This is a genomic window from Actinokineospora inagensis DSM 44258 (genome assembly GCF_000482865.1).
In the GTDB taxonomy this organism is placed as follows: domain Bacteria; phylum Actinomycetota; class Actinomycetes; order Mycobacteriales; family Pseudonocardiaceae; genus Actinokineospora; species Actinokineospora inagensis.
In genome coordinates, this window is sequence record NZ_KI519517.1 from 64,548 (window position 1) to 122,218 (window position 57,671).

Here is a 57,671-nt window from a genome sequence, read left to right on the forward strand (position 1 = left end):
GGGAACAGCCCCGCGTGCGCGGGGACGACGGGGTGCCGGGTGATGTGGCCGCGCCGGGTCCAGGGAACAGCCCCGCGTGCGCGGGGACGACGTCACATTTCCCATCACGGTGCTGGTGGTCGCGGGAACAGCCCCGCGTGCGCGGGGACGACGGGGTGCCGGGTGATGTGGCCGCGCCGGGTCCAGGGAACAGCCCCGCGTGCGCGGGGACGACGTCACATTTCCCATCACGGTGCTGGTGGTCGCGGGAACAGCCCCGCGTGCGCGGGGACGACGGGGTGCCGGGTGATGTGGCCGCGCCGGGTCCAGGGAACAGCCCCGCGTGCGCGGGGACGACGTCACATTTCCCATCACGGTGCTGGTGGTCGCGGGAACAGCCCCGCGTGCGCGGGGACGACGGGGACCTGGCCTTCTATGGCACCGACCACCCGGGAACAGCCCCGCGTGCGCGGGGACGACCGACGGACCGGACAGGAAGCGGTTGACCCGGTGGGAACAGCCCCGCGTGCGCGGGGACGACTCTGCACATCGGCGGCTGCCCCTCGGTGAGCGGGGAACAGCCCCGCGTGCGCGGGGACGACCAGGACCGGGACACCGTGCTCTACGACCCCTGGGGAACAGCCCCGCGTGCGCGGGGACGACCGGTCCGGCTGTGGGTCGTCATTGACGAGGCCGGGAACAGCCCCGCGTGCGCGGGGACGACGCGAGGACGGAGCCCCAGTCGCGGCCGCCGTCGGGAACAGCCCCGCGTGCGCGGGGACGACGTGATCCCCACACCCTGCGCGGTGGGCGGGATGGGAACAGCCCCGCGTGCGCGGGGACGACTCGCCGGTGGCGGTGGTCTCGGCGACGAGGGCGGGAACAGCCCCGCGTGCGCGGGGACGACCGGATCGGTGACCGGAGGTGAACGACCGCGGAGGGAACAGCCCCGCGTGCGCGGGGACGACACTTCTTGACCAGCAGGTTTAGAGCGGCCAGTGCCCATTCTCATTCACTTTCACCGCTCGACTCCACACCCTGCCCATGATCCCACAGCCCCACGACAACCAGCCGGACTATCGCCTCCAAGGCCAGCGTGTCCCGTGTATCAGCCCGCCACGGCGTGCACCGGCAGAGGATCCCGCCCACCCCGGTGCCTGCCGGCGCCCAAGTCCAGGCTCCGGATCGGACCCAGTCAGCGCCCAACTGCTGTGCCTCACCGATAGAACCCGGATCCGCCTGGAGCCCTCCGTGAACCCACCCAAAACCCCTTGCCGCCAGCCCCACACCCCCCTACAGGCGGCCCCCACCCTCTCCGGGGGCAGCCCTCGATGCCAGTCTACCGGCAGGCACCGACAGTGGATCTTGATCCAAGCCCCGGAGAGTCCCTCCTGTGGATAACTTCCGTCGCCCAGGTGGGTGACGTTCGAGGTGTGGTGGGTGGGGCTGGGCCTGGGGAAGTGGCGCGCGGGAGGGGCGCGATCGGGTGAGGGGAGGAGGTGTCGGGAGAAATTGGTGGGCGTGGGCGTCGAGCCGCAGGGGGTGACCTGGATCTTGTGAGGGGTGGGGTGAACAGCTTGTGGCGGCCGGGCGTGGGGTCCATTGAGGACAGTCGGAACGAGGTGCGGTGTCGGGGTAGAGTGGGTGGGCGATGATTCGACGGTTTCGGTGGCATGCGGCGGTGTTGTTGCTGGTACTCGTACTGGCGGCGTTGGTGGTGGTCGTCCTACCGGGATCGCCGCCTGCTGGGGGGCCGCCGGAGGGGGTGCCGCGGGTGTTGGTGGCGTTGGGGGACTCGACCATCTCGGGGGAGGCGGCGGGGGACTACGAGGCGGGGACGGATGGGACCGGTGGGGACTGGTGTCACCGGTCGCGCAACGCGTCCATCCACAAGACGGGGTTGCGGTCGATTGACGAGACGATCAACCTGGCGTGTTCGGGGGCGCCGTCGGCGCAGGTCGGGTTGGGGGACGCGAAGCAGTACACGGAGGGGTCGCAGGCGTCGCGGTTGAGCGCGTTGGCGAAGCAGAAGCGGGTGGTGGCGATCCTGGTCGCGGTCGGCGCCAACGACGACCCGGCGTTCTCGCACGTGTTGGACGGGTGCGTGCAGGCCTGGCTGGACGCGTCGAAGTCCGCGTGTTCGGTGACGGCGGGGGACTGGCAGGCCAGGGTGGACCGGATGGTCCCGAAGGTCACCAAGGCGCTGGCCGACATCCGCACCGCCATGGCCGACGCCGGTTACCAGAACTCCGACTACCACCTGGTGCTGCAGTCCTACGCGGCGCCGATCAGCCCGGAGGTGCGGCCGGAGCTGCGGAACCTCAACGGGTGCCCGTTCCGCGAGGAGGACCTGCGCTGGGTCCGCGCCACCGCCGTCCCGAAGATCACCGACGGGGTGCGGCAGGCCGCCCGCGACTCCGGCGCCCGGTTCCTGGACGTCTCCCGCGCGGGCCTCGGCCACGAGGCGTGCACCCAGGAAGACCCGAAGAACGAGTGGTTCAGCCGCCTGTCGGTCAAGTGGAACGACCTCAGTGAGGACGAACGCGCCTCGCACGCCCTGCAGGAATCCTTCCATCCCAACGCCGCGGGCCACGCCCAGTTCGGCCGCTGCCTCGGCGAGTTCCTGTCCACCAGCGACCGCGCCGCCGCCTGCCTCGCCGGATCCGACGGCAACCTGCACGCCGCCACCAGCATCGGTCCCTAGTAGCTCACCCCCTCGACGTTGCTTTGGCCCATGCCAAGGCGGACGTACTTCTACAACGCGGCCAAGGGCGTTGTGCGCAGGTCCGGACACGGCCAACGTTCGAGCCACGGACTCACACAATTCACCCATGACGCTCATCCAGTAACACCACCGGGCGACCCCAGCGGGTCTGCGGCATGCTGGATCAAGATCATCTGGTACCCGGGCGCCCACCCACCCGGGGGCCGGGGGCCCATTCCTGAGCCTATCGAGGAAGGCGGCTTGTCAAGGGCGGTTGGCGATGGCTGGGGATGCTTCGCGCCGTTGTGGACAACTCGGGCGGGGCGATTGGTGAGGCTGGTTGAAGCGGTGTGTCGCGGGGGTCAGGTGATCCGGCCATTGGTCAGGGAGAGGCGGCGGTCGGCGATGTCGTGGACCTCGTCGTGGTGGGTGGCGATGAGGACGGCGGTGCCTTCGCCTGCTGTGCGGCGGAGCAAGGCCAGTACTGCGGTGACACTGGCGTGATCGAGGTGCGCGGTTGGCTCGTCGGCTAGGAGTACTCGGGGGTGTACTGACACGGCGCGGGCTAGGGCGGCGCGTTGTTGTTGGCCGTAAGAGACTTCCTGGGGGTAACGGTCTGCCAGCTCGGAGATGCCCAACTCGGCGAGTAGGTCGTCGACGCGGGATGGCTCGGTTTGGCGGGACAAGCGCAGGGGGAGGGCGACGTTCTCGGCCAAGGTGAGTTCTTGGGCCAATCCCAGCGCTTGGGGGAGTACGGCGCAGTCTTCCCAAGCGGGGACTGCGGCAAGAGGCGCGCCGCACACCTCGACCGTTCCGGCGTCCGGTTTGTCGAAGCCGCACAAGACGGCGAACAAGGCGCTCTTACCCGAACCGGATCGGCCCGAGATTGTCACTACCTCGCCCGCGGACACGTCCAGGTCGACCCCCAGTAAGACCTCCACGCGGCCGTTGGGGTGGTCGAAGCCGCGGGTGATGTCCCGGGCGGAGATGGCGATCACGCGGCCTCCTCGAGCAGACCTTCGCGCAGGCGCACGACCCTGTCGCCGAGGGCGACGAGTTCAGGGTCGTGCGACGCGGTGACGACGGCGACGCCCCGGTCGGCCAGGCGGCGCAGGACGTCCAGCACGAGCGTGGCGGAGGCGGCGTCCAGTTGCGACGTCGGCTCGTCGGCCAGCACGACGGCGGGGTCGCGGGCCAGGGCGCAGCCGAACGACAGGCGTTGTTGCTGGCCGCCGGACAGCGCGCCGATCCGCCAGTCGCCGGTGCCGGCGATGCCGAGCCAGTCGAGGATGTCGGGGTCGGCGTCCGGCAGACCCGCGGACTGGGCGGCGGCGCGCAGGTTCTGGGCGACGGTGAGGTGCGGGATCAGGTTGTCCGGCGGCGCCTGGAACACCACCGCGATCCGGTCGCGGCGCACACCGCGGCGGGCCCGGTTGGACAGCCTGCCGACGTCGAGTCCCTGCCAGGCGACCGAACCGGACGTGTGACGGTCGATCAGTCCCAATACGCGCAACAAAGTGGACTTACCGGAGCCGGATGGCCCCGCCAGCACTGTTACCCCCCTCGGCTTCACGTCGAAGGTAACGCCACCGACCGCGGTGACAAGGCCGGTCGGGGTTCGGTAGCGCACGTGGACGTCACGCAGCTCGTAAAGCGGGACTTCCTCGTCGAACAGCGGCTCAGCCACGGATCAGCTCCCCCACTCGTGCCGTGTTGACCGACCGCACCGCCGACCAACACACCAGCGCCACCACGGCCGCCGCCACCAGCGTCGTCGTCGACACCAGCGGCAGCAGGTCCGGTGCCCCCGCGACCGGTCGCAGCCACGGCGACGGGTCCAGCATCGGTGCCGACACGGCTGCGCACACTGCTCCGGCGGCGCTGCCCGCCGCGACCGAGACCCCGGCGAGCGCGCCAAGTTCGGCGAGATGGCTGCCGACGAGGGTGCGTTGCCGCAGGCCCATCCGGGTCGCCAGGGCGCCCGCCACCGCGTTCTGCCTGCGGCGGACCTCCACGGCGAGGACCAGCGCGGCCGCCGCGACGACGGCGAGCACGAATCCCAACGCGGTGACGAAGTCGAACGTCCAGGTCACGGTGAGGAACGGCAGACCGTCCAGCGCGGCAGTCTTCGACCGGGAGCTCAGGTGGTAGAGCCCGGCCGCGTTCAGGTCGCTGATAAGAGCGTCGATGGGCTGGGCGGACCAAATCTGCCAGGTGTCGACCTGCGTCAGATCGGTCAGCGCTGTGCGCGAGACGACGTAGCCGCGCGCGGTGCCGATCAACGGGAACGACGCGACCTGGCCGACCGGATGGACCTTGCCGAGGCGCTGCACGTCCATCGTGGCGTCCGGAGTGGACCCGACGCGCAAGACCGGCACGACGCCATTACCGGGCGCGGTTAGCGCTGACAGTTGCTGGTTGACCTCATCGACGTCGCGGTCCCCTAGCCACGCCGCGTGCGTGAAGGTGCTCGGGTCGACGACGAGAACGGTGAGTTGGCTGACCTTAAGCACACCGACGACGGTGTCGCGCGCCGCCAACGGCGCCGGTAGCCCGTTGATGGCGACCCGGTCGGAGATCTGCGCGGTCGACTCAGCGCCTACGAACAGTCCCGACTTAGTGTCCAACGCCTGGCTTTGCGCGTCGGCAACGCCCACTCCGACGGTGAGTGTGCCTACCGCGAGCGTGCCCACCAACAAGATCCCGACCGCAGACCCTGCCGCCGCCGATAGCCTGCGCATCGCGAGGTGCAGAGCGGGGAACCGCCACAGGTTGACCCGATGTGCGGCTCTTAGCGCCCAACGAGCCAACCGCACAGCGACAAGAGCGGTCGTTAGCACTACCAGCAACGGGAACGCCAAACCGACAGCGTCCGCTGATTGCGGCAACGGCTGCCCGAACACGAGTTGGGTGGGAGTGTTCCGCAGTCGTGACCACGCCAGGTACGCGAGCACGGCCGTCACCAACTCCCACGGCACGAACCGCCACACCCGCGGCGTCTGGCGCGGCCCGGCGACCTGGAACTCGCGGTGCGCGCGCAGTGCCGTCACCCCGCCGACCACGACCAGCGCCGCGATCAACACCGCCGCCGCGACCAGGGCGGACACCCCGAACGTGCCGTCGGTCAACGCGGTCGACGGGGCGTACCAAGACAGCGTGAACCGGGCCGCCAGCAGCCCGACGGCGGCGCCGAGCAGCAACGGGGCCGCCAACTCCAGGATCGCCCGCCACCCCAGCGCGACCGGACCGGCGCCGCGCGACCACAGCAGCCGCAACTCGGCGTGCCTGCGCTGCACCCACTGCACCGTCACCGCGCCGACCCCGGCCAACCCGACCAACAGGCTGATCACGGTCAGCGGCAGCACCGCGCCCAACACCGTCGACCCGGCCTCGCGGGCCACCGACACCGGCTTGGCGAAGTAGTTGGCGGCGTTGACCAACCGGGACTGTTCCCCGAGGGCGCTCGTGAGGCCCGCGACCGCCGCTTTGCCCCGGTCGACCAGGGCGGCGGCTTCGTCGGTGGTGGCGGGCAGGTCGGTCGGGAAACGCACGGTGACCGCGGCGGCGTTCTTGCTGAGCGGACCCATCGACCGGGTGAAACTGTCCAGGTCGGGGAACCAGACGACGGCGGCCGTCGCGCCCTCGGTGGCCAGCGGGTTCGGCATGACCCGCTGCTGTTCGGAACACCAGTAGGTCGGGACCGGCTCGGCCAGGTCGGCGTAGATCGCGGTCACCGGCGGCAACGTGCCGTGCAGACCGCGGTCGCCCAGCTTGATCCCGGCGTCCTTCGCGATGCTCTGCGGCACCCACAAACCGTCCCGGCCGCCGCCTTGGAGGACCTTGAGGTTGTCCATCGCGCCGTCGCGGTAACCGAACTGTGACCAGGGGTGCGGGCCGTTGAAGTCCCATTGTCGTACGGGCGAGTAGACGGCGCCGATCATGGTGGTGAACCCGGCCGCCCTGCCTTGGTCTCTGGCTGTGCGGAGGATTGTGTTCGCTTCGTCCACAGTGACCCGGTTACCGTCCACAACCGGCGGCACGGTCTGCGCGCAAAGCCGGTTCGCCTGGTAGGTAACGGCGGCGTTGCCAGCCGCGTTCGCGTGCATGACGGCGGCGGCGCCCACGAAACTGAGCAGCAGAGCCGCCACGAACGCCACCAACACCGTCAGCGGACTCGACACGGCGGCACGGGGAGCGGCTCGCCAGGGCAACTGCATGGAGCGGCACGCTACCTCCGCCACACCGCCCGATGGCCAAACGCGACAGATTCGAGATCAGGGCGCTTGGTCGACGGCTGCACGCCTGCCGCTGCGCCTTTGCCCATGGTGGGTGCTGGTCACTCGCTTGAGTGGCGTCGTGGTGTGGTTTCCCCAGGTCCATAGGCTGTTCGGTCGGTTGTGTGTCACCCGCCTGGGCGACGGAAGTTATCCACAGGAGGGGCTCTCCGGGGCTTGGATCAAGATCCACTGTCGGTGCCTGCCGGTAGACTGGCATCGAGGGCTGCCCCCGGAGAGGGTGGGGGCCGCCTGTAGGGGGGTGTGGGGTTGGCGGCAAGTGGTTTTTGGAGGTTTCGCGAAGGGCCGGGGCATTGATCCGGGTTTGTTGGTGAGGCGCCGGTGTGGGGTGCTGATTGGGTCGACTCCGGAGCCTGGCCCCTGGGTGTCGTCGGCTGGGTATCGGGGTGGGGTCGTTTGCTGTTTGCGTTTCGTGGTGGGTTGATGCACGGCACGCTGGTGGTCTTGGGTCGATGGCTGGCTGGTTGTCGTGGGGCTGTGGGATCATGGGCAGGGTGTGGGGTCGAGCGGTGAAAGTGAATGAGAATGGGCACTGGCTGCTCTAAACCTGCTGGTCAAGAAGTGTCGTCCCCGCGCACGCGGGGCTGTTCCGTCATGACATCGCAAGGGTAACCAGGAGGGAGGGTCGTCCCCGCGCACGCGGGGCTGTTCCCCAAGGTGGACAGATCGGCGAGGCCGACGAACTGTCGTCCCCGCGCACGCGGGGCTGTTCCCGTCTCGTGCTGCTGCAGATCGGCGACAGCTTCGTCGTCCCCGCGCACGCGGGGCTGTTCCGCCCTGGAACCCCAAAAATCTGCCTGGTCGGCGTCGTCCCCGCGCACGCGGGGCTGTTCCCTCGGTGTACCAGACGAGGCGATCAGCGTGGAGGTCCTCCCCGCGCACGCGGGGCTGTTCCCGACCGGTTAACCGCATCCCCGACCGCCACTACGTCGTCCCCGCGCACGCGGGGCTGTTCCCCCTGATTACATGATCGTCGACATCCTGCCGCAGTCGCCTCCTGCGCAAGTGGGGTGGTTTCGGGGCAGGGCCTTGGGTTGTTGCCTGTGGGGAGTCGAGCTTCAGGTTGTGGGGGGTGGGTTCGCTGTGAGGGGGCCGGCCAGGGTGGTGAGGTGGGCGATGACCTCGGGGAGGGGGCGGCGGGTGTCGATTTCCACGGTCGCGGACTGGCGGAGGAGGGGTTCGATGAGGGTGGTGTCGGTGGTGATGCGGGTGCGGTCTGCGGGGGAGTTGCCGTAGGGGTTGGTGGTTCGGTGGGTGACGCGGTCGAGGATCACCGCCAAGGGTGCGGTGAGTAGGACGATGTGGTCGAAGCGGGGGCGGAACACGGCCTGGTTGCGGACGGTGCCGGAGATGAAGAGGGGGTCGCCGGAGTGTTCGTGGGTGGTGATGAGGGCGTCGATGAGGTCTTCGCGCCAGAGGGGGTCTGGGCCGGGGGTGGTCCAGTCGCCGTAGTCGGTGTCGATGGCGACATAACCTAGGCGGGCTAGGGCGGCGAGGGTGGTGGACTTGCCGGTGCCGGACATGCCTGTCACCAGGATCACGGGCATGTGTCCATTGTAGAGGGCTGGGGCAGGACCCACCTGCCCCAGCCGGGAACCACTAGAGCGGGCGGCGGGGGTTGCGGGGCGGGTCCACCCGGTCGAGGCCATCGATGCCGTCGTCGGAGGACGCCAGCGACGTGGGGGCGGGGACGTTGGCCCAGCGGAGGAGGGTCTTGGTGGCGGCGTCCCGGTCGGTGGGGTTGAGGGCGGCGATGTTGGCGCCGTGGTTGGCGCCGGGGGCGATGTAGCGGTACGAGTCGTGGTGGCTGGGGGTGAAGGGTTCGGCGCCCCACGGGTCGTTCGAGCCGTAGACGAAGAGGAACTGGCTGCCCTCGGAGCGGACCCAGTGGTCGACGTCGTGCATCGGGCGGGGGTCGTACTTCGAGCGCAGTGCCTGCGGGATGTTCGAGTTCGCCTGGTACAGGTCCGGGTAGTGGCGCAGGCCGCGCAGGTAGTCGAACTTCGGTTCTGGCCAGCCGAGTTGGGTGGCGGCCTGGTAGAAGTACGGCGCGTACGGGGTGATGCCCTGGTCGGTGTAGAACGAGAAACCGGCTGTCGCGTCGATGAACTTGTACAGGTCGTCGTCGGAGGCGGTCTTCTCCGGGACGGACGGGCAGTCGGACTGCAGCGAGTACTGCCAGAACGACCACTCGACGTCCAGGATGGTCTCCTCGTAGGCCTTGTCGAGCGAGCCGAGGACCTGGTTGAACGTCCAGCCGTTCGCGGTGGCGGTGGCCTGGTACTTGGCCTCCAGCGACGAGCGGCGCTTCAGGGCTTCCTGCTGGACGCCTTCGAGGCGGGTGCGGCAGGCCGGGTCGGTGCCGACGGTCTGGAAGAACCTGTCGTAGGCCCGGTCGTCGTTGTTGTTGACGTCGTCGGGCGCCACGTAGGCGACGACGCCGTCGACGTCGTGCGGGTAGAAGCGGCGGTGGTAGACCGAGGTCATGCCGCCCTTGCTGGCGCCGGTGGAGATCCACTTGGCGTGGTAGACCCGCTTGAGGGCGGTGACGATGTCGTGGTGGTCGGTGGCGGCCTGCCAGATGTCCAGGTCGTGCCAGTCCGCGGGTTCCGGCCGGGACGGGGTGAAGAACCGCTGCTCCACCGAGATCTGGTTACCGTCGATGATCTTGGTCGGCTCGGACCGGAACGCCGTCGTCGACATGTTGTAGCCGGTGGTGTGCAGCACCACCGGCCGGGACACGTCCTTGTGCAGTAACTGGAACCGCTGCTCGAAGGTCGGGCCGCCCGGGTGCCGGTGGTCCACCGGCTGCTTGAAGGTCAACAGGAAGAACCGGTACCCCGCGGGCGGGGTCGCCGACTCGGAGACGATGGTCAGCCCGGGGATCGCCCGCAACTGGTCGGCGATGTCGCCGCTCTGGTGGTGACCGGCGCCGGTGCCCGGAGCCGCCTGCGCGGGATTGGCGGCCACGGCCACCCCCACGGCCGCGGCGACGGCGACCACGGCCGCCACCGCCCGTCTGGTGCGGAAAAGCACGCCCACTCCTTGGTTTGGTGTCGCGTGGCCACCGGTCGGCGGCCGGAGTCGGCAGAGTCTTGCGCACCACGCCGGGGGTCCGAAACCCGCTGACAATCGCCCCACGACGACCATCGGCGTCCGTTCGAGTGGCGGTATGGACCACCGGGACCCGGGATCAGGCGGAGTACGCCGGGTTCGCCCGCCAGAACGACTGGCCGTCGGCGGGCAGGGTGGCGATCGGGTCGTAGTACGGGTAGCGGCGGCTGAGGATGGCGGCGGGGTCGTCGGTCGCGCCCCGCTCGGTGCCCGCGCGGTAGTTCTTGGTCCAGTACGACACACCGCGGACCCGGTCGTAGTCGGCGAGCTGGTGCACCCACCGCTTGCCGACGTACGGCACGTCGCAGATGATGCGCGGCGTCGCGTAACCGGGCAGGTAGCCCATGATCGCGTGCTGCAGCTCTTGTGCCTCCCACACCGCGACCCGCCAGTGCTCCGCGTTCGGGATCATGTCGCACATGTAGAAGTAGTACGGGAGGATGTTGGCCTCCCCCTGCAGCGCGAAGCACAGGTCGAGCAGCGCCTCGGGGGTGGCGTTGACCCCGCGCATGAGCACGCCCTGGTTGCGCACGTCGCGGACGCCGACCTCCAGCGCGGTGCGGGCGGCCTCGGCGACCAGCGGGGTGACCGACTGGACGTGGTTGACGTGCGTGTGGATCGCCAGGTTCACCCCGCGGCGGGCGGCGGTGCGGGCGACCCGCTCCATGCCCTCGACCACCGACGGCTGCAGCCAGTGCTGCGGCAGCCCGGCGAGCGCCTTGGTGGCCAGCCGGATGTCGCGGACCGTGTCGATGTCCAGCAGCCGCATCAGGAAGCCCTCCAACTGTTTCCACGGCACGTTGGCGACGTCCCCGCCGGACACGACCACGTCCCGCACGCCGGGGGTGCGCCGCAGGTAGTCGATCATCTGGTCCTGCCGGTCGACCGGTTTGAGCGCCAGTTTGTGCTTGTCGACCTGCGGGGTGGAGTTGCCGACCAGGTCCATCCGGGTGCAGTGCCCGCAGTACTGGGGGCAGGTGGACAGCAGTTCGGCCAGCACCTTCGTCGGGTACCGGTGGGTCAGGCCCTCGACCACCCACATCTCGGCCTCGTGCAGCGAGTCGCGGGTGGAGTGCGGGTGGCTGGGCCACGCCGGGTCGCGGTCGGAGCGCACCGGGAGCATGTACCGGCGGACCGGGTCGGCGTAGAACGCGTCGGTGAACTCGCCCGCCGACGCGGTGGGGGCCATCGTGTTGAGCATCTGCGGCGGCAGCAGCATCGACATGGTGGCCAGGGTTTCCTGGTCGGCGCGCAGGTCGGCGTAGAACGACTCGGTCAGCAGGTCGCCGACGACTTTGCGCAACTGGCGCTCGTTCTTGACGCAGTTGACCCGCTGCCACTGGGCGTCGCGCCACTGCGCCTCGGTGACCCCGGCCCAGCCGGGGTACCGCCGCCAGTCGGGTTCGACCAGCTCGTGGCGCGCGTACTCGTAGGGCTGGCGCCCCGCCTCCTGCACCGCGGCCGACACGGTGGTCTCCAGTGCCCGCAGGTCCGACAACGCAGTCATAGTTACTCCTAGCCGCTAGGGTGGCGTGAAGATATGCTGCCAGAGCGCTAGCACGCCGTAAATTCTACAGTTGCCCACGGAGGGGACGCGGGATGGACGCACAGCTTTCAGCGGTCGGGCTGCACCGGGTGCTGGAACCGGCCGGAGTGCTGCCCCAGCGCGCCCACCGGCTGGACCCGGACCCCGAGCCGCACCAGGACGAGGTCGTCATCGACGTCGAACGGCTCAACCTGGACGCCGCCTCCTACCGGCAACTGCGCGAACAGCACGGCGACGGCGACGCGGTGCGTGCGGCGGTGCTGGCGATCGTCGCCGAGCGCGGCAAGATGCAGAACCCGGTCACCGGATCGGGTGGCATGCTGCTCGGCACCGTCCGCGCCGTCGGCCCGGACTCGCCGCTCGGCCTCGAGCCGGGCGACCGGGTGGCGACGCTGGTGTCGCTGACGTTGACCCCGCTGCGGATCACCGACGACCTCGCCGACTGGGACGGCCTGGGTGAGCAGGTCCCGTGCCGGGGCACCGCGATCCTGTTCGGCCGGTCGATCGCCGCCGTGCTGCCCGACGACCTGCCGGACGGGTTGTCCCTGTCGGTCATGGATGTCTGCGGCGCACCCGCCCTCACCGACCGTGTCGTGCGCGAGGTCGGGGCCGGGGCGTCGGTGTGCGTGCTCGGTGGCGGAGGCAAGTCCGGGTCGCTGTCGCTGGCCGCGGCTCGCCGGGCCGGGGCGGCCAGGGTGGTCGCCCTGGTGCCCACCGACGTCGAGGCGAAGGCCGTCGTGGACGCCGGACTGGCCGACGAGGTGGTGATCGCCGACGCGCGCGACCCGATCGCGGTGCTGCGGGCCGTCGGCGCGCAGGTCGACGTGACCGTGGTGTGCGTTGACGTGCCCGGCTGCGAACACGGCGCGATCATGGTGACCCGCGACGGCGGCACGGTGGTCTTCTTCTCGATGGCCACCTCGTTCTCCGCCGCCGCGTTGGGCGCCGAGGGGCTTGCCGCGGACGTGCGGATGCTGGTCGGCAACGGCTACGTCCCCGGTCACGCCGAGTTCGCCCTGGACCTGCTGCGCACCGAGCCCGGCGTGCGGGCCCTGTTCACCGCCCGCGAGACTCAAGACTCGTGACCACAGAAACGACCCTGCTCACCGGCGGCCGGATCCACTCCCCGGCCGACCCGTTCGCCACCGCCATCGCCATCCAGGACGGGGTGGTGGTGTGGCTCGGGCAGGACTCGGTCGGCCGGTCGCTCTACGGGGACGGTGAGGTCGTCGAGTTGGACGGCGCGTTCGTGGCACCCGCGTTCGTCGACGCGCACGTGCACGCCACCTCCGCCGGCCTGCTGCGCGTCGGCCTGGACCTGACCGGGGCGCGGAGCCTCGCCGAGTGCCTGGCCATGGTCGCCGAGCACGCTCACGGTGGTCGCCCGGTCTGGGGGCACGGGTGGGACGAGACGCGGTGGCCGGAGGGCAGGCCGCCGACCCGCGCGGAGCTTGACGTCGCCGCCAAGGGATCAGCCGTGTACCTGTCCCGAGTGGATGTCCACTCCGCGTTGGTCTCCACCGCCCTGATCGTTCGGGCTCAGCGCGGCCAGGCTCGGGGTGTGCACGACGCCGACGGCTTCCACCCCGACGGTCCGCTCACCCGCGACGCCCACCACCGGGTCCGCCGGGCCGCCCAGGACGCCATCACCCCGGCGCAGCGCGACGCGGCGCAACTGGAGTTCCTGCGATACGCGGCCAGCCAGGGGATCGCGTGTGTGCACGAGTGCGCGGGACCGGACATCTCCGGGCCGAACGACCTGACCGCCTTGTTGGCCCGCGCCGGCGGGGATCTGCCGGAGGTTGTCGGCTACTGGGGTGAGATCGGGTCCGCTGAACTCGCCGTGCGGCACCGGGTCCGGGGGCTGGCCGGGGATCTCTTCGTCGACGGCGCCCTGGGCTCCCGCACTGCCGCGTTGTGCGACCCGTACACCGACTTCGACACACGGGGAGCGTTGTACCTGGAGGCCGAGGCGATCGCCGAGCACCTGGTGGTGTGCACGGAGGCCGGGATCCAGGCGGGTTTCCACGTCATCGGTGACGCGGCCGTCGCGGAGGTGGTCGCCGGGTTCGCGTTGGCGGAGAAGCGAGTCGGGTTGCCCGCGCTCGCCGGGACCCGGCACCGGCTCGAACACCTGGAGATGGTCAGCCCGGAGCAGGCCCAGCAGTTGGGGCAGTGGGGCGTGGTCGCCTCGGTGCAGCCGCAGTTCGACGCCGCCTGGGGCGGTCCGGACGGGATGTACGCGGCGCGGCTGGGGGTCGAGCGCGGCACCTCGCTGAACCCGTTCTCCCGGTTGGTCGCTTCCGGTGTCGTGCTCGCGTTGGGCTCGGACGCGCCGGTCACGCCGGTCGACCCGTGGGCGTCGGTGCGCGCCGCCGTCAACCACCGCACCGAAGGGTCGGGGTTGTCGCCGCGCGCCGCGTTCACCGCGCACACCCGGGGCGGCTGGCGCGCCGCCGGGGTCGATGACGGCCTCACCGGCACCCTGGTCCCCGGCGCGCCCGCGACCTTCGCCGTGTGGGACGCGCCGGACCTGGTGGTGGCCGTCCCGGACGACCGGGTCCGCCGCTGGTCCACCGACCCGCGCTCACGGGTTCCGGGGCTGCCCCCGATGGACCCGGACGCGCCGTTGCCCACCTGCCTGCGCACGGTTCTGCGCGGCCGGGTGATCCACGAGGCTGGAGGGAACCGGGATGCCACTGCTTGACCTCGACCCCGAGGTCGTCGCCACCGCTCGGGACTTGGCGGCGAAGGCGGCCGCGCCGGTTGTGGAGATCGCTCGGTCGCACACCACCGTCTCGGTGGAGCGGGCCACACTGCGGTTGGCGGGGATCACCGGCGCCGACAGCACCCACCGGGCGGGCGACGTGCCGTGGGTCAACCGGGTCGTCGACACCGTCGCCGACCACTGCGGGCTGGAACACGGGGTGTGCGGGCCGGTCTTCCACGCCCTCGCCGAGCACAACCTGGAAACCCTCACCGAACTCGCCGAGGCGACCGCCGCCGGGCAGGTCAGCTACAAGATCCCCACCGGCCGGGACGCCGTGCGCGCGGCGAGGGCCGCGCGGGCGGCTGTCGCCAAGGGACTGCGCACGGTGGACCGGAACCGGGCCCAGCGGGACAAGTTGGTGGCCAAGCTCGGTGACCCGCCGCGTCGGCCGTGGATCTACCTGATCGTGGCCACCGGTGACATCGACGAGGACGTGGTGCAGGCCGCCAACGCCGCGCGCGCCGGGGCGGACATCATCGCGGTGATCCGGTCCACCGGGCAGTCGCTGCTGGACTACGTGCCGGAAGGCGCCACCCACCACGGGTTCGCGGGCACCTACGCCACCCAGGAGAACTTCCGGATCATGCGGGCCGCCATGGACGAGGTGTCCCGGGAGGTCGGCCGCTACGTCCGGGTCACCAACTACGCGTCCGGGCTGTGCATGCCGGAGATCGCGGTGCTCGGCGGCCTGCAGCGACTGGACATGATGCTCAACGACTCGATGTACGGAATCCTGTTCCGCGACATCAACCCGATCCGCACCTTCGTCGACCAGCGGTTCTCCCGGCAGGTGCACGCCCGCGCCGGGATCATCATCAACACCGGCGAGGACAACTACCTCACCACCGCCGACGCCGTGGACGCCGCGCACACCGTCACCGTGTCGCAGTTGCTCAACGAGCACTTCGCGCACGAGGCGGGGCTGCCGGACGACCTGCTCGGCCTCGGGCACGCGTTCGAGATCAACCCGAAGGTGCCCGAGTCGTTCCGGTTGGAGTTGGCGCACGCGCTGCTTGCCCGCGAGCTGTTCCCGGCCGCGCCGCTGAAGTGGATGCCGCCGACCAAGCACATGACCGGCGACGTGTTCAACGGCTACCTGTTGGACGGGTTCTTCAACCTGGCCGGTGTCCTAACGGGACAGTCGATCCTGCTGGTCGGGATGATGACCGAGGCCGTGGTCACCCCGTTCCTGTCCGACCGCGACCTGGCCCTGGCCAACGTCCGCTACGTGCTCGACGCCGCCGGGGGACTGGTCGAGGACTTCCGGCCCGCGCCGGACGGGTTCATCGCCAAGCGCGCCCACCAGGTGCTCGGCGAGGCCGTCGACCTGCTCAACCGCGTTGTGGACGACGGACTGCTCAACGCCATCGCCGACGGCACCTTCGGCCTGATGAAGCGCCCACCGGACCAGGGCAAGGGCGCCGACGGGGTGATCGCCAAGGCCGACACCTACGCCAACCCCGCCGTCGACCTGCTCGACGAGGGGGCGACCCGATGACCGCCGTCCAGCCCGACCACGGGAAACGCCACGTCCGCCCGTACGGCGACACGAGCGGCGACGGCATGATCCAGACGTCGTTCACCCTGCCCGTGCCCGCCGGTCCGCGCGCGGAGGGGGCCGCGTTGCTGCTGGCCGCCAAGATGGGCATCGACCCGGCCATGGTCGTGCACTCGAACGCCATCGGCCCCGACTTCACCTTCTTCGTCGTCTACGGCTCGGTGCGCCACATCGTGGACCTCGACGAGGTGGAGGTCGTCGAGCGCGAGTACCCGTTGCTGCCACCGAGCGAGGTCAACACCGCGGTGAAGAAGTCGTTGCGGCGCAAGCTGGTCGTGGTCGGCGCGTGCATCGGCACCGACGCGCACACCGTGGGCATCGACGCGATCCTCAACATCAAGGGTTTCGCGGGGGAGAAGGGGCTGGAGTACTACCGGGAGTTGCGGGTGGTCAACCTCGGCGCCCAGGTGAGCGTGCCGGACCTGGTCAAGCGGTCGCGCGCGGAGAAGGCGGACGCGGTGTTGGTGTCCCAGGTGGTCACCCAGCGGGACGCGCACATCCTCAACACCCAGGAGATGTCGGCGGCGTTCCGCGAGGCCATGGGCGCCCGGCGGCCGCTGCTGATCGCCGGTGGCCCCCGGTTCGACCCGCGGATGGCGGGCGACCTCGGCGTCGACCGGGTGTTCTCGCGCGGCACCACCCCCGGCGAGGTCGCCAGCTACCTCGTCCACGCCATCACCCAGCGCAAGGAGCAGCCGGTATGAGCCCGACACCAGGAGTGACCGTCACGCACCGCCGGTACGTGCCGCACGCGCACGCCCACTACGGCGGCAGCCTCGTCGACGGCGCGTACTCGCTGGGGCTGTTCGGCGACGTGGCCACCGAGCTGTGCGTGCGCACCGACGGCGACGAGGGCCTGTTCGCCGGTTACGACAAGGTCGAGTTCCTGGCGCCGCTGCGCGCGGGTGACGTGGTGGAGGCGACGGCCACGCTGGTGCGCGTTGGCACCCGGTCCCGGGGCGTGGAGTTCGAGGCCCGAGTGGTGTGCCGGGCCGCTCCCGAGCGCGGTCCGTCCGCCGCCGACGTGCTGGACCCACCGGTGATCATCACCCGGGCGAGTGGCACCGTCGTGGTGCCGCCGGGGCAGTGAACCCGGCCGCCGGTTGCGCCGAGTGAGTGATCTTCTCCGGCGCTGCTCCGTTCGGCGGATGCCGTGCTTGCGCCGGTTAGCCGTTCGCTGATAACAACCGGGTCTACGTGTGAACAGCGCTGTCGGGGCGGGTCGCCTCGGTGGCCGCCGCCGACGGAGGACTGCGAGACCCATGCCGGACGAGCTCGTCGAGGTGCGGCTGCACCTCGACCACGCACCGGACAAGGTCTGGGACGTCCTCGGCGAACCCGCCCTCTACTCCCGGTTCGTCCGCGAGATCGCCTGCGCCGAACGCGAGCCGCAGCGCGCGGGCCGCGCCCGCTACCGGGTCCGGTTCAGCGTCGCGGGCGGCGAGCCGGTGCAGGACAGGGTGGAGGTCCTGGTCAACCGCCCCGGCGAGCACTTGGTGCTGGTCGGGCCCGCCTGGCAGGGCGGGCACCTGTCGATCAAGCTGGAACCGGAGTCCGGCGCGCGCACCGCCGTCGAGGTCGTGCTGTCCCTGCCGGAGGGGCTGACCGGCGGCGGCACCACGCTCAGCACGGCCTGGCTGCGCAAGCGGATCCGCAAGGCGCTCAGCCGGGTCGACGACCACCTGTCCGGCCGCGCGATCACCGTCTCCTCGACCCGCATCGACCAGGCCGCCCGCGGCCAGTCCACGCTCACCGTGGCCCGCACCCTGGCCCGCGCGGGCGTGCTGTCCCCCGGTCGCCCGGACAAGGTCCTCCGGCAGGTGGGGGCGCTGGCCCGCTGGGGCGCGACCCTGGTCGGCGGGTACCGGGCCGCCGCCGCCCGGGTGCCGGACGCGGTGGCGTTCACCGACGAGCGCGGCACGCTCACCTTCGACGACGTCGACCGGCGGACCACCCGGCTGGCCAACGGCCTGGCCAAGCGCGGGGTCCGCGCCGGGCGCCGGGTCGCCGTCATGTGCCGCAACCACGCGGGCCTGGTCGAGGCCACCATCGCCTGCGGCAAGCTCGGCGCCGACGTGCTGCTGGTCAACACCGGTCTGTCCGCCGACCAGCTCGCCGACCTGGTCGAGGCGCACCGGCCGATCGCGCTGCTCGCCGACGACGAGTTCGCCCCGCTGTTCCACAACCTGCCGTCGGCGTTGCCGTGGCTGTCCACTTGGACGGCCGACCCGGGCGAGGACACCGTGGACGGGGTGATCGGCGCCTCGCCCGCCACCCCGGTCAAGCCGCCGCCCACCGCGGGCAAGATCATCGTGTTGACCTCCGGCACCACCGGCACGCCCAAGGGCGCGCGCAGGCGCAACCCGCCCGGCCTGGGCTCGGCGACCGCGGTGCTGTCCAGGATCCCGTTCCGCGCCGGGGAGAAGATGCTGGTCGCCGCCCCGGTGTTCCACACGTGGGGCCTGGCCGCGGTCCAGTTGGCGATGCCGCTGCACGCCAACGTGGTGCTGCAGCGCCGCTACGACGCCGAGGCCACCCTGGCCGCCATCGCCGACCTGCGCTGCACCGCGCTGTTCGCCGTCCCGGTCATGCTGCAGCGGATCATGGCGCTGCCCGAGCGGGTCCGCGCCCGGTACGACACGTCGAGCCTGCGGATAGTGGCCTCCAGTGGATCGGCGCTGTCCCGCCACCTGGTCACGTCGTTCACGGACTCTTACGGCAGCATCCTCTACAACCTCTATGGGTCGACCGAGGTGTCCTGGGCCAGCATCGCCGACCCGGCCGACCTGCGCGCCGCCCCGACCACCGCGGGCCGCTGCCCGGTCGGGACCAGGGTGGCCATCGTCGACGCCGACGGCATCCCGGTCGCCCCCGGCGTGGTCGGCCGCATCTGCGTCGGCAACGAGATGCTGTTCGAGGGCTACACCAACGGCACCAGCAACGAGATGCACGACAACCTGATGGTCACCGGCGACCGCGGCTACCTCGACGCGGACGGCCGCCTCTTCGTCTCCGGCCGGGACGACGACATGATCATCTCCGGCGGCGAGAACGTCTTCCCACGACCGCTGGAAGACCTGCTGCTCGGACTGGACGCGGTCGCCGACGCGGCCGTCGTCGGGGTGCCGGACCAGGAGTATGGCCAGCGGTTCGCGGCGTACCTCGCGCTGAAACCCGGTGCTCGGCTTGGCGCGACCGCGGTCCGCGAGTACGTGCACGACCACTTGGAGCGCTTCTCCGTCCCACGGGACGTGTTCTTCGTCCGCCGGGTCCCGCGCAACGCCACCGGCAAGGTCGTCAAGCGGCTGCTGGCCGACCTGGACTGACCACCGCCCGTCCCTCGACTCCGCTCGGCCGGCCGTGGTATCTAACAGATATATCTGGTAGATAGGGGGAGTCGTGGTCCGGCGGAGTCAGACCGAGTTGGCCGTGCTCGGCGCGCTGAGCGTGCAACCGATGACCGGCTACGCGGTGCGCGAGGCGATCCGGGACGTGCTCGGGCACTTCTGGAGCGAGAGCTTCGGGCAGATCTACCCGACCCTCGCGGCGCTGGAGGAGCAGGGCCACGTGCGTCGCCCCGACCGCGCCGCGCCGTACGAACTGACCGCGAGCGGACAGCGGCGCCTGCGGGACCTGCTGGCCGAACCCGCGCAGAAGACCCCGCCGCGCAACGGCCTGATGCTGCGCCTGTTCTTCGGCCGCCAACTCGGTCAAGCCGCCTGCCGCGCGCTCCTGCACCAAGCCCGCGACGACGCGGAACGCCAACTCGCCGAATACACCGGCCTGCGCGCCGCCGTCGCCGCGGAGGCCACGCCGGACACCCCCTACGCCCTGTTGACCATCTCGGCCGGTGAGCACACCGCCCGAGCCGCCCTCGCCTGGGCCGAAGACTCCCTCGCCGCCCTGGACGCACTCCCCGGAGACCAACCATGAGAACAACCCCGTCCAGCAAGAGAACCGTCATCGCCGCCGCCGCATTGTGCGGAATCGTGGCCGCGTTCCAACTCACCCTCGCCCTCGGCGCCCCCCTCGGCCACGCCGCCTGGGGTGGCGCGAACGCGGACCTGTCCACTGGGCTCCGGGTGGCCAGCGGGTTCACCGTGCTGCTGTGGACCTTTGCCGCTTTCGTGCTCTTGCGTCGCGGCCGGGTGATCGGCGGTGGGGTGCCCGCGCGGGTCGCGGAGGTCGGGGTCTGGGTGGTCGTCGCCCTGTTGGCACTCGGTGTGCTGGCGAACGCGGCTTCCAGCAGTCCGTGGGAGCGCTACGGGTGGGCGCCGGTCATCCTCGTCCACTTGGTCTTGTGCGTGCGGGTGGCCCGGGAAACGCGTTCGTCCTGAGCCTGTCCCGCCATGTGGAGGCCGAGGTGGGTTGGTCAGAGCACGGCGTAGGCGCGGACGGGGAAGGTGCCGAAGTTGACGACCGGGGCGGGGACGGCGTGGAAGCGGAAGCCGGAGGCGGGGAGTTGCTCCAGGCCGCGAAGGTGCTCGACCACCGGGATGCCTGCGGCCAGCAGCGCCGTGTGCACGGGGCGGTCTGGGCCGTCGGTGCCGTCGATGTTGAGGCTGTCGATGCCGACCAGGGCGGCGCCCTGGGCGATCAGCCACTCTGCGGCGTCCGCGGTCAGGTGTGGGTGGCCGGAGAAGTAGGCGTCGGTGGACCAGTGGGTGGCCCAGCCGGTGTGGACGAGGACGGCGCGGCCGGTGACGGTGAAGGGGAGGAGGGTGGCCTTGTCGATGGCGCGGTGGCCGTCGCCCGCGACTCGGACGACCAGGGCGTCCAGGTCGGCCAGTCGGTCCAGCGGTAGGCCCGCGAGGTCGGTGCCGCCCGCGTAGCGGTGGAAGGGGCTGTCCACGTAGGTGCCGGTGTTGCCCGCCATCGTGATCTTGCCGATGTGGAACTCGGTGCCCGGCGCGTAGACCGATCGGGACGCCTCGCGGGTCAGGTGGTCGGCGAACTCGGGGCCGGGGATGCCGGGGTAGGTCGTCATGCCCTCGCGGATCGGGTGGCTCAGGTCGACCAACCGGGCGGCGGACGGGTGGTCGACCTCGGTGACCTTGATACCGCGCGAGCCCTTGTGCGGCTCGGCGATCATCCGGCGGTTGGCGATCTCGACCGTGCCGACCATCAGCAGGCCGAGGTGGCGGACCAGCGACTCGGCGACCTCGTCGTCGGTCGGCTCGGCGCCGGGGGAGTCCAGGCGGAAGCCGCGCACGGTCAGCGAGCCACCGTTGCGGAAGGTCACCTCGGCGTCGAACTCGACGCGCCACTGCTGCTCGGTCACGGGTCGGACGCTAGCAGTGCCGGGGAAGCCGATGTCCGGCTCACGCTCCACATCAGACTGAGAGCAGGCTTACCCTAACTGTCGACTAGAGGTTTACAGTTAGCCCTGACCTGCGCGTTCGCCGACGTTCGGGCCTCACCGGGGTCTCAGCCGCCGCGCCGTACCCTTACCCGGTGGCCGCACCCACCGTATCCCCGGAACCCGAGATCGCCGGTCCCGAGCCGCGCCGCCGCCGGTTCCGGGTCAACCCCCGGCTGCTGCTGCGGTGCGCCGCCGTCCTCGCCGCCGGTGGGCTGGTCTACCTGAGCGTGCCGCCGCGCACCGTGTGGTGGCTGGCGCCGCTCGGGTTCGCCGTCCTTGGCTGGGTGCTGCACGGCCGCGGGGCGAAAGCCGGACTCGGGTACGGCTTCCTGTTCGGCCTCGGCTTCATGACCCCGCTGCTGGCCTGGACCGGGATCTTCGTCGGCGCGGTCGCCTGGCTGCCGCTCAGCGCCCTGGAGGCGCTGCTGGTGGGCCTGCCGTGCATGGCGATCCCGATCGTCACCCGGCTGCGCGGCGGGGTCGTCTGGGCCGCGCTGGTCTGGGTCGCGGGGGAGTACCTGCGGTCGATCCTGCCGTTCGGCGGGTTCCCCTGGGGGCGGATCGCGTTCAGCCAGCCGGAAGGCCCGTTCCTGCATCTCGCCGCGTTCGGCGGCACGCCGCTGATCGCGTTCGCGGTCGCCCTCACCGGCTTCGGCGTCGGGAACCTGGCCTGCCGGGTCGCGGGTGGCGACCGGCGGCCGCTTCGGCTGGTGTCCCCGGTGCTGGCCATCGCGGTGCCGTTGGTCGCCGCGATCGTCACCGGGCCTCTTATCCCGACCGACCCGCAGGCGGGCGAGGTCACTGTCGCCGCCGTGCAGGGCAACGTGCCGCGCGCCGGGCTCGACTTCAACGCGCAGCGCCGCGCCGTGCTCGACAACCACGTCAAGCGCACCGAGCAGCTCGCCGCCGACATCCACGCGGGCAAGGTCCCCCAGCCCGACCTGGTCGTCTGGCCGGAGAACGCCTCCGACATCGACCCGCTGCGCAACGCCGACGCTTACGCCGAGGTCGACAAGGCCACCCGCGACCTGGGTGTGCCGATCGCGCTGGGCGCGGTGCTGGTCGGCCCGGACAAGAAGCCGCGCAACACGGTGATCCTCTGGGACCCCCAGCGCGGCCCGGTCGACTTCTACACCAAGCGCCAACTGCAGCCCTTCGGCGAGACCATGCCGATGCGCGGGTTCTTCCGGCTGTTCACCAGCGCCGTCGACCGCGCGGGCAACTTCGTCCCCGGCACCGACCCGACCGTGTTCGCCATGGGCCGGGCCCGGCTGGCGGTGACCACCTGCTACGAGGTCGCCTTCGACGACGTGGTCCGCGACTCCGTGCTCAACGGGTCCAACCTGCTCGCGGTGCCCACCAACAACGCCACCTTCGGCCGCAGCGAGATGACCTACCAGCAGTTGGCGATGGACCGCGTCCGGGCCGTCGAGCACGGCCGCTCGGTGATCGTCGCCGCCACCAGCGGGGTGTCCGCGATCGTGCGGCCGGACGGTTCGGTCATCGAGCAAACCGACCTTTTCACCCCTGCGGCGCTGGTCGAACGCGTGCCGCTGCGCACAGCCACTACGATGGCTGACCGACTGGGTGCCTGGCCCGAGCGGGTCATGGTCGCCTTCGCACTCGCCGCGCTGGTCGTCGGATGGGTCACGGCCGCACGCGCGCGGGCCGCGACCCGCACCGGCGGCGCGGTGACCGAGCCCGGACCGGGAACCGACCGGCCCGAGCCGAACGACCAGGCGTGACGCGCGCGACCCGACGGGGAGAGGAAACACATCGATGGACCAGCCGCAGGGCCAGCTCGAACCGGTGCTGGTGGTGATCCCGACCTACAACGAGCGGGAGAACCTGGAGCCCATCGTGCGCAGGCTGCACGCCGTGCTGCCCGCCGCGCAGGTGCTGGTGGTCGACGACGGCAGCCCCGACGGCACCGGTGACCTCGCCGACGAGCTCGCCGCCGCCGACGAGCGGGTGCACGTGCTGCACCGCACCGAGAAGGCCGGGTTGGGCGCCGCCTACATCGCCGGGTTCGGCTGGGCGCTCGACCGCGACTACGCCGTCATCGTCGAGATGGACGCCGACGGCTCGCACGCCCCCGAGGACCTGCCGCGGCTGCTCGGCGCGCTGCCCGGCGCCGACCTGGTGCTCGGGTCCCGCTACGTGCCCGGCGGCAAGGTCGTCAACTGGCCGTGGCACCGCGAGTTCCTCTCCCGCGGCGGCAACTTCTACGCCAGGGTCGCCCTGGGCGCCAAGCCCAAGGACATCACCGGCGGCTACCGCGCGTTCCGCCGCGAGGTGCTGGAGAAGCTCAAGCTGCACACGGTGGCCTCGCAGGGCTACTGCTTCCAGATCGACCTCGCCTGGCGCACCATCGAGGCCGGGTTCACCGTGGTCGAGGTCCCGATCACCTTCGCCGAGCGCGAGCGCGGCGAGTCGAAGATGAGCGGCAACATCGTCCGCGAGGCCTACATCCGGGTCACCAAGTGGGGCCTGCGCCGCCGCGGCAACCAGCTCAGGTCCCTGTTCCGCCGCTGACCCCGTCCGGGGTCCCCGTCCGGCGGGGGCCCCGGCGGTCACGGGCCAGGGTGTAGAGGTAGTAGCCGTGCGGGAACACGGCCCAGCACGCGTACGCCCAGTGCGTGAAGAACGCGATCGGCACCGACACCAGGAACCCCAGCGACTGCGCGGCCGACCGGTGGATCGACTCGGTGATGGCCCGCGGGCTCGTGTCCGGCCACAGCAGGGCCGACCGCCGCGCCTCCCACGTGATCAGTTGGAACCCGACGCCCGCCAGCAGTTGCACGGCGACGTAGAACAGGAACCGCGCCTCGAACGCGCCGTCCCCCGCGATGACCTCGGTGGCGAACGGCGTGACGACCTGGGCGAACAACCAGAGCAGGTTGTACATCATCAGCGCCTTGCTCACGGCCGCGATGTGCGCGAACAGCCGGTGGTGCGCGCGCCAGTAGGTCGCGATCACCAGGAAGCTGATCCCGAACGCCAGGTACTCGCCCCGGTGCTCGCCGAGCGTGTGCAGGAACTCGGCGTTCGTCGCGCCTGTGGGCACCGGCAACTCCAACGCCAGCAACGTCATGGCGATCGCGACGACGGCGTCACTGAAGAACACCAGCCGCTCGGTGGAGACAGCGCCCTCGGGGACTTCTCGATCGGTCATGGCGGGCATCATGCCGCGATCAACACCGACCCCTGACCGCAGGTCGCTCCCTGGGATCACCTGCCGGGTCGATCCCTGGGGTCACGTGCCGTGCTGGGCCGCCGTCGGGATCACGGGCGGTACCGCGGGGTCAGGCGCCGGGTCGTTTCCCGGGGGTACGTGCCGGGCCGGGCGGTATCCCAGGATCAGGTGTCGGGTCGGGTCGTTTTCCCGGGATCGTCTGCCGTGCTGGGCCGTCGTCCGGGTCAGGTGCCGGGCCGGGCGGTTCCCGAGGATCACGTGCCGGGGCGTTCCCGGGGTGAGGTGCTGTGCAGGCCGTTCCCCGGGATCAGGTGCCGTGCCGGCCATCGTCGGGGTATCTGGCCGGGCCGTCCGCCGGGATCACCTGCCGTGCCGACTCCGGGTGGGGAGGGGATGAGTTGTCCACACTCCGGCCTGCAGTCCACAGGCTCCAGCGCTGACCCCTGTCGATCTTGGGCAGCCGGTAGACTGGCCTCGGGGACGCCCCCCGGGAAGGGTGGGGGCCGCCCGGGGGTGGGTTTGGGCTGGTGGGTGGGGATTTCGAGTAGGTGTGGTGGTCTGTTGTTGTGGCGGGCGTGGTGTTTGTGGTGGTGTCGGTCGGGGGTGCGGCGCTGAGGGCGGGGTTGCGGGGGCGTCGGTGAGGCATGGCGGTGGTCGCCGCGATGGGGCGGCCTGGTGGGCGCGTGACCGCCGTCATGGTCGACGTTGGTGCGGGCGCGGGTCGTGGATTGATCACCCGTGCTGGATGGCCGCGCAGGTCAATGGCGTGTTCGGGGTCGAGCGGACCCGGGCGGCAGAGATGGCCGGGGGATGCGACGGTGGGCATCCTGACCGTGAAGGGTGGGAGAAGTCGGCACAGGACGGCCGCCCGGCTGGGGGTTCCGGGCGGCCGTTGGTTCACTGTGGTCCCGTTCGTCCCGGGATGTCCGTCGAAGTCGGGAACGAAGGCGGGAGGGGGTTACGCCGTGCGGCTGCGCCGCCCGCGCAGTTCGGTCAGGCGCTCGGTGAGCAGGTCTTCCAGTTCGGCGATGGTGCGGCGCTCCAGGAGCATGTCCCAGTGGGTGCGCGGGGGCTTGATCTTCTTGGGCTCGGGGTCCGTGCCGTCGAGCATCTTGGACTCGGCGCCGTGCAGCCTGCACTCCCACACCGAGGGGATCTCGGCGTCGTCGCTGAAGGGCACCTCGAAGTCGTGGCCCTTCGGGCACGCGTACCTGACCGTTCGACGGGGGGCCAGGTCGTGGTTGCGGTCAGTCTCGTAGCTGACCGCACCTAGCCTGCTACCACGGAGAACGCGGTCGGCCATAGCGGTGTCCTTTCACTGGGCCCGCCGGGACGGGCCAGGGTGTTGCTTACCCAGAGCAACGAGTGGATCGAGAAAAGGATTCCCGTTCCGCCCGCTGCGATCGCTCAGGGTGACATGCTTCACCCGTCAACAACAGCATCCTCTTAAGAGATGCCACGTCACCGGGATTGTGACGCGTGATCGGTGGAACCACATCGACATCTCACCCACTCGGGGGATGCTATCCACACCGGGGCCGATCAGGCGAACGCGAGTCGCCCCCACGCGGCCGTGGTGGCGCCGGTGTCCCCGATGCGGCGGCGGCACCCGGGTGGCGCCTGATAACGGACCGTAGCCCCTACGGTTCTCGAGCCACTGACGCTTTTCTCACCCTGAGTGGTTGAATCCGCCATCTCCGTGTCCACGACCGACCCCGGGTCGCCCGCTCGCACCACCGGCCGTCGACCGGCAGTTCGGACGAGCTGCCGCCGAGGCCATTTGTCCTGGTCAGGCGGCTTTGGCGCCACTCGGTGTGCCCGGATGTCGCATTGACCCGTTCCGTGCCGCGTGGTGACGATGGCGTCGAATGTCCGCACTGACCGGGGGAGCGACATGAACACCGACATGCCGAGACGGCAGGCGCTGCGGTTGATGGGGGTCGCCGCCGGGGCGGCGGGGGTCACCGTGGCGGGCGCGGGTGCCGCGGCGGCGGAGCCGGTGGACGCGGCGGTCGGCACGCCGCAGCCGCAGCCGCTGGAGGCGCAACTGCGGGGCGGGGACCCGGTGTACTCGGTGAACGCGCGCGGGGTCGGGCTGCTCGGCGCGCAGGTCGACGAGTGGGTGCTGCAGGCGCAGCGGTGGGTCAACCGCACCTACGGCGGCACCCCCGGGTACGTGCCCGCGCCGGAGACCGGCCGTACCGGCTGGTCGACGATGTTCGCGCTGACCAGGGCGCTGCAGATCGAGGTCGGGCTCAGCGGCGACCAGTTGTCCGACACCTTCGGGCCGACCACGCTGTCCCTGCTCACCCAGCGCTTCGGCGACATCGACCCCGGCGAGCCCGCCAACGTGGTCCGGATCGTCCAATCTGGCCTCTACTGCAAGGGCTACTGGGGTGAGTCGCTCAGCGGGCGCTACGGCGTGCCCACCGGCGACTCGGTCGCCCAGATGCGGTCGAACATGGGCTTCGCCGACAGCCGCCGGACGCTGGCGCCCAAGGAGTTCCGCGCGCTGCTCACCATGGACGCCTACGTGCTCGTGGAGAACGGCTCGGCGACGGTGCGGTCGGTGCAGCAGTGGATGAACCGCAAGTACTACGACCAGTCCTGGTTCACCATCATCCCGTGTGACGGGCACTCCTCGCGGGACGTGGCGAAGGCGCTGATCTACGCGGTGCAGACCGAACTCGGCGTGGCGGGGGCGAACGGCAACTACGGTCCGGGCACCCGCGGCGCGGTCAAGGCGAAGGCGCCGATCCGACTCGGTGCCGCGGACAGCGGGTCGGCGTCGTACGTGCGCCTGTTCCAGGCGGGAATGATCTTCAACCGGTACGAGGTCCCGTTCGACGGGGTGTTCGCCACCAGCACCCAGCAGCAGGTCTTCGCCCTGCAGCAGTTCCTCGCGCTGCCCGGTACCGGCGTCGGCGACTACCAGACCTGGTCGTCGCTGCTGGCCAGCAACGGCGACCCGGAGCGCAAGGGCACGGCCGCCGACTGCGTGTCCGAGGTGACGGCGGCCCGCGCGGCCGCGTTGAAGCAGGCGGGCTACCAGGTGGTCGGCCGCTACCTGACGAACGTGCCGAACACGACGCTGGACAAGAAGATCCGGCCGGGCGAGCTGGCCACGATCTTCGCCGCGGGCCTGCGCGTGTTCCCGATCTACCAGACCTACGGCGGCAGCGCGGCCTACTTCACCGACCAGCAGGGCGCCGCCGACGCGAGCACGGCCCTCGACGCCGCCACCGCCTACGGGTTCGAGCGGGGCACCACGGTGTACTTCGCGGTCGACTACGACGCGCTCGACAGCGACATCACCGACAGCATCCTGCCGTACTTCCGGGGCGTCAACCGGGCCATGGGCTACTTCGGCAACCCGTACCGCGTCGGCGTCTACGGCGCGCGCAACGTGTGCGGCCGGGTCGACGCCGAACACCTGGCCACCACCAGCTTCGTCTCCGACATGTCCACCGGCTTCAGCGGCAACCTCGGGTTCACCATGCCGCGCAACTGGGCGTTCGACCAGATCGCCACCACCACCGTCGGTGGCGTCGTCGAGATCGACAACGACATCTCCTCCGGCCGCGACACCGGTGTCTCCCGCGTCGTGGCCCGCACCTCCCCGAACGACCGCCTCGACGTCCGCTTCAGCACCGCCCAGACCGCCGCGTTGGGCACGGACCTGGAGAACTACGCCAAGACCGTCACCTCCAACACCATCGGCCTCAAGCACAGCGTCCGCGAGTCGCTGGACGTGGTCGTCGCCTACGACGAGCTGATCACCAACCTGTCCCGCTCCTACGGCGTGCGCAAGGCCGTGATCCAGAGCGAGGTGTGCTGGGAGTACTGGAAGGAAACCCCGCAGGACAACGTCTCCGACGGCCTGGTGGTGAGCTGGTACGCCTACCAGGAGGCGTACGAGGCGTGGCAGTCCGTCCCCGTCGGCCCGGCCCCCACCCCGCCCGCCGTCGCCGTGGACGACTGCAGCACCGGCATCGCGCAGATCTTCGCCGCGACCGCCATCCGCGGCCGCAACTGGGCCGTCGGCCAGGGCCTGATCCCCGACGCCCCCGTCAACGGGGGCGACTGGCACAAGGTCTGGGACACCTGGAAGCAGCTCCACGACAACGGCAACTACAACATCTCCACCGTGCCCCTGGTCCTGTTCGAGGGTGGTTCCCAGGTCGGCGTCACCGGCCGTCGCCTCGACTACACCGAGGTCGAACTCAAGAAGCTTTTCGCCCGCTACAACGGAACCGGCGCCCCGGCGGACCTCTACGGTCGGGAGTTGTACGGGATGTACCTGGTGTTCGAGGGCTACAACGCCCGCCTCCGCTGACCCGGTAGCGTTCTCCGGAGAGGACCGCGCCGATTTCCGGGGGATCGCGATGACCCGACGAGGACCGTTGTGGCTGGGCTGGCTGGCGGCCAACCTCGCTTTGGGTGTGGTCGCCAGCGTGCCGCTGATGACGGCGCTCGTCTTCAGCTACTTCGTCCGCGCCAACGTCTGGGGCACCGTCTCCTCCCCGTTCGCGCACGGCAGCGGTGAGGAGATCGCCGCCATCGCCACCATGGCCCTCGGCACCCTGTTCGTCGTCGTGGTGGCCACCCTCGCGAACCGGGCTTTCCGGCGCCGCCTCGAGGTCCGCGGCCTGGTCTTCTGGGTGGCGACCGTGGTCCTGATCCTCGCCCCGTGGCCGGTGGTGTGGGCGCTCGACCGGATGACGATATGAGCGTCCACGACGGGTGCCGGGATGCGTGATACTCCTCGGACCGATGTGGCCGTGGTTGGCCACGGGTCGTGCGTGAGGAGAACTGGTGGCGAAGTTGTACTTCTACTACTCGGCCATGAACGCCGGGAAGACCACGACGCTGTTGCAGAGTGCGTACAACTACCACGAGCGGTCCATGACCACGCTCATCCTGACGCCCCTGGTCAACAACCGCGACGGGGAGGGTGTGGTCGCCTCCAGGATCGGGCTGACCGCGCAGGGGCGCGTCTTCGACCCGTCCGAAGACCTGTTCGCGGTCGTCGGCGAGGGGGACATGCCGCACTGCGTGCTGGTGGACGAGGCCCAGTTCCTCACCAAGGCGCAGGTCTGGCAGCTCACCGACGTGGTCGACCGGCTCGGCATCCCGGTGTTGGCGTACGGGTTGCGGACCGACTTCCGGGGTGAGCTGTTCGAGGGCAGCCAGCACCTGTTGGCCTGGGCCGACGCCCTGGTGGAGATCAAGACCATCTGCCACACCGGTCGGAAGGCGACGATGGTGGTGCGCACGGACGCCGACGGGAACCCGGTCACCGGCGGTCCGCAGATCGAGATCGGCGGTGATGAGCGTTATATCTCCGTCTCGCGCAGTGAGTACAAGCGCATCACCGGCGCGGGTGAGCAGGCGGTGGCCCCGGCTCGCCAGGTCGGGACCGATGCCGGGCGGGGATGAGGGGAGCCGAGATCAGAGCAGCGACGGCTCGGTGTTCCCGGCGGCCTGGATGGCGCGGCGGACCGGGACGAAGGACATCAGGACCAGGCCGACGGCGAAGAAGACGACCAGCGAGATGATCGCGTACCGGTAGGAGCCGGTGGTGCTGGCCATGATCGCGAACAGCAGCGGGCCCAGCCACGAGGTGGCCTCCTCGCCCGTCTGGTACACCGAGAAGTACTGGGCTTCCTTGCCCTTGGGCACCATGTGGCTGAACAGCGACCGGGACAGCGCGTTCGTCCCGCCCAGCACCAGGCCGATGCCGCCCGCCAGGGCGTAGAACTGGAGCGCCTGCCCGGCCTGCACGAAGTAGGCGGCGCCGACCACCACGACCCAGACGACCAGGCTCAGCATGATCGTCCGCTTGGCGCCGAGCCTGCGCGCGACCAGCCCGTGCAGGATGCCGCCGAGGAACGCGACGAACTGCACGATCAGGATCGTGGTGATCAGCACGTCCGCCTCGAACTTGAGTTCCTCGCTGCCGTACTGGGCGGAGACGTTGGCGACCGTGGCGATGCCGTCGGTGTAGATCAGGTAGGTGCCGAGGAAGGCCAGGGTCAGCGGGAACGCCCTCGCCTCGCGCAGGGTCGCGAACAGTTCGCGGAACCCGGCGGTGAACACCGACCCGCCGCCCTGGTCGAAGCCCTGCGGCCGCTCGGTGTGCCCGCGCAGCCTGCGCAGCGGGATGATGGTGAACAGTGCCCACCACACACCGGAGAGCAGGAACGCGATCTGCGCGGCGTTGCCCGCGGTGATCCCGAAGCTGTCCCGGAACAGGTAGACGACCAGTTGCACGGCCAGCGCGAGCCCGCCGCCGAGGTACCCGAACGCCCAGCCGCGCGAGGACAGCCCGTCGCGTTCGTCGGCCGCGGCGATCAACGGCAGGTACGAGTAGTAGATGACCACCGACGTGCCGTAGGCGGTGTTGGCGACGATGAACAACACCGCGCCGAGTTGCCAGTTCGAGCCGCTCACCAGCGACATCCCGACCGTCGCCGCGGCGCCGATGAACGCGGACGCGGCCAGCATCGGCTTCTTGGTCGGGGTGCGGTCGGCGATCGCGCCGATCAGCGGCACGATCAGCACCTGGACCACGGTGGCCACCGACAGCAGGTAGCCCCACAGCGAGCCAGCCGGGAAGTGCAGGCCGAGCAGGCTGACGTCGCAGTGCGAGAGCTTGTCGGCGTCACCGGCGGCGTCGGCCGGGCACGGGTTGGCGCCGTTGAGCGCGGTGTCGGCCATCGCCGCCTTGGCGGCCACCTCGGTGAGGTAGAGCGCGCCGAAGACCGTGGTCACCGAGGTGGGGAAGACCGAGTTGGCCCAGTCGTACCAGCACCAGCCCCACTGCTCCCGCTTGCGCGCCTTGGCCGTCGACGTCGCTTCCACCATGCTCAAGGCCGCCTCCGTGCGGGACTGTCGGGCCGGTCAGCCGGGAGCGTACTGGCTCCGGTGGCGGCCGGGACCCGACGGCGGGCACGTCGAGTCCAAACAGTCACTTCCGCTTGCGGGACGCGGTTTTCCCAGCCGCTTTCGCCGCCTTGACCGGTTTCGCCGCCCCGGTGTCCGCCGCCTGCTCGGGCGTGGTGGCCAGTACCCCGGTCGCGAGACCGGTGAGAGTGGACAGTGCGAACCCGCCGTGGTCGGCGACCGCGTCGCGGACCCGGCTCTCCACCACCGACGCCAACAGGTCCCAGGTGACCCCGGCGGTCTCCGGGCGTTGCGCGCGCAGCAGGGCAAGGACGGCGGCGGTGTCCAGGTGCTCGGTGCCGCGCAGCGGGGTCACCTCGACGGCGGACAGGTGCCGGGTCAGCCACGCCTGGGCGTGGTCGAGGGAGAACCGGGCGTTGTCGTCGAGGAACGGCGGCGGGTCCACCACGCCGCAGTCGCGGGCGGCGGTCGTCCACAGGCCGCGCAGTTCGCGCCGGTCGGCCAGCGCGTTCGCGGCGACGACGACCCGGCCGCCGGGGGCCAAGATCCGGACGAACCCGGCGAGGGTGGCGTCCACGTCGTCCACCTCGTGCAGCCGGTGCAGCACCACCACGGCGGCGACGGAGCCCGCTTTGATCGGGAGCGCGTCGGCGGCGGCCCGCAGGTCGCGGCCGAGCGCCACGGTGCGGCCGAGTCCGCGCACGGCGGCGAGGGTGGCGATGGCGGTGGGCTCGTCGCCGATCAGCACGACCGGGCCGTCGACCCCGGCCAGCGCGGCCCGGACGGCGCCGGGCAGATCCGGCTGCTGTTGATCACCCGGCGCGGTGCGGGTGGCGGCGGTGGTCACGTCAGCGGTCGGCACAGGCCCAAATATGCCCCTTGCTCGCCCGAATGGGGAGCACTACCGGGTGACGATCACGCTGGTTGCCACAGGCCGAGGTCGAGCAGCACGTCCTTGAGCACCTGCGCGCGGTCGGTCATCAGCCCGTCCACGCCCAGGTCGAGCAGCTCGCGCATCTGCTCGGGCTCGTCGATGGTCCACACGTGGATCTCGGCGTCGCGGCGGCGGGCGGCGGCCACCAGCGCCCGGTCGACCACCCGCAGCGGCCCCTGTCGGACCGGGACCTGGGCGATCAGCGGGCGTGCGCCGGGGCGCAGCAGGGTCGCGGGCAGCCTGCGGGCCGCCCAGAAGCCGATCATCGCGCGCATGCCCATCGAGGTGAGCACGTCGGGACCCGCGAGCTTGCGAATGCGGACCAGCCGGGCCTCGGAGAACGACGCCAGGCACACCCGGTCGGCCGCCTTGGTCCGGCGCAGCACGTCCAGCACCGGCTCGACGGCGGAGTCGGCCTTGACGTCGACGTTGATCCGGGCGTCGGGCAGTTCTTCGAGCAGGTCCGCCAGCCCGCAGACCGGCTCCCGGCCGTCGATCCTGGCCTGCGACACCCGCTGCCAGGGCTGGTCGGCGATCTTGCCGGTGGCGTCGGTGGTGCGGTCCAGCGCGGAGTCGTGGTGCACGACGACGACACCGTCGCTGGTGGCGTGCACGTCGGTCTCCAGGTAGTGGTAACCCTCCTCGACCGCGCGGCGGAACGCCGAGAGCGAGTTCTCCATGCCCGCGAGGTCGCCGTAGTGCCAGCCGCGGTGGACGAAGGCGCGCGGGTACGGGCCTTCGAAGAAGCCGTGCCGGGGCGGGGAGGAAGGGCGCACCTCCCGAGTGTGCCCCAGCGGCGTGGCGCGGTGGTGCACGCCGGGTGTCCGGATAGCGTCAGCGCCCGTGTCCCAGCCGACCGCCCTCCGTCCCGGCCGTGCCAACCCGTGTGGGTGGTGCGGCGCGCAGTTGCCCGACGACGGTCGCGGCGGACGGCGGCGCCGGTACTGCGCCCAATCGTGCAGGCAGCGCGCGTACGAACGGCGTACCGCGGTGCAACGCGGTGGGCTGCCCGAGGACGCGGTGGTGTTGTCCACCACGGAGCTGGCGGACCTGCAGGACCGCCTGTTCCAGCTCCGTTGCGCCGCCGAGGACGTGCTCATCGCCACCGAGGACGGGGCGACCGCCGATGAGCTGCGGGTTCTCGCCGAACGGGTGCGCGCGGGCGCGAAAGGGCTTGAGCGCCTGCGCTGAACAGCACCGGTCCACTACGCTTCGTGCTCGTGTCCCCACGAGAACGGGTGAGGGGTTGGGGTGATGGGCGAGACTGAGCGTGACACAGCGGTGGTGCCGGTGGCCGCCGAGACCGCCGACGCGGACCTGGCCGCCTTAACGGCCGTCGACCCCGGCCCGGAGCCCGCCGAGCAGGCCGAGCCCGCTGTGCCCCTGGAGCTGGCCGACCCCGTGGGGCAGGCTGAGCCCGCCGAGCCGGTGGAGCAGTCCGAGCCCGCTGAGCAGCCCGAGCTCGTGGTCCAGGCTAGGCCAGCCGGGCGGGGCGGGCCTGGTCGTGGCGGCGCCGTGGCCCCGGCCAGACGGGCCGAGGCGGCCGCCGCCGCGCTCGCCTCGGACATCCTCGCCGTGCTCGGGTCGACCGACACCGCCTTCGCGCTCACCGACCACCGCGCCCACATCAACTGGGTCAACCCGGCGATGTCCGCCCTGCTCGGCCTCACCGCGCGGCAGTGCGTCGGCCGGGCGCTGACCGCGCTGCTCGCGGGCGCCCCGGACAGCCCTGGCGACACCGGGGCCAGCACCGACGTGGTCGTGTCGGTCCCGCTGCCGGACGGCGGCGGGCACCGCTGGCTGGAGATCCGCTGTACCGCCGCCCCGCGCGGCCAATGGCTCTACCGGGTGCTGGACGTGTCCCGCTGGCGCGAGCGCGAGCTGGACGCGGCGGGCCTGACCAAGCACCAGGACGAGCTGCTGCGGCTGGTGGACGAGGACCCGCTGACCGGGCTGCCGAACCGGCGGGCGCTGACCAGGGAGCTGGAGCGGCAGTTGGCCAGGGGCGCCCGGGGCGCGTTCCTGCTGCTCGACCTCGACCACTTCAAGGACATCAACGACCTGCACGGCCACCCCACCGGCGACCGGGTGATGTGCGCGTTGGCGTCGCTGCTGCGCGACCGGCTCGGCGGCGTCGACGGGCAGGTGCTGGGCAGGCTCTCCGGCGACGAGTTCGCCGCCGTGCTGGCCGACACCGACGAGCAGGCCGCCGTCGCGGTCGCCGACCGGCTGCGCAACGCCATCGCGGCCATCCCGATGAACGGCATCGCAGGCATCGCCGGGGTCGCCGGAGCCAGTCGGATCACCGTCAGCATCGGCATCGCGACCTTCGACTCCGGGGTGGGCTGGCACGAGGTGCTGGCCAACGCCGACATGGCGCTCTACGCCTCGAAAGCGGCCGGTCGCAACCGGGTCACCGTCTACGAGCAGGGCCACTACCAGGACACCGCGCTGCGCGTCACCGTGATCGAACGGGTCAGGGCCGCCCTGCGCGACGGCGGTTTCGTGCTGCACGCGATGCCGATGGTCAAGCTCGGCAGCGGCCGGGTGATCGGCCACGAGCTGCTGCTGCGGCTGGAGGACGGCCGCGAGCCGCGCCTTGGCCCCGGTGAGTTCCTGCTCGCCGCCGAGCGTTCGGACCTGGTGTTCGAGATCGACCGCTGGGTGGCCGACAAGGCGATCCAGACCCTGGTCGAGCACCCGTACCCGGGGCTGCGGTTCAACGTGAACGTCTCCGGTCGGACCCTGGAGGACGAGGACTTCGGCGGTTTCGTGCTGGACCGGCTGACCGCCGCCGGTGTCGCCCCCGGCAGGCTCGGCTTCGAGATCACCGAGACCGCCGCGGTGACCAACCTGGACGCCGCCCGCAGCCTCGCCCAGCAACTGCGCGCCAGCGGCTGCCGCATCACCCTCGACGACTTCGGCTCCGGGTTCGGGTCGTTCGTCCACCTGAAGCAGCTCCCGATCACCGGCCTGAAGATCGACGGTGAGTTCATCCACGGGATCGACTACGGCAGCCGGGACACGGTGCTCGTGCAGGGGATAGTGGACATCGCGCGGGGCCTGGGGCTGTCGGTGGTGGCGGAGTGGGTCGAGCGGGCCACCCAGGTCGAGGCGCTGTCGCGGTTGGGGGTGCGGGTCGCCCAGGGGTTCCACCTGGGTGAGCCGGAGCCGCTGGACGTCTTGTTGTCGCGTCCGCACGGGGTGTGGATGCGGCGGCCCACGCTGATGCCGGACGCGACGCTCACCGCTCCTGTCCGGGACAGGTCGTAGTCTCCCCGGTGGGCGCCCGGAGCGGGGTGCCATGTGGACAGGGGGCTTGGTGATCGTCGAGTTGCGCCAGTACACGCTGCACCTGGGGCGGCGGGATGAACTGGTCGAGTTGTTCGAGCGGGAGTTCGTGGCGCCCCAGCGGGAAGTCGGGATGCCGGTGCTGGGGACCTTCCGGCAGCCGTCGGCGCCCGACCGGTTCGTGTGGCTGCGCGCGTTCCCGGATCTGGCGAGCCGCACCGGGTCGTTGGCCGCGTTCTACGAAGGTCCGGTGTGGACGGCGCACCGCGACGCGGCGAACGTGACCATGGTCGACTCGGACGACGTGCTGTTGCTGCGGTCGGTGCACGGCGGGGTGCCCGCACGGCGGTCCACGCCGGGTCCGGTGCGGGTGAGCGTGCACTACTTCGACGGGCCAGCCGACGAGTTGGCCCCGCTGAGCTGGGACCCCTGGGTGCTGGCGACCCATCCCGGGCCGAACGGGTACCCCCGGTTGCCGGTCCGCGAGGGGGAGAACGTGCTGGTCGCGGTGTCGCTCGACCCGTCGGTGCCGCCTGTTCCGGACGCCTGGACCGCGCGGGCGACCCGGGACCCGGAGCACCTGGTGCTGGAGCCGACCACGACGTCATCGCTGGGTTGAGATTCTTTCCGGATCGATGTCGAGCGCCCGGTCGCCGCTCCGTCATGGGGTGGGTGCGGCCACCGGGGCCGCGTGGATGAGAGTGGGGCTGACCGTGAAGTACATGCTGCTGATGCAGGTCAACAACGCCGTGCTGGACGCGCTGACCGAGCAGGAGCGTGAGGTGGTGATGAACGGGCACCAGGAGTTCATCAAGACCATCCGCGAGTCCGGTGAGCTGATCGGCACCCAGGCGCTGGGCGACCCGGGCACCACCAGCGTCACCGTGGCCACCCGGGGCGGCGAGGTCGTGGTGACCGACGGGCCGTTCGTCGAGGCCAAGGAGTACCTGGGCGGCTACTACCTGGTCGACTGCGAGAGCCGGGACCGGGCGGTGGAGCTGGCCGGGATGATCCCGGACACCAAGATCGAGGGCCTCGCGGTCGAGGTGCGGCCGGTGATGTTCTCCGCCGGGGCGGACATGTGACCACGCACGACGTCGGGGGCCTGCTGCGCGACCTCGCGCCGCGGGTCCTCGGCGTGCTCGTCCGGCACCACGGGCAGTTCGACGCCTGCGAGGACGCCGTGCAGGAGGCGCTGCTGGCGGCCGCGACGCACTGGCCGGAGCAGGGCGTGCCGGACAACCCGACCGGCTGGCTGGTGACGGCGGCGGGCCGCAGGCTCACCGACCACTGGCGGTCGGAGAACGCCCGGCGCCGCCGGGAGGACGTGGTCGCGGCGCAGGCGGCGATCATCGGGGACGTCCCGGACACCGACGACACGCTGGAGCTGTTCGTCCTGTGCTGCCACCCGGACCTGAGCCCGCCGTCCCAGGTCGCGCTGACCCTGCGGGCGGTCGGCGGCCTGACCACCGCCGAGATCGCGGCCGCCTTCCTGGTCCCGGAGGCGACGATGGCCCAGCGGATCAGCCGGGCCAAGGCCAGGCTGCGCGGTGCCTCGTTCCCGCGCACCGCCGACCCGACCCGGCTGGCCGCCGTCCTGCACGTGCTGTACCTGATCTTCACCGAGGGCCACACCGCGTCCTCCGGCACCGACCTCAACCGCCCGGACCTGACCACCGAGGCGATCCGGTTGACCCGGCTGACCCACCGCCTGCGCCCCGACGACGGCGAGGTCGCCGGGCTGCTGGCCCTCATGCTGCTGACCGACTCCCGCCGCGCCGCCCGCACCACCGTGGACGGCGGCTTGGTCCCGCTGGACGAACAGGACCGGTCGCTGTGGGACCGCGCCGCGATCGCCGAGGGGGTCGCGCTGGTCACCGCCGCGCTGTCGCGGGCGCCGTTGGGGCCCTACCAACTCCAGTCCGCCATCGCCGCGATCCACGCCGAGGCTCCGTCCACTGAGGACACCGACTGGCCGCAGATCCTGCTGCTCTACGACATCCTCGCCCGGATCGCGCCCAACCCGATGATCACCCTCAACCGCGCGGTCGCGGTGGCGGAGGTCGCGGGCCCCAGCGCGGGCCTCGACCTGCTGGACGCGTTGGCGAGCGACAAGCGCATGGCCCGGCACCACCGGTTGGACGCGGTGCGCGCGCACCTGCTGGAGCAGGTGGGGGATGTGGACGGCGCGCGGGAGTCCTACCGGTTGGCGGCGCGGCGCACGTTGAGCCTGCCCGAGCGGCGGTACCTGGAGGGCCGAGCTGATCGGCTCGGGCGATAGGAGCGATCCGTTCTGGGTCCTGGGACCTTGGTGACGTAGTGGTGTTCGTGGGGATGCTGTGCTGCTGGGCTGTGGGTGGTGTGACGTCTGCTGGAGTGGGTCGGGGGGTTTGGCGGGCTGCCGGGATCTCGGCGGTTGGGTTGCGTGGCGGCAGCGGGTGCGGCCCGCCCAGGCGGAGCAGGGCAACGGCGCCAGGCCGGTCGGTGCCGGCGCGGTGGGCACTGGAGCAGTCGGCGCGGGAGCGGCTGGCACGGAGCGGTTGGCGCGGGAGGGGCTGGCACCGGAGCGGCGGGCAGCAAGAGTGGCCTGCTCATCGAGCGGCTCACCTCTCGATGAGTTGTCCACATCTCGATGGGCTGTCCACAGCCCATGGTGCGGCCCCCTGTCGATCTTGCCCGGCCGGTAGACTGGCCTCGGGGACGCCCCCCGGGAAGGGTGGGGGCCGCCCGGGGGTGGGTTGGTGTTGGTGGGGTGGGTTTCGCGGGGTTGTCTGGGTGGCGTGGCATGGTGGGTGGGGTGCTTGTCCCAGTGAGTCCGCGCGGCGCGTTCGCGGCTTGGGGTTGGGTCGGGGTTGAGCGGCGGGTACTGGAAGGTCGGGCCGACCGGGTTGGGCGTTAGGGTTTTCGGGTGTTGTTCGCTGATGTCGTGGCCCGGTTGCGGGCGGCCGGGTGTGTGTTCGCCGAGGATGAGGCGCGGTTGTTGCTGGCGGCTGAGGGGGACTTGGCGGGGCTGGTCGCGGCGCGGGTTGCCGGGGAGCCGCTGGAGCACCTGTTGGGGTGGGCGGAGTTCGCCGGGTTGCGCGTGTTCGTCAGCCCCGGGGTGTTCGTTCCCCGGCGCCGCACGGAGTTCTTGGCGGCTCGGGCCGCCGAGTTGGCCGAGGATGTCCTGGTCGACCTGTGTTGTGGGTGTGGTGCCATTGGGGCGGCGGTGCGGGCGGCCGCGCCGGGGGTGGCGGTGATCGCGGCGGATTTCGACGCCGATGCCGTGGCTTGTGCGCGGCGGAACCTGGCGGAATGTCCGGTGTACCAAGGGGATCTCTACGACGCATTGCCGGAATCGTTGCGCGGCAAGGTGGACGTCGTCGTGGCCAATGTGCCTTATGTGCCCAGTGCCGAGATCGCGACCATGCCGCCGGAGGCGCGGGACCACGAACCGCTGACCGCGCTCGACGGCGGCCCGGACGGGCTGGCGTTCCAGCGCCGACTGGCCGTCGGGGCGGTCGACTGGCTCCGCCCCGGCGGCCACCTCCTGGTCGAGACCAGTGTCCGGCAGGCACCCGAGTCGTTGGCGATCTTCACGGCGGCCGGGTTCACCGCCCGGGTCGAGCACCACGCCGACCTGGACGCCACCATCGTCGTCGGGACTGTCCGACCCGCGACTGTTTTGGAAAACACGGGTGGATCACCAGGTCAATAGCCGGTTTCGGCCGCTCGTCGGCGAGTGTGGGTGCACATCGTCGGATTCGTCGAATGGGGGGAAATCGCGTCGTCTCCTGGTCTCGGCGGGGAGCGCTTCGACCACGGAAACGAGAGCGAAAACGGTGGCCGCGGTGGACAGGTCGATGACCTGGTCCGGTTGTCCGGAACCGACCGGGATGTCATTGCGGCGGAGCAGTTCGGCGACGTCCGGCGGGGCGGTCAGCGTGTAGCCGAGGCGGGCGAGCCGGTCGAGGCCGGGCAGCGCCCGGCGCAGCGGCGGGCCGGTGATCGCCACGTGCGTGACCCCGCGTAACGGCGGCGGGTCGCCGTGGTCGAGGTGGACCTGGGCAAGGGCCGCGCCGAACGTCGGCGCGACCGCGGTGTGGCCGTGTCGGTGCACGGCGACGCGCGGCCCCCGGTGACCGAGCAGGGCGCTCGGCAGGGCGCCGGTCCGCGCGGGCTCGCTCCCGCTGGCGGTCATGGTGACCGGCGGCACGACCAGGGCGTCTCCGCCGAGGACGGGGACGCGCTCGGCGACCGTGGCCTGGCTGGCTATCAGGATGGTGGGCACGCTCAACCGGGTACCAGTGCCGACCGCCGGACGCGACTCGGGCCCGCCGGGATCGCGCTGGGGAGTCCACCCACCAGGGGTGATGCGCCTGGCTGATGGATCACGGTCAGTCATCATTTGTGGTGGGCGGCTGGGTCCGCGAACCTGGAAGGGACCAGCGGGACGCGAGCACGAGGAGGTGCACGGTGCTTGACCACAAGCTCAGCGCGCACGAACACCGCATTGCCACCATGGTGGCCGACGGGGCGTCGAACCGGACGATAGGGGACGGTCTCGGTGTCTCCACCCGGGCGATCGAACACCACTTGACCAGGGTTTACCGCAAACTCGGCATCAGCGGGCGGCGGCAGGTGTCCGCGGCACTGGCGGCCGGGTGAGCCCCGATTGGGCATTCGCCGCGGCGGGTACCTGACAAAGGTGCGTTCCCGAGCAATCCAAGCGGGCGAAAATGATTCGCCCGGTGTCGAATCGTCGCGGAGATATGGTCTTGGACATGTCGGTTGATCAGCAGAAGGACAGCAGGACATCGGCCGGGTTCACCCTCCTGGCCACCTGCCTGGGTCTCTTCCTCGGGCAGGTCGACACGACCGCCATCAACCTGGCGCTGCCCGCCATGGGGCGAGATTTCGACGGCGGCATCGCGAGCATGCAGTGGGTGGTCATCGCCTACAACGTGACGTTCGCGGCGCTGCTGCTGACCGGCGGGACGCTGGGCGACCGGTTCGGCCGCCGCCGGTTCTTCCGGGTCGGCATCGCGGTGTTCGTGGTCGGCTCGATCGTGTGCGCGGTGGCGGGTTCGCTGCCCGCCATGCTGGTCGGCCGGGTGCTGCAGGGCGCGGGCTCGGCGATGATGCTGCCGCAGAGCCTGGCGATCCTGGCCGTGGCGTTCCCCGAGCCCAAGGAACGCAACCGGGCGATGGCCGCGTGGTCGGTGGTCGCCGGACTCGGCTTGGCCGCCGGACCCACCCTCGGTGGGCTGCTGGTGAGCAAGCTGGACTGGAGCTACATCTTCTGGGTCAACGTCCCGCTCGGGCTGGCGTCGCTGGCGCTGACCTTCCGGTACGTGCCCGAGTCGCGCAACGAGCGCGCCCGGCACGTCGACGTCCTCGGCCAGGTGCTGGGGGTCGCGGTGCTGGCGCTGCTGACGTTCGTGGTGGTCGACGGCGACCGCACCGGCTGGGGATCGCCGCTGATCATCGGCTGCCTGGTGGTGCTGGTCGGCTGCGCGGCGGGGTTCTTCGTCGTGGAGAACCGGCAGCGCGAGCCGATGCTGCCGCTCGGGCTGATGCGCCGCGGCCAGTTGCCGGTGGCGACGGTGGTCGCGATGTGCATGACGTTCGGCATGTACGGCATGCTGACCCTGGTCAGCCTGGCCTTCCAGCAGGAGCGCGGCACGTCGGCGCTCGTCGCGGGCTTGCAGTTGCTGCCGCTGCCGCTGGTGTTCATGGCGCTCTCGCCGGTGGTCGGCAAGCTGGTGACCCGGTTCGGGCCGCGGCTGCCGATGGCGGCGGGCATGTTCCTGATGGGCCTGGGGCTCGCGTTGTTCGCGGGGGTCGGCTCGGACGCGAACATCTGGCTGATCGAGGCCTCGTTCGTCATCGTCGGCATGGGCTTGGCGCTCAACACCGGCCCGGTGGTCGGCGTGGCCGTCTCGGCCGTGCGACCGGAGCGCGCAGGCCTCGCCTCGGGCATCGCCAACCTGGCCCGGATGTTCGGCGCTGCCATCGGGGTCGCGGTGCAGGGCACCGTGCTGGCCATCGTGTCCGGTGACGCGCTCAAGGGGCCGGACTTCACCGCAGGCATCAGCGCGGCCATGTGGGTCGGCGCGGCGGTCGAGTTCACCGGCGCGATCATCGCCTTCACCATGGTGGTGAACCCCGGCAAGCAGGGCAAGAAGTCCGACTCCGGCGTGCCGGAGCCAAGGACGGACAGTACACACAGGACGTCCACTGTGGACGAAACAACGGACAACCGAGTTTCCACGGGAGACCGCGAGAAATGATCACCTGCTGCATCCAGTACACCCTCGACCCGCACCGGATCGACGACTTCGAGCGCTACGCCACCACCTGGCCGCCGATCATCGAGCGCTGCGGCGGCCGGTTGCAGGGCTACTACCTGCCCAAGGAAGGCGCGAACGACTACGCCGTCGCGATGATCGACTTCGACTCGCTGGCCGACTACGAGGTCTACCGGGCCGCGCTCGCCGCCGACCCGGACGCCAAGGACAACATCGCGCACGCCCGCGACACGAGGTGCATCCTGCGCGAGAGCCGGTCCTTCCTCCGCAAGGTCTGATCGGAACGGTCTGATCGGAAGGGAGTGAGCGACATGGTTGTGGTCGAGGCGACCAAGGACGAGGCCACCGTGCTCGGTGACGCGGAGATCTCCGCCATCGGCGGACTGCTCGCCGACCGGGCCCGCTGCCGGGTGCTGATGGCGCTCGGCGACGGCCGGGCGCTGCCCGCCAGCGTCCTCGCCGACGAGGCCGGGGTGTCCCGGTCCACCGCCAGCAGCCACCTCGGCAAGCTCACCGACGCCGGTCTGCTGCTGGTCGAGACACACGGGCGGCACCGCTACTACCGGCTCGCGGGCAGGCACGTCGGCGAGCTGTTGGAGAAGCTCACCCAGATCGCCCCGGCCCAACCGGTCCGCTCCTTGCGCGACGGCAACCGCGCCGCGCACCTGCGGGCCGCCCGCACCTGCTACGACCACCTCGCGGGCCGCCTCGGCGTGGCGGTCATGACCAGCCTGCTGCGGCGCGACCTGCTCACCGGCGGCGACGGCACGGTCGACGCGCACGACCCGATCGCCGGGTACGGGCGCGACGCCGAGTACACCGTCACCGAGGCCGGGTGGGCGTTCCTCGGCGACATCGGCGTCCGGGTGCCGGACGGCACCCGCAGGCTGGTCCGCTACTGCGTCGACTGGAGCGAGCAGCGCCACCACCTGGCGGGCCGCCTCGGCCGGTCGCTGCTCGACCGCTTCCTCGACCAGGGGTGGCTGGCCCACCGCGACCGCAGCCGCAGCGTGAAGGTGACCGACGCGGGCACCGCCGTGCTCGCCGAGAAGTTCGACATCACCTGGAAGACCTGACACACCGACCGACCGGAGATCGGGGAGTTGACGCCCGTATGACCCAGACCGTGGATCGCCCGACGACCGCGAAGACCGGCCCACCGGCGGGCCGCGGCAAGACCCCGGCCACCCCAGAGGTGATCGCCGAGCTCACCGCCGAGCAGCCGGTCGAGATCGCCGAGTTCGTCAAGACCTTGGACACCATCGACCCCAACGGGTTCACCGCCTGCCCGTCGCGGACAGCGCACCTGCTGTCCGCGCACGTCGCGGGCAACTACCTGGAGATCACCCGGCACGTCGAGGCGTACCTGGCCGGGGCACCGCTGGCCAGGACCCGCACCTTCGACGAGCGCGAGCCGGAGTTCCGGACGAAGACGTCGCCACAGCTCATCGAGTCCATTGTGGATGGTGAGGCGCGGTTGCGGGCCGCGATGTCCGAACTGCTCGCCCTCGACCACGACCCGATCGTGCGGTGGACCAACCGCCGCGTGCACGCCGTCGGGTTCCTCAAGCACAGCCGCAGCGAATGCGCCGTGCACCGCTGGGACATCGTCGGCGACGACGAAGTGAGCCTGCGGCTGCTCAGCCAGGAAGAACTGTTCCGGCACCTGGTCGAGTTCGTCGGCCCGATCCCGATGACCGCGCGCGGCATGGCGACCGGCGTCGGCCAGGGGGCGAGCCTCAAGGCGCGGGTCCGCGCGCCGGGACAGCCGGACGCCGTCATCGGCGTGCACCGCGGGGTGCCGTCGCTGGTCGAGGGCGAGCCGCACGGGCAGGCCCTGGTCGAGGCCGTCGACCCGGCCGCCCGGCTGCTGTTCCTGTGGGGCCGCAAACCCACCCCGTTCCACCGGCTGCGCACGACCGGCACGGGGGAGGAACTGTCCCGGCTGCAGTGGCTGCTGTCCGGCTACTGAGCGGGGAAGGAGACCAGGGAGAGAGCACAGTGGACACCATTGGAGGATCGACTGGCGCGGCGGTGCTGGCGAACCGGTTCCGCGCCATGCACGACGGGCCGGACGTGCTGGTCCTGCCCAACGCCTGGGACCCGGGCAGCGCGGCCCTGTTGGCCAGTCTGCCCGGGGTGCGCGCGGTCGCCACGTCGAGCGCCGGGGTCGCCGCCGCGCGCGGACTGCCCGACGGCGAGCGGCTGAGCCTGGACCAGGTCGTGGACACCGTCGAGGGGATCGTTCGCTCGGTCACCGTGCCGGTGTCGGTCGACCTGGAGACGGGCTACGGCCACGACCCGGCCGAGGTGGCCGACTCGGTGAGCGCGCTGATCGACCTCGGCGCGGTCGGGGTCAACCTGGAAGACGGGTCCACCCGGGACCCGACGCGGCTGCTCGCCCAAGACGACCACGCCGAGCGGATCGCCGCCGCCAAGTCGGCGGGCGCGCAGGCTGGAGTCCCGGTCGTCGTGAACGCCCGCACCGACGTGTACTGGCGCGCGGTGGGGGACCAGGAGAAACGGCTCGCCGAGGCGACGACCAGGCTGCGCGCCTACCGCGACGCGGGTGCTGACTGCGTGTTCGTCCCCGGTTTCCCCGAACGCGGCCTGGACCGCGACGGCCGCCGGGCCGCCGTCGCCACCTTGCTGTCGTCGATCGGCGACGTGCCGCTGAACCTGCTCGCCGGGGCGAACGTGCCCTCGGTACTGGAGCTGCGGGCCCTGGGCGTGCGGCGGCTGACCACCGGCTCCGGCCTGTACCGGCTGGGGATGGCGGCGGTACTGGACGCCGCGAGCGAACTGATCGAGACGGGCGAGCAGGAAGCGCTGTCGCGGGCCGAACACCTCAGCTACCAGCGCCTGGCCGAGACGTTGGCACACGACCCGCCGGTATGACTCGTCCCATGTGAAAGGAGTATGGCTGTATGTGGTGGTACTGCGGGTACAAAGCTCTCCCCGGCGTCCGCGTCGGCGAACTGGCCAAGCGGTTCCTGAGCAGGCACGACGCGGGCAGCAACCGACCGTCGGAGGTGCGCGCCTGGTTCGGTTTCCCTTCTGGCACCGCCGGGTTCGTGCTGGTGGAGGTGGACAGCCCCAAGGAATTGGCGGCCGTCCTGGACCCGTACGCCCGGCTCGTGGAGTGGGACGTGCAGGCGGTGTTCGAGATCAACTACAACCAGGTGCTGGAGGAACTGCGCCGCTCGACGCAACACGCGGCGATCGAGGACATGATGTCCGGCTTACCGCCAGCGGGGGTTGGGGCGCGGTAGCCGCCGTGACTCAGGCCGGACGTCCTTTTTGGGCGTCCGGCCTGGTTCTGTGGGGAGTTCGTTTCGGTGGGCTGGTCTTTCTGGGGAGCTGTCTGCTTCTCGTGGGTTGCGCCGCTGCCGGCATCTTGGTGGGTCGTCCGCGTCCCGTGGGTTGTGTGCGTCTTGGCGTTGTCCACATCTCGATGGGCTGTCCACAGCCCACGGCGCGACCCCCTGTCGATCTTGCCCGGCCGGTAGACTGGCCTCGGGGACGCCCCCCGGGAAGGGTGGGGGCCGCCCGGGGGCGGGTTGGTGCTGGCGGGTGTGGGCTGGGGTGGAGTCGGTTTGTGCTGGTGGGGTGGGGGATTTCGCAGGGTTGCCTTGGTGGGCGCGGCGTGCTGGGTGGCGTGCTTGTCCCATTGAGTCCGCGGCGCGTTTGTGGCTTGGTTTCGGATCGGGGTGGTCGAAACAAGCCTGAGTCTGGTGAGTGCCGCGGAAGGTGGGCGTCTCGTGGGCAAGGGGGTGGGTGTGGTTATTCGTAGGGGGTGGCGTAAGGCGGGATGTCGACGTCCATGGCGAGGTCGGCGAAGTGGCGGGCGAAGGGGTGGGCGCCTTGGCGCAGGTGGACCAGTTGGACGGGGACCAGTGGTGCGCCGATCAGGGGGATGAACCGCACGGCTGGGTGGGCCACTCGGTAGGCGGCGGAGAGGGGGACCACGCCGACGCCGCGTTCGGCGGCTACGGCCTCTAGCCACTCGTCGTAGTTGGTGCAGCGCACGGATACCCGGGGGCGGTGTCCGCGTGGCCACTGGTCCAGTCGGGTTGTGCCGCTGACCTCGTTGAGCACCAGTGGCAGGCCGGCGAGTTCGCGCCAGCGGACTTTGGCTCGGACGTTCTGGCCGTCGCCGCGGCGGACGGCGAGGACTTGGCGTTCGCGGAACAGGGGGACGCACCGCAGGCCGGTGGGGAGGTCGTCGCCGAGTAGGAGGGCTACGTCGACGTCGCCGCGGTGGACGCCCGCGTAGGTCTCGTCTCGGCGGACCAGGGCGACTCGGGTGTCGTGTTCTTGCTCGAAACCGCGGATCGCCTGTTGGGTCCACACGTCCGGCAGCGACCAGGTGAACCCGAGGCGCAGGGGGCTGGCGTCGGTGTGGCTGTCGAGCACGTCGTCGAGGTCGGTCAGGATCCGGTTCAGCCCGTGCAGCAGGCGTTCGCCGTCGGCGGTGAGGGAGACCTGGCGGGTGGTGCGGTGCAGCAGCCGGGTGCCCATGCTGCGCTCCAGGTTGCGCACGGTCCTGGTGATACCGGGTTGGCTCATGCCGATCCGCCGGGCCGCGTTGGTGAAGCTGAGTTCCTCGGCGACAACCACGAATGCTCGTAATTGCCGCAGCTCCACGTCCATCATTTCCCCCGTCGGCACCGGTGGTGACTCGCTACTAGTGGGTATGTACCGGACGTACCCGGGTCGCCGGGAAGTGACACAACATCGCGGAGAGGAGTGGCTGGCGCCATGCCGGACACGCTCAATTCGGCGCAATCGGACACGCAATCCGACAATCAGGTGTGGTTGCGGGAAATTTCGGTCACCAAGGGTGGGCCTGCCCCGCTCTACCGGCAGCTCTACACCGGAATACGTGGGCTGATCGTCGCGGGCCGGTGGTTACCCGAGGGCACCAGGTTGCCCTCTTCGCGATTTCTGGCCGGTTCACTCGGAGTTTCCCGGAACACCGTCGTACTGGCCTACCAGCGGTTGGCCGAGGACGGCTATGTGCGCGGCATGGCGGGCGGTGGGACGGTGGTCACCGCCGCCGCGACCAAGGCCAGGGCCGTCGAGGTCGACCGCCCGCGCCGCGCCAGGACGCCCCGCGACAAGCCCGTGTCGCGGGGCGTCGGCTTGCCCAACACCGCTTTCCCGGTCGGGGTGCCGCCGGTCGACCTGTTCCCGACCGCGTTGTGGGCGTCGCTGACCCACCGCAGGCTGCGGGTGGCGGGGGAGCGGGTGCTGCTCGGCGCGGACGCGGTGGGGCGGTGGCCGGTGCGCGAGGCGGTGGCGGCCTACCTCGGTGTGGTGCGCGGGATCCGCTGCACCCCCGACCAGGTCGTGCTGACCCGTGGTCTGGAGGCGGGGCTCGACGTGCTCGTCCGCGCGCTGCTGGCACCCGGCGCGGGCGTGTGGTGCGAGGAGCCCGGACCCGTTGGCCTGCGGCGGGTTCTGACCAGCGCGGGCCGCGTGGCGCACCCGGTCCCGGTGGACGCCGACGGGTTCGACGTACCCGCCGCCTGCACGACCGCGCCGCCCGCCGGAATGGCTGTGCTGTCGGCTTCCCGCCAGTTGCCGCTGTCGGTTCCGTTGAGCGACAAGCGCCGCACCTTGCTGCTCGACCACGCCGCCGCGCACCGGATGTGGGTGGTCGAGTACGAGCCGGATGCCGCGTTCCTGCTGCCGGACGCGCCGCCACCGCTGGTCACCACCGACCCCGACCGCCGGGTTGTCCACATAGGAACGTTCAACACCGTGTTGTTCCCGCAGGTGCACGCGGGCTACTGCGTGCTGCCACCCGACCTGGTCGAGCCGGTTGGCGACCTGCTCGGCGCGACCGGCGGCGAGGTGCCCGCGCTCACCCAGGAGGTCCTCGCCGACTTCCTCGACCACCACCGGTTCGCCCGGTTCCTCGCCCGCGCCAGGCAAACCGCGCAGCGGCGGCACGCCAGACTGGCCGAGTCGCTGTCCACGCTCGTCCGGAATTCGTCCGAAATAGACCTCGAACTGCTCGGGCGACCGGGTGAGGGCGGATATCTCACCGCGTTGTTCCCGTCGCTTGTGGACGATTGCGCGATGGTGCGCAGGGCGCACCGGGTCGGCGTTCAGGTGACCGCGTTGCGACGTTACTACCAATCCGAACCGAACCGGTCCGGATTGGTCTTCGGTACCGCCGGGGTGCGCGAGGAGGCAATTGTCCAGGCCATGCGGCTGATGGTCCCCATCCTGGCCCGCCGCTGAGCGACTTGGTACCGAACCCCTGTCGGTTTTGGACCTGTGCGACCCCGCTTTTCCCGGGCACTCTCAAGTCGTAGGCAGTCACCGAACTCAGGAGGAGAACGCGTGTCCAACCACCCGTACAGCTTCCCCAGCGAGTACGACGACGACATCTACTGGGCCAGGGTAGCCAGGACCCTCGGTTGGCTGGGTGACACCGACGAGGAAGCCCGGCAGCGGCAGACCGTGCTGCGCGACACCGTCGTCGGCGTCGCGGGCACCGGCGGCATCGGCGGCAGCATGGTAGACCGGCTGGCCCGGCTCGGCGTGCTGCACCTGCGCATCGCCGACCTGGACACCTTCGAGTACTCCAACATCAACCGGCAGTTGGGCGCCGGGGTCGACACGATCGGCAAGAACAAGGCCGAGATCGTCGCCAACACCGTGCACGCGATGACCCCGGACGTGGCGCTCGACGTGTTCACCCAGGGCATCACCGAGGAGAGCGCGGACGCCTTCGTCGACGGCTGCGACTTCATCCTCGACGAGATCGAGCCGTACGAGGTCAAGGCCCGCTACGCGCTGCACCGCGCCTTCCACCGCTCCGAGCGCTGCCAGTTCATGATGACCGCGCACGTCTACGGCAACCGGACCTTCCTGTGGAAGTGGACCAAGGACTCGATGCCGGTGTGGGACGTGCTGGGCATCGACGAGGACGCCGACCTCACCCCCGAGGTCGCCGACCGGCTCACCAAGCGGCTCATCCCCGAGTGGCAGCAGTGGCCCGCCGAGTCCATGCAGCGGCACTGGCTGGTGGAGAACGCGACCTGCCCGATCACCCCGGGCGCCCCGCCGATGGCGCAGGGCCTGCTGCTGGAGCGGTTCATGTTCGGCATCCTGGGCATCGAGGAGCTCGGCGACACGAAGAAGTTCCCGGTCTCCCCGGGGTACGCCATGGTCGACTCGCGCACCTGGGAGGCCAAGATGGTCGAGGGGAAGTGGTGGTGAGTGGCCACCCTGCGCGCGACTCGGCACGCTGACGCGTTCACCGGGCGGCACGTGCTGTCCATGGGTGACTACCACCCGCGGGACCTGGACCTGCTGTTCCGCACCGCCGACGAGACGCGCTCCGACCTGGCGAGCGGCCGTGACCACCGGCCGCTCGCCGGTCGGCTGCTCATGTCGGCGTTCTTCGACAAGAGCACCCGGACCCGGCTGGCGCACGAGACCGCGATGATCCGCCTCGGCGGCACCGTGGCGGGTTTCGCCGACGCCACCGTCACCCGCGCGGGCGGCACCACCCAGGAGAGCGACGACGACATCGCCCGGATGGTCTCCCTCTACGGCGACGTCGTCGTCGTCCGCCACCCGGAGACCGGCTGGCCCGCGCACGCGGCGTCGCTGAGCGAGGCCGCGATGGTCATCAACGGCGGCGACGGCGTCGGTGAGCACCCGACCCAGACGATGGTCGACCTCTACACCATGCACCGCCGCTTCGGCGGGCTGGACGGCCTGCGCATCCTCATCCTGAACGACCTCCGGATGCGCTGCGTCCGGTCCCTGCTGCTCGGCCTGCGCCACTTCGACTGCACCGTCTACGGCCTGAGTGCTTCCGGCAAGGACGCCGCCGCCCTGCCCGAGGGCGTCCCGCCCATCCACACCGGCCGCGACCTGGACTCCCTGCTGTCCGAAGTGGACATCGTGTACTCGTCGCCGACGGTGGCCGCCGAACGGCCGGAGGACTCGCTGGACCGGGTCACCCTCAACCGCGACCTGCTGCGCAGGCACAGCGGCCACGACATCACCGTGATGCACCCGTTGCCCCGCAAGGGTGAGGTCGACACGGACCTGGACGACACGAGGTTCGCGGGCTACTGGGAACAAGCCGACAACGGCGTCCCGGTCCGCATGGCCCTGCTCCGCCTGATGTTCGGCTGCTGAACCGCTGGGAACATCTCGGAAACCCGACGACCGACCCGGTCGTCGGGTTCCGCGTGTCTGGACCCCGCCGTTCTGAGCAGCCCCCGAATCCAGCCTACCGACCCGCACCGACGGAAACCCGCGGCTCCAGGCTGGCCTGTGCGCTGATCCACCAGTTGTGGACAACGAACCCTCACTCGCGTGCACTACGCACCCGCTTGTGTGGGCAAGGGGTCCCCACTCGTTGTGGATAACCGACCCCCACTCATGCGGACAACGGACCCCCACTCGTCGTGGACAACGGACCCGCTCGTGTGGGCAGCAGACCCCCACGCGTTTGGGGGCAACAGCCCTCCGCTCGTTGTGGACAACGGCCACACTCGCGTGCACAACGGACTGCTGTGTGGATAACGGATCCCCACTCGTCGCGGACAACAGCCCCATTCGTTGTGGACAATGGGTCCTCACTCCGAGTGGATCCACGACAGCCCACAACCGATGGGCTTGTCCACAGCCCCTCCTGGAGCGTGGGGTTTTCGTCGGTGTCGGTCGGTAGGCTGGATTCGGGGGCTGCTCAGAACGGCACGCTCAGCCTGGCCGGACAGGTGACAACGCCCCGGCGAGGGCACCGGGGCGTTGTCGGGGGGAAGGTCAGTTGTACAGCGGCTTGGTCATGGTGATCGACGGGTAGGGGCCGTTGTCGGTGGGGGCGTCCACGTGGGTGACCTCGTAGCCGAGTTTGGCGTAGAAGTGTTGGGCGGGGTTGCCGTTGAGGACCTGCAGGGTGGCCGAGTCCTTCCCGGCCAGGCGGGCCTTTTCCTCCAGCACGGCCACCACGTGCGCACCCGCGCCGAGCTGGCGGGCCTCGCGGTCGACGACGATGCTGTGCAGTTGGGCCTCGCCCGCGGCCAGGGGGGTGATGAGCGCCCCCATGAGCCTGCGCATGCCGTTCAGGAAACGGGTGCCGTCGCGCGGGCCGAGGAGGTCTCGGGCGTCCGCCGCGATCGTGTCGTACCAGAGGTTGACGCGGGGGTGTTGGCGGGTGGCGATGGCGCCGATGGCGACCGGGGTGCCCGCGTCCTCGACGACGACCATGCCCTCGATCGCGGCGGGGGCTTGTTCGCGCAGGGCGCGGTGGACCAGGAGCTCGTTGGGCTCGGTGTCCCCGTTGATCATGCCGGGGGCTTCCTCGCGGTAGAGCTGGGTGAGCATTCCGGCGATGCGGGGGACGTCCCGCGAGTCGGCGGGCTTGTGCGCGATGTCGAGTTGCTGGGTCATGCGTGACCTCCCTAGGCGAAGACGACGGTCCGGTTCCCGTTGCGCAGCACCCGGTGTTCGGCGTGCCAGGTGACGGCGCGGGCGAGTACCCGGGATTCCAGGTCCTGGCCGACGGCGCGCAGCCGGGCCGGGGTGTGCCGGTGGTCGACGCGCAGCACGTCCTGTTCGATGATCTGGCCCTCGTCGAGGGCGGGGGTGACGTAGTGCGCGGTGGCGCCGATGAGCTTGACCCCGGCGGCGTGGGCTTGCGCGTACGGGCGGGCGCCCTTGAAGCTGGGCAGGAACGAGTGGTGGATGTTGATCATCCGGCCCGCGTGCTCGGCGCAGAACCGGGGACCGAGCACGCGCATGTAGCGGGCGAGCACCACCAGGTCGACGTCCAGGCCGCGCAGCAGGTCCGACAGCCGCGCCTCCTGGTCGTCGCGGTCATCGAGGTCGCCGCCGGTGACGGGGACGTGGTGGAACGGGATGCCGTGCCAACTGGCCAGCTCGCCCGCGTCCGGGTGGTTGGACACGATCGCGGTGACGTCGACCGGGAGTTCCCCGGTTCGGTGCCGGAACAGCAGGTCGTTGAGGCAGTGCAGGTGCTTTGACACGAGCAGCGCGGTCCGCGGCCGGGCACCGACCTCGTCGATGGACCAGGTCATGCCCAGCGCGCGGGCGGTCTCGGCGAACTTGTCCCGGATGACTGAGATGTCAACTGCGCCGATGTCCGCGGTGCCGATGTCCCCCGCTCCACCGAGCCGGAACTGGACCCGGGTGAAGAAGTCCGCGGCGCTGAACTGCTGGCAGTCGACGATGTTGGCGCCCGCGCCGGTCAGCAGGCCGGTGACGGCGGCGAGGATGCCCCCGGCGTCCGGGCAGGTCCCGGTGAGCACGTACTCGCCTTGGTCGGGCATGGTCACACCTCCTTCTCGACTCTGGAAAGGCTAGGGCCGAAACGGTTCGACCCCGGTCGAATCGCGGCTGGTGTCCTCAATGGACCGACAGTGCCCTGGCGGCCAGCAGGCCGGTGCGGGCCACCGCGTCGGCGTCGCCGAGGATCACCGAGTTCACCCCGGGCCGGATGCCCGCGGCGGTCACCCAGTGCACCGACTCGGTCGGCACGCCGAACGCGAAGCGGCGCGGGTGGGCCCGGCCGGACACGTCCACCAGGTGGTACGGGCTGCGGGTCACCGCGAGCCCGCCGGTCTCGTAGTGGCCGCCGTCGCGCTGGGGGATGCGGTAGTGCGTGCAGTCGCCCCGGGTCAGCAGGCGGCGGATCAACGGGTCACTGGTGGTGCGCACGTCGGTCTCCGGTAACCTGGCCTCCACCAACGCTTTCGCCCGGTATTCGACGCCGGGGACGCGGGCGGAGCGGGTGACGAAGCCGCCGTCAACGCAGCCGACCGTCATGCCCGGACCGACCACCGACAGCACACCGGCCTCGATCAGCGCGATCATCTCCTCGATCCGCGACACCGGCGGTCCGATCGAGACGAATGCGTTGAACGGCGTGTACCAGCCGCGCAGCGCGTCCCGATAGGACTCACCGGAGATGCCGCTGTGGTCGACGACCAACCGGATCTCGTTGCGCAAGTCCCGCAGGACATCCAGCGCCGCCTTCAGCGGACCGTCCACAGTGCCCAGTTGAGCCTCGCGCACGTCGGCTTCCAAATAGGACACCAGCCAGTCGTGGAAGTGGTCCGGTCCGGTGAACTCGATACCGTCGTGCGGGTGCGCGACGCGCTGCCAGTCCCAGTGCTCGTCCGGGCCGATGCCGCACTCGGCGAGCAGGTCGGGGTTCTCGGTCCCGATCTCGGTCGCCAGGTAGCGGCGGCGGAACTCGTCGGCGTCGCACACGCAGTCCCGGCCGCGGATCAACGTGCTGTAGTACACGGCGCGGACCTCGCGGTCGATCAGCGGCCACACCTCGGTGCCGAAGTCCGGCAGGTCGCCCTGCTCGGCGCGGGCGCGGAACGCGGCGATCACCGGCGGGGTCAGGCACAGCGGCTCGTGCCGCCCGTGCGCGCCCTTCTGGTTGGCCCCGCGCGAGTGGTGCGGCACCCCGCGCCTGCACCCGGCGATCATCCTGGGCTCCCGCCTGGACGGCCGGTAGGTGACCTTGTCGCCGTCGCGGGTGAACACGCCGCCGCGGCCGGTGGTCAGCAGCGCCATGTGGTCGAAGAAGTTCAGGCCCATCCCGCGCAGGATAACCGGCTCGCCCGGTTCGATCGCGGACAGGTCTGTCTCGGCCGGGTTGCCCGGCGGGTGGTAGTACAGGTCGTTGTCGTCGGCGAACTCGCGCAACGCTTCCTCGCGCTCCCCGGGGTGGGTGTCCAGGTGGCCCATCGCGAGCACGACCTGGTCCAGACCGGTCAGCCGCGCACCGCCGTCCAGGGTCAGCGTCTGCGTGCCGTTGTCCGCGTCGACCAGGTCCACCGCCCGGCACGGGTGCTGCACGATGGTGACCCGGCGCGGCGCGTGCCGGACCAGGTGCCGCAGCACCCAGCTCAGGTACTGGCCGTAGAACGCGCGCGACGGGTAGTCGTCCGGGCCCAGCCGGGCCGCTTCCGCCAGCACCGCGGGCGGCTCGTCGTCCAGGGGACCGATCAAGGTCAGGAACCGCGCCCACTCGTACAGGCTCGGCCCGGCCAGCACCGGCCCCGCGCAGTCGACGGAGTCGTCCACGAACATGGTCACCTGCGCGGCGACCGTGTTCATCAACAACTCCGCGGCCTGGCCGGTGCGCCAGACCCGGCTGCCGGTTCGCAGGTGCGGGTCGACCAGGTGGATCCGCAGCCGGTCGCCCTCGTTCAGGCACTCCGACGCGTTGGCGCACAACCGGTCCAGCACAGACAGCCCGCGTGGTCCCAGTCCCACCACGCACACCTCGACCGTGCCGCCCATGTGCTCGGAATCGGCGTCGCCGCGCACGGTGCGCGCCGCCGGGATTGACTCCTTCGCCATCATCACCGTCCTCGTCCGCAGTTGTCGAACTCCCCTCGGTGGTACCAGAGCGGCGGCACGGTCCCGCCCCGACACACACCGCGATCCGGCAGGCGGTGGTGGGTGAACAGCGCCTATGCGGCGGCGTTATTGCTCGAACCGGCGACAACGACCCAGGTCACCAAGGGGACCAAGGTGAGCGTGGTTCGGAACCATCGGCACCAGCGGCTGAGGGGGTGGACATCCCGCCGTGATCAAGACGGGTGTGGGTGAGCAGGCCCCACCTGTGCGGAAACTGGTCCTAGTTGGACAACTCGCCGGGGCGGTTCCAGGTCGACTTCGTCAGCGCGGCGGGGAAGTAGCCGGTCCGGATCGGTCGGCGCGTTCGACCAGGTCGCCGATGCGCTGGGCGAACAGCGGCCACAGCTCACCAGGGAAGCCGTGGCCCATGCCGTCGACGACCAGCAGTTCGGCGCCGGTGATGGCGGCGGCGGTGGCCCGGCCGCCGCTGACGTCGCACATCAGGTCGGCGGCGCCGTGGATGACCAGGGCGGGGATGTCCAGCGAGCGCAGCCGGTCGGTGCGGTCGCCGGACGCGATGGACGCGACGGCCTGGCGGAGCATGCCCGTGTTGTCGCGGCCGCCCCGGTCGTAGGCGCGGGTGGCGCGTTCGGTGGCGGCCCGCTCGTCGAACCGGAACCCGGGTGAGCCCACCGCTCGCAGCGCGCGGACCTGCCAGGCGATGTAGCCGTCGCGGTCGGCAGGCGGCTCCCCGAGCGGGCCGATGGCGGCGAAGTTCGCCCGGCCGACGTCGGGGTTCCCGGTGGTGGACATCATCGAGGTGAGCGAGCGCACCCGGTCGCGGTGCTCCAAGGCAATGGTCTGGGCCACCATGCCACCCAGCGACGCGCCGACCAGGTGGACGCTGCGCAGGCCCAGCGCGTCGAGTAGCCCGATTGTGTCGGCGGCCATGTCCGACAACGTGTACGACACCGACGAGAAATCGCCCGCGAGCGCGGCCGCCACATTCGGCTCCGGCCCGTCGGTGAAATGCGTGGACCGGCCGGAATCGCGGTTGTCGAACCGGATCACATGCAGGCCGCGCTCCACCAGTTCCGCGCAGAACCCGTCCGGCCAGTTGATCATCTGCGCGCCACCGCCCATGACCAGCAGGACAGGCGGGTCGCCGGGATCGCCGAACCGCTCGTAGACCGTGGTGATCCGGTCGGGACCGACCCCCGTCGCCGTTTCCTCCGCCATCGCGGCGAACACCCCATTTCGCAAGAGAACCGGCCGAAAAGCTACCACAGAATCCGCGCCGTGACCCCGGGGAAATCGACGGAAAACGGGTCCGATAACATCGGTGTGGAAAGCGGAAATGACACTTGGCCCGGTGCCGCGGGCATGGGGTAGCGTGGGTTCGGCTCGTCGCACGGCGGGCGGACCGGGCAGTTGAGCAAGCAGCGGCCCACCGAATCGGGTGGAGGTTCCGCATGGGCACGGTGCTGGCGTTCACGGTGGCGAGAGCCCCCGGCCGGGACGTGGTGTCGTTCACCGGCGAGGTGGACATCGGGTCGGCCCCGACGCTGCGCGACGGGCTGGCGCGACCGTCCGCCGCCCTGCTCGTCGCCGACTTCACCGGGGTGACCTTCCTCGGCTCCACCGGGCTGACCTGCCTGCTCCAGGCGCACGACCGGCTCGTCGCCGAGGGCAGGGCCCTGGTCGTGGTGACCCCGCCGACCAGCGCGGTCAGCCGGGCCATCTCCATCTCCGGGGTGGACCAAGCCGTCACCGTGGTGGCTACCCTCGGCGACGTTCCCGGTTGAGGAGGCGCGCGTGCACCTGGTGGTGGTCGACGACGAGGCCGCGGTCCGCGACTCGCTGTCCAGGACCCTCCGGTTCGAGGGCTACACGGTGTCCACCGCCACCGACGGCGCCGCCGGGGTGGAGTTGGTGCGCACCGAGCGCCCCGACGGGGTGATCCTGGACGTCACCATGCCGGTGCTCAGCGGCCTCGACTGTTGCAGGCTGTTGCGGGCCGAGGGCAACTACGTGCCGATCCTCATGCTCACCGCCCGCACCGGTGTCACCGATCGGGTGGCCGGGCTGGAGGCGGGCGCGGACGACTACCTGGTCAAGCCGTTCGCCCTGCAGGAGCTGCTGGCCCGGGTGAAGGCACTGCTCCGGCGGACCGAGTACAACGCCGCCACGGCCGCCGTCGAGTCCTCGGCCCTGCGGTTCGCCGACGTGCTGCTCGACCCGGCGACCCGGGAGGTCATCCGCGGCGACCGGCCGCTGAAGCTGACCCGCACCGAGTTCGCCATCCTGGAGGCGTTCCTGCGCAACCCGCGGATCGTGCTCACCCGCACGTCGATGTTCGAACAGGTCTGGGGTTTCGACTTCGGCGCCGCCTCCAACGGCCTGGACGTCTACGTCGGCTACCTGCGGCGCAAACTGGAAGCGGAAGGCGAGCCGCGCCTGCTGCACACCGTGCGCGGCGTCGGCTACGTGCTGCGTGAGGAGCCACTGTGAAGCGGCGGTCGTTGTCGTTGCGGGCCCGGTTGACGGTGCTCGCCGTCGCCGCCGTGGCCGTCGCCGTGGTCGGCGTGTCGCTGACGTCGTGGTTGCTGCTGCGCACCAAGCTCCGGCACGACTTCGACGCCCAACTCCAGTCGTACGCCCGGGTCGCCGCCACCGCCGCCACCCCCGCCGACGCCCTCGACCTGCTCCAGAACAACAGCGGCCACCGCGACCAACACCACGGCGGCGGCCTGGTCATCCAGTTCCTCGACCGTGCGGGCCAACCCACCGGCCCGGCAGCGGGCGACGCCACCGCCATCCCGCTGACCACGCGGGCCCAGGCCGCCGCGATGGGGGTCGACAGCCGCGGCTCCGAGCTGGTCCGGATCGGCCCGGACCGCTACCAGGTGTGGTCCACCCCGACCTCGACCGGCGCGGTGCAGGTCGCCATGGACGCCGAACAGGTCGAGGGCACCGTGACCGAACTGGGACTCTGGCACGTCCTCGTCGGCCTCGCGGGCATCGCCGTGGCGGCTCTGCTGGGTCGAGTGGTCGCCCGCACCGCCCTGCGCCCCGTCGACACCTTGACCGCCGCCGCCGAGGACGTCGCCCGCACCCAGGACCTGTCGGCGGGCATCGAGGTCCGCGGCACCGACGAACTCGCCCGCCTCGGCGCCGCCTTCAACGCCATGCTCACCGCCCTCGCCGACTCCCGCGACGCCCAACGCCGCCTGGTCCAAGACGCGGGCCACGAGCTGCGCACCCCCTTGACCAGCCTCCGCAACAACATCGAACTCCTCGTCCACGCGGCATCCACCGGCCGACAACTCGCCCCCGAAGACCAAACCCGCC

The 57,671-nt window shown here is 70.9% G+C and carries 51 protein-coding genes and 2 CRISPR repeat arrays (1 of these 53 only partly in view); of the genes, 33 read left to right on the forward strand and 18 right to left on the reverse strand.

The annotated features are described in order from the left end of the window. A CRISPR array of direct repeats spans positions 1-947; the repeat unit is 29 nt; unit sequence GGGAACAGCCCCGCGTGCGCGGGGACGAC. 683 nt (positions 948-1,630) lie between these two features. Continuing rightward, complete coding sequence (locus tag H504_RS0128335) at positions 1,631-2,683, forward strand: GDSL-type esterase/lipase family protein (protein ID WP_026425553.1); 1,053 nt, start codon at positions 1,631-1,633, stop codon at positions 2,681-2,683. 362 nt (positions 2,684-3,045) lie between these two features. Here the strand turns inward: H504_RS0128335 and H504_RS0128340 are convergent, their stop codons facing one another. The 6 genes from H504_RS0128340 to H504_RS0128365 all read right to left on the reverse strand — a co-directional run bounded on the left by H504_RS0128340 (position 3,046) and on the right by H504_RS0128365 (position 11,599). Next, positions 3,046-3,681 (reverse strand): ABC transporter ATP-binding protein, encoded by a 636-nt coding sequence (locus H504_RS0128340; protein WP_026425554.1) that lies wholly within the window; start codon positions 3,679-3,681, stop codon positions 3,046-3,048. After that, positions 3,678-4,370, reverse strand: a complete 693-nt coding sequence (locus tag H504_RS0128345; protein ID WP_026425555.1) for an ABC transporter ATP-binding protein — start codon at positions 4,368-4,370, stop codon at positions 3,678-3,680. The genes H504_RS0128340 and H504_RS0128345 overlap by 4 nt, the downstream gene beginning before the upstream one ends. Next, a complete protein-coding gene (locus H504_RS0128350; RefSeq protein WP_026425556.1) occupies positions 4,363-6,900 on the reverse strand; it encodes a hypothetical protein in 2,538 nt (845 codons plus the stop codon). Before H504_RS0128350 ends, H504_RS0128345 begins: the two co-directional genes overlap by 8 nt. 641 nt (positions 6,901-7,541) lie before the next feature. Then, positions 7,542-7,935: direct repeats of the CRISPR family, unit length 29 nt; unit sequence GTCGTCCCCGCGCACGCGGGGCTGTTCCC. 101 nt (positions 7,936-8,036) lie between these two features. Continuing rightward, positions 8,037-8,525, reverse strand: coding sequence for an AAA family ATPase (locus tag H504_RS0128355; protein WP_026425557.1), 489 nt, complete (start codon positions 8,523-8,525; stop codon positions 8,037-8,039). A 52-nt stretch (positions 8,526-8,577) separates the two neighbouring features. Next, entirely contained in the window at positions 8,578-10,014 is a 1,437-nt protein-coding gene (locus H504_RS0128360) for a S28 family serine protease (protein ID WP_035306672.1), read from the reverse strand. Between the two features lie 157 nt (positions 10,015-10,171). After that, positions 10,172-11,599: a KamA family radical SAM protein gene (locus tag H504_RS0128365; protein WP_026425559.1), complete on the reverse strand. Its 1,428-nt coding sequence runs from the start codon at positions 11,597-11,599 to the stop codon at positions 10,172-10,174. A 92-nt stretch (positions 11,600-11,691) separates the two neighbouring features. On the opposite strand from H504_RS0128365, the gene kdd reads away from it, so the two are divergent. From kdd to H504_RS37420, 8 genes are all read left to right on the forward strand, one after another. Then, positions 11,692-12,723 (forward strand): L-erythro-3,5-diaminohexanoate dehydrogenase, encoded by a 1,032-nt coding sequence (gene kdd, locus H504_RS0128370; RefSeq protein WP_026425560.1) that lies wholly within the window; start codon positions 11,692-11,694, stop codon positions 12,721-12,723. After that, positions 12,720-14,345, forward strand: a complete 1,626-nt coding sequence (locus H504_RS0128375; RefSeq protein ID WP_026425561.1) for an amidohydrolase — start codon at positions 12,720-12,722, stop codon at positions 14,343-14,345. Before kdd ends, H504_RS0128375 begins: the two co-directional genes overlap by 4 nt. After that, entirely contained in the window at positions 14,332-15,906 is a 1,575-nt protein-coding gene (gene kamD, locus H504_RS0128380) for a lysine 5,6-aminomutase subunit alpha (protein WP_026425562.1), read from the forward strand. Before H504_RS0128375 ends, kamD begins: the two co-directional genes overlap by 14 nt. Then, the gene (kamE, locus tag H504_RS0128385) at positions 15,903-16,670 is read left to right on the forward strand and encodes a lysine 5,6-aminomutase subunit beta (protein WP_026425563.1); all 768 of its coding nucleotides are present in this window, start codon (positions 15,903-15,905) and stop codon (positions 16,668-16,670) included. Before kamD ends, kamE begins: the two co-directional genes overlap by 4 nt. Further along, positions 16,667-17,056: a 3-aminobutyryl-CoA ammonia lyase gene (gene kal / locus H504_RS0128390; RefSeq protein ID WP_026425564.1), complete on the forward strand. Its 390-nt coding sequence runs from the start codon at positions 16,667-16,669 to the stop codon at positions 17,054-17,056. The genes kamE and kal overlap by 4 nt, the downstream gene beginning before the upstream one ends. Before the next feature lie 172 nt (positions 17,057-17,228). Next, positions 17,229-19,292 (forward strand): AMP-binding protein, encoded by a 2,064-nt coding sequence (locus H504_RS0128395; protein WP_026425565.1) that lies wholly within the window; start codon positions 17,229-17,231, stop codon positions 19,290-19,292. 73 nt (positions 19,293-19,365) lie between these two features. Continuing rightward, positions 19,366-19,899: a PadR family transcriptional regulator gene (locus H504_RS37415; protein WP_035306592.1), complete on the forward strand. Its 534-nt coding sequence runs from the start codon at positions 19,366-19,368 to the stop codon at positions 19,897-19,899. Next, entirely contained in the window at positions 19,896-20,303 is a 408-nt protein-coding gene (locus H504_RS37420; RefSeq protein WP_051386343.1) for a hypothetical protein, read from the forward strand. Before H504_RS37415 ends, H504_RS37420 begins: the two co-directional genes overlap by 4 nt. Before the next feature lie 35 nt (positions 20,304-20,338). Here H504_RS37420 and H504_RS0128410 read toward each other — a convergent pair whose 3' ends face one another. Next, the gene (locus tag H504_RS0128410; protein ID WP_026425566.1) at positions 20,339-21,247 is read right to left on the reverse strand and encodes a cyclase family protein; all 909 of its coding nucleotides are present in this window, start codon (positions 21,245-21,247) and stop codon (positions 20,339-20,341) included. Between the two features lie 173 nt (positions 21,248-21,420). On the opposite strand from H504_RS0128410, the gene lnt reads away from it, so the two are divergent. Both lnt and H504_RS0128420 read left to right on the forward strand, forming a co-directional pair. Next, positions 21,421-23,073, forward strand: coding sequence for an apolipoprotein N-acyltransferase (gene lnt / locus H504_RS37425; protein WP_084468323.1), 1,653 nt, complete (start codon positions 21,421-21,423; stop codon positions 23,071-23,073). A 34-nt stretch (positions 23,074-23,107) separates the two neighbouring features. After that, entirely contained in the window at positions 23,108-23,863 is a 756-nt protein-coding gene (locus H504_RS0128420; protein WP_026425567.1) for a polyprenol monophosphomannose synthase, read from the forward strand. Here H504_RS0128420 and H504_RS37430 read toward each other — a convergent pair. Then, positions 23,841-24,503, reverse strand: a complete 663-nt coding sequence (locus H504_RS37430) for a TMEM175 family protein (RefSeq protein ID WP_245614486.1) — start codon at positions 24,501-24,503, stop codon at positions 23,841-23,843. The two genes, H504_RS0128420 and H504_RS37430, sit on opposite strands and share 23 nt — an antisense overlap. Before the next feature lie 979 nt (positions 24,504-25,482). After that, a complete protein-coding gene (locus tag H504_RS0128430; RefSeq protein ID WP_026425568.1) occupies positions 25,483-25,827 on the reverse strand; it encodes an RNA polymerase-binding protein RbpA in 345 nt (114 codons plus the stop codon). Between the two features lie 591 nt (positions 25,828-26,418). On the opposite strand from H504_RS0128430, the gene H504_RS0128435 reads away from it, so the two are divergent. The 3 genes from H504_RS0128435 (at position 26,419) to H504_RS0128445 (ending at position 29,963) form a co-directional block, all read left to right on the forward strand. Then, entirely contained in the window at positions 26,419-28,860 is a 2,442-nt protein-coding gene (locus tag H504_RS0128435) for a glycoside hydrolase domain-containing protein (protein WP_245614487.1), read from the forward strand. A gap of 49 nt (positions 28,861-28,909) precedes the next feature. Continuing rightward, entirely contained in the window at positions 28,910-29,254 is a 345-nt protein-coding gene (locus tag H504_RS0128440; protein ID WP_157440685.1) for a hypothetical protein, read from the forward strand. 85 nt (positions 29,255-29,339) lie between these two features. Next, positions 29,340-29,963 (forward strand): thymidine kinase, encoded by a 624-nt coding sequence (locus tag H504_RS0128445; protein WP_026425571.1) that lies wholly within the window; start codon positions 29,340-29,342, stop codon positions 29,961-29,963. A gap of 12 nt (positions 29,964-29,975) precedes the next feature. Here the strand turns inward: H504_RS0128445 and H504_RS0128450 are convergent, their stop codons facing one another. From H504_RS0128450 to H504_RS0128460, 3 genes are all read right to left on the reverse strand, one after another. Then, positions 29,976-31,391, reverse strand: coding sequence for an MFS transporter (locus tag H504_RS0128450; RefSeq protein WP_084468325.1), 1,416 nt, complete (start codon positions 31,389-31,391; stop codon positions 29,976-29,978). 103 nt (positions 31,392-31,494) lie between these two features. Then, on the reverse strand, positions 31,495-32,292 hold the full coding sequence (locus H504_RS0128455; protein WP_026425573.1) for a class I SAM-dependent methyltransferase: 798 nt from the start codon (positions 32,290-32,292) through the stop codon (positions 31,495-31,497). A gap of 53 nt (positions 32,293-32,345) precedes the next feature. Continuing rightward, positions 32,346-33,140, reverse strand: coding sequence for a glycerophosphodiester phosphodiesterase family protein (locus H504_RS0128460; protein WP_026425574.1), 795 nt, complete (start codon positions 33,138-33,140; stop codon positions 32,346-32,348). Positions 33,141-33,207: 67 nt separating this feature from the next. Between H504_RS0128460 and H504_RS0128465 the strand changes: the two genes are divergently transcribed. The 6 genes from H504_RS0128465 to H504_RS37445 all read left to right on the forward strand — a co-directional run bounded on the left by H504_RS0128465 (position 33,208) and on the right by H504_RS37445 (position 39,352). Further along, entirely contained in the window at positions 33,208-33,555 is a 348-nt protein-coding gene (locus tag H504_RS0128465; RefSeq protein WP_157440686.1) for a hypothetical protein, read from the forward strand. A gap of 63 nt (positions 33,556-33,618) precedes the next feature. Next, the gene (locus tag H504_RS37435) at positions 33,619-35,637 is read left to right on the forward strand and encodes a putative bifunctional diguanylate cyclase/phosphodiesterase (RefSeq protein WP_245614488.1); all 2,019 of its coding nucleotides are present in this window, start codon (positions 33,619-33,621) and stop codon (positions 35,635-35,637) included. Between the two features lie 49 nt (positions 35,638-35,686). Continuing rightward, positions 35,687-36,274: an NIPSNAP family protein gene (locus H504_RS37440; protein ID WP_245614489.1), complete on the forward strand. Its 588-nt coding sequence runs from the start codon at positions 35,687-35,689 to the stop codon at positions 36,272-36,274. A 94-nt stretch (positions 36,275-36,368) separates the two neighbouring features. Then, positions 36,369-36,740 (forward strand): YciI family protein, encoded by a 372-nt coding sequence (locus H504_RS0128480; RefSeq protein ID WP_026425576.1) that lies wholly within the window; start codon positions 36,369-36,371, stop codon positions 36,738-36,740. Further along, positions 36,737-37,936: an RNA polymerase sigma factor gene (locus H504_RS0128485; protein WP_026425577.1), complete on the forward strand. Its 1,200-nt coding sequence runs from the start codon at positions 36,737-36,739 to the stop codon at positions 37,934-37,936. The genes H504_RS0128480 and H504_RS0128485 overlap by 4 nt, the downstream gene beginning before the upstream one ends. Positions 37,937-38,563: 627 nt before the next feature. Then, complete coding sequence (locus H504_RS37445; protein WP_211239415.1) at positions 38,564-39,352, forward strand: putative protein N(5)-glutamine methyltransferase; 789 nt, start codon at positions 38,564-38,566, stop codon at positions 39,350-39,352. On the opposite strand, the gene H504_RS0128495 is transcribed toward H504_RS37445, so the two are convergent. Beyond that, positions 39,338-39,925, reverse strand: a complete 588-nt coding sequence (locus tag H504_RS0128495) for a hypothetical protein (protein ID WP_026425578.1) — start codon at positions 39,923-39,925, stop codon at positions 39,338-39,340. The two genes, H504_RS37445 and H504_RS0128495, sit on opposite strands and share 15 nt — an antisense overlap. Positions 39,926-40,110: 185 nt before the next feature. Here H504_RS0128495 and H504_RS0128500 point away from each other — a divergent pair, with 185 nt between their 5' ends. From H504_RS0128500 to H504_RS0128530, 7 genes are all read left to right on the forward strand, one after another. After that, a complete protein-coding gene (locus H504_RS0128500; RefSeq protein ID WP_026425579.1) occupies positions 40,111-40,302 on the forward strand; it encodes a helix-turn-helix domain-containing protein in 192 nt (63 codons plus the stop codon). 116 nt (positions 40,303-40,418) lie between these two features. Continuing rightward, entirely contained in the window at positions 40,419-41,927 is a 1,509-nt protein-coding gene (locus H504_RS37450) for an MFS transporter (protein ID WP_211239416.1), read from the forward strand. Next, positions 41,924-42,223, forward strand: coding sequence for an NIPSNAP family protein (locus H504_RS0128510; protein ID WP_026425580.1), 300 nt, complete (start codon positions 41,924-41,926; stop codon positions 42,221-42,223). Before H504_RS37450 ends, H504_RS0128510 begins: the two co-directional genes overlap by 4 nt. A 33-nt stretch (positions 42,224-42,256) precedes the next feature. Further along, positions 42,257-43,021, forward strand: coding sequence for an ArsR/SmtB family transcription factor (locus H504_RS0128515; RefSeq protein ID WP_051386346.1), 765 nt, complete (start codon positions 42,257-42,259; stop codon positions 43,019-43,021). A 38-nt stretch (positions 43,022-43,059) separates the two neighbouring features. After that, positions 43,060-43,917 carry a maleylpyruvate isomerase N-terminal domain-containing protein gene (locus H504_RS0128520; protein WP_026425582.1) on the forward strand — a complete coding sequence of 286 codons (858 nt, stop codon included), beginning with the start codon at positions 43,060-43,062 and terminating at the stop codon, positions 43,915-43,917. A gap of 29 nt (positions 43,918-43,946) precedes the next feature. Continuing rightward, positions 43,947-44,843 (forward strand): isocitrate lyase/PEP mutase family protein, encoded by an 897-nt coding sequence (locus H504_RS37455; protein ID WP_157440687.1) that lies wholly within the window; start codon positions 43,947-43,949, stop codon positions 44,841-44,843. A gap of 29 nt (positions 44,844-44,872) precedes the next feature. Beyond that, positions 44,873-45,217, forward strand: coding sequence for a DUF3303 family protein (locus H504_RS0128530; protein WP_026425583.1), 345 nt, complete (start codon positions 44,873-44,875; stop codon positions 45,215-45,217). A 511-nt stretch (positions 45,218-45,728) separates the two neighbouring features. Here the strand turns inward: H504_RS0128530 and H504_RS0128535 are convergent. After that, on the reverse strand, positions 45,729-46,598 hold the full coding sequence (locus H504_RS0128535) for a LysR family transcriptional regulator (protein ID WP_026425584.1): 870 nt from the start codon (positions 46,596-46,598) through the stop codon (positions 45,729-45,731). A gap of 108 nt (positions 46,599-46,706) precedes the next feature. Here H504_RS0128535 and H504_RS37460 point away from each other — a divergent pair, with 108 nt between their 5' ends. The 3 genes from H504_RS37460 to H504_RS0128550 all read left to right on the forward strand — a co-directional run bounded on the left by H504_RS37460 (position 46,707) and on the right by H504_RS0128550 (position 50,114). Continuing rightward, a complete protein-coding gene (locus H504_RS37460) occupies positions 46,707-48,197 on the forward strand; it encodes an aminotransferase-like domain-containing protein (RefSeq protein WP_051386348.1) in 1,491 nt (496 codons plus the stop codon). A 102-nt stretch (positions 48,198-48,299) separates the two neighbouring features. Next, a complete protein-coding gene (locus H504_RS0128545; protein WP_026425585.1) occupies positions 48,300-49,181 on the forward strand; it encodes a ThiF family adenylyltransferase in 882 nt (293 codons plus the stop codon). Further along, positions 49,182-50,114 carry an aspartate/ornithine carbamoyltransferase family protein gene (locus tag H504_RS0128550; RefSeq protein ID WP_026425586.1) on the forward strand — a complete coding sequence of 311 codons (933 nt, stop codon included), beginning with the start codon at positions 49,182-49,184 and terminating at the stop codon, positions 50,112-50,114. It begins immediately after the preceding gene. A gap of 630 nt (positions 50,115-50,744) precedes the next feature. On the opposite strand, the gene H504_RS0128555 is transcribed toward H504_RS0128550, so the two are convergent. The 4 genes from H504_RS0128555 to H504_RS0128570 all read right to left on the reverse strand — a co-directional run bounded on the left by H504_RS0128555 (position 50,745) and on the right by H504_RS0128570 (position 55,559). Further along, positions 50,745-51,371 (reverse strand): GNAT family N-acetyltransferase, encoded by a 627-nt coding sequence (locus tag H504_RS0128555; RefSeq protein WP_026425587.1) that lies wholly within the window; start codon positions 51,369-51,371, stop codon positions 50,745-50,747. An 11-nt stretch (positions 51,372-51,382) separates the two neighbouring features. Further along, positions 51,383-52,270 (reverse strand): formyltetrahydrofolate deformylase, encoded by an 888-nt coding sequence (gene purU / locus H504_RS0128560; protein WP_026425588.1) that lies wholly within the window; start codon positions 52,268-52,270, stop codon positions 51,383-51,385. Positions 52,271-52,346: 76 nt separating this feature from the next. After that, positions 52,347-54,320 (reverse strand): FAD/NAD(P)-binding protein, encoded by a 1,974-nt coding sequence (locus tag H504_RS37465; protein ID WP_245614490.1) that lies wholly within the window; start codon positions 54,318-54,320, stop codon positions 52,347-52,349. 321 nt (positions 54,321-54,641) lie between these two features. Further along, positions 54,642-55,559 (reverse strand): alpha/beta fold hydrolase, encoded by a 918-nt coding sequence (locus tag H504_RS0128570; RefSeq protein ID WP_026425589.1) that lies wholly within the window; start codon positions 55,557-55,559, stop codon positions 54,642-54,644. A gap of 233 nt (positions 55,560-55,792) precedes the next feature. On the opposite strand from H504_RS0128570, the gene H504_RS39095 reads away from it, so the two are divergent. The 3 genes in view from H504_RS39095 to H504_RS0128585 are tightly spaced (at most 10 nt apart) and all read left to right on the forward strand, a layout consistent with a single transcriptional unit that may run on beyond the window. Then, on the forward strand, positions 55,793-56,125 hold the full coding sequence (locus tag H504_RS39095) for an STAS domain-containing protein (protein WP_051386349.1): 333 nt from the start codon (positions 55,793-55,795) through the stop codon (positions 56,123-56,125). A gap of 10 nt (positions 56,126-56,135) precedes the next feature. Continuing rightward, positions 56,136-56,831: a response regulator transcription factor gene (locus H504_RS0128580; RefSeq protein ID WP_026425590.1), complete on the forward strand. Its 696-nt coding sequence runs from the start codon at positions 56,136-56,138 to the stop codon at positions 56,829-56,831. Further along, positions 56,828-57,671, forward strand: the 5' portion of a protein-coding gene (locus tag H504_RS0128585) for a HAMP domain-containing sensor histidine kinase (RefSeq protein ID WP_026425591.1). 551 nt of this gene lie beyond the right edge of the window; the window shows 844 of its 1,395 coding nt (coding positions 1-844); the start codon lies at positions 56,828-56,830; its stop codon lies beyond the right edge, outside the window. The genes H504_RS0128580 and H504_RS0128585 overlap by 4 nt, the downstream gene beginning before the upstream one ends.

What these genes read in the sequence shown, in the direction of transcription:
- H504_RS0128335 (WP_026425553.1), top strand. Translation starts at nt 1,631, where the DNA reads ATGATTCGACGGTTTCGGTGGCATGCGGCGGTGTTGTTGCTGGTACTC.
- H504_RS0128350 (WP_026425556.1), bottom strand. Translation starts at nt 6,900, where the DNA reads ATGCAGTTGCCCTGGCGAGCCGCTCCCCGTGCCGCCGTGTCGAGTCCG.
- H504_RS0128355 (WP_026425557.1), bottom strand. Translation starts at nt 8,525, where the DNA reads ATGCCCGTGATCCTGGTGACAGGCATGTCCGGCACCGGCAAGTCCACC.
- H504_RS0128365 (WP_026425559.1), bottom strand. Translation starts at nt 11,599, where the DNA reads ATGACTGCGTTGTCGGACCTGCGGGCACTGGAGACCACCGTGTCGGCC.
- kdd (WP_026425560.1), top strand. Translation starts at nt 11,692, where the DNA reads ATGGACGCACAGCTTTCAGCGGTCGGGCTGCACCGGGTGCTGGAACCG.
- kamD (WP_026425562.1), top strand. Translation starts at nt 14,332, where the DNA reads ATGCCACTGCTTGACCTCGACCCCGAGGTCGTCGCCACCGCTCGGGAC.
- kamE (WP_026425563.1), top strand. Translation starts at nt 15,903, where the DNA reads ATGACCGCCGTCCAGCCCGACCACGGGAAACGCCACGTCCGCCCGTAC.
- kal (WP_026425564.1), top strand. Translation starts at nt 16,667, where the DNA reads ATGAGCCCGACACCAGGAGTGACCGTCACGCACCGCCGGTACGTGCCG.
- H504_RS0128395 (WP_026425565.1), top strand. Translation starts at nt 17,229, where the DNA reads ATGCCGGACGAGCTCGTCGAGGTGCGGCTGCACCTCGACCACGCACCG.
- H504_RS37420 (WP_051386343.1), top strand. Translation starts at nt 19,896, where the DNA reads ATGAGAACAACCCCGTCCAGCAAGAGAACCGTCATCGCCGCCGCCGCA.
- H504_RS0128420 (WP_026425567.1), top strand. Translation starts at nt 23,108, where the DNA reads ATGGACCAGCCGCAGGGCCAGCTCGAACCGGTGCTGGTGGTGATCCCG.
- H504_RS37430 (WP_245614486.1), bottom strand. Translation starts at nt 24,503, where the DNA reads ATGACCGATCGAGAAGTCCCCGAGGGCGCTGTCTCCACCGAGCGGCTG.
- H504_RS0128430 (WP_026425568.1), bottom strand. Translation starts at nt 25,827, where the DNA reads ATGGCCGACCGCGTTCTCCGTGGTAGCAGGCTAGGTGCGGTCAGCTAC.
- H504_RS0128435 (WP_245614487.1), top strand. Translation starts at nt 26,419, where the DNA reads ATGAACACCGACATGCCGAGACGGCAGGCGCTGCGGTTGATGGGGGTC.
- H504_RS0128440 (WP_157440685.1), top strand. Translation starts at nt 28,910, where the DNA reads ATGACCCGACGAGGACCGTTGTGGCTGGGCTGGCTGGCGGCCAACCTC.
- H504_RS0128450 (WP_084468325.1), bottom strand. Translation starts at nt 31,391, where the DNA reads ATGGTGGAAGCGACGTCGACGGCCAAGGCGCGCAAGCGGGAGCAGTGG.
- H504_RS37435 (WP_245614488.1), top strand. Translation starts at nt 33,619, where the DNA reads ATGGGCGAGACTGAGCGTGACACAGCGGTGGTGCCGGTGGCCGCCGAG.
- H504_RS37450 (WP_211239416.1), top strand. Translation starts at nt 40,419, where the DNA reads ATGTCGGTTGATCAGCAGAAGGACAGCAGGACATCGGCCGGGTTCACC.
- H504_RS0128510 (WP_026425580.1), top strand. Translation starts at nt 41,924, where the DNA reads ATGATCACCTGCTGCATCCAGTACACCCTCGACCCGCACCGGATCGAC.
- H504_RS0128515 (WP_051386346.1), top strand. Translation starts at nt 42,257, where the DNA reads ATGGTTGTGGTCGAGGCGACCAAGGACGAGGCCACCGTGCTCGGTGAC.
- H504_RS0128520 (WP_026425582.1), top strand. Translation starts at nt 43,060, where the DNA reads ATGACCCAGACCGTGGATCGCCCGACGACCGCGAAGACCGGCCCACCG.
- H504_RS0128530 (WP_026425583.1), top strand. Translation starts at nt 44,873, where the DNA reads ATGTGGTGGTACTGCGGGTACAAAGCTCTCCCCGGCGTCCGCGTCGGC.
- H504_RS0128535 (WP_026425584.1), bottom strand. Translation starts at nt 46,598, where the DNA reads ATGGACGTGGAGCTGCGGCAATTACGAGCATTCGTGGTTGTCGCCGAG.
- H504_RS37460 (WP_051386348.1), top strand. Translation starts at nt 46,707, where the DNA reads ATGCCGGACACGCTCAATTCGGCGCAATCGGACACGCAATCCGACAAT.
- H504_RS0128555 (WP_026425587.1), bottom strand. Translation starts at nt 51,371, where the DNA reads ATGACCCAGCAACTCGACATCGCGCACAAGCCCGCCGACTCGCGGGAC.
- purU (WP_026425588.1), bottom strand. Translation starts at nt 52,270, where the DNA reads ATGCCCGACCAAGGCGAGTACGTGCTCACCGGGACCTGCCCGGACGCC.
- H504_RS37465 (WP_245614490.1), bottom strand. Translation starts at nt 54,320, where the DNA reads ATGGCGAAGGAGTCAATCCCGGCGGCGCGCACCGTGCGCGGCGACGCC.
- H504_RS0128570 (WP_026425589.1), bottom strand. Translation starts at nt 55,559, where the DNA reads ATGGCGGAGGAAACGGCGACGGGGGTCGGTCCCGACCGGATCACCACG.
- H504_RS39095 (WP_051386349.1), top strand. Translation starts at nt 55,793, where the DNA reads ATGGGCACGGTGCTGGCGTTCACGGTGGCGAGAGCCCCCGGCCGGGAC.